This is a genomic window from Kitasatospora sp. NPDC058190, from assembly GCF_042883685.1.
In the GTDB taxonomy this organism is placed as follows: domain Bacteria; phylum Actinomycetota; class Actinomycetes; order Streptomycetales; family Streptomycetaceae; genus Kitasatospora.
Window position 1 is genome coordinate 1 of the sequence record NZ_JBHVVI010000059.1, and the last position, 54,075, is coordinate 54,075.

The 54,075-nt window shown below is 73.0% G+C and carries 56 protein-coding genes and 2 pseudogenes (1 of these 58 only partly in view); 36 read left to right on the forward strand and 22 right to left on the reverse strand.

Annotated features, from left to right (window positions below):
- Positions 1-556 (reverse strand): RNA-guided endonuclease InsQ/TnpB family protein (locus ACFVWU_RS25210; protein ID WP_387625037.1); only part of this gene is annotated, 556 nt, incomplete at its 3' end.
- Between the two features lie 218 nt (positions 557-774).
- Here ACFVWU_RS25210 and ACFVWU_RS25215 point away from each other — a divergent pair.
- The 5 genes from ACFVWU_RS25215 (at position 775) to ACFVWU_RS25235 (ending at position 5,127) form a co-directional block, all read left to right on the forward strand.
- On the forward strand, positions 775-1,569 hold the full coding sequence (locus tag ACFVWU_RS25215) for a spermidine synthase (RefSeq protein WP_387625140.1): 795 nt from the start codon (positions 775-777) through the stop codon (positions 1,567-1,569).
- Positions 1,570-1,682: 113 nt separating this feature from the next.
- Entirely contained in the window at positions 1,683-2,495 is an 813-nt protein-coding gene (locus ACFVWU_RS25220; protein WP_387625039.1) for a class I SAM-dependent methyltransferase, read from the forward strand.
- Positions 2,496-2,705: 210 nt separating this feature from the next.
- Complete coding sequence (locus ACFVWU_RS25225; RefSeq protein WP_387625041.1) at positions 2,706-3,371, forward strand: DedA family protein; 666 nt, start codon at positions 2,706-2,708, stop codon at positions 3,369-3,371.
- A gap of 90 nt (positions 3,372-3,461) precedes the next feature.
- Positions 3,462-4,160, forward strand: coding sequence for an O-methyltransferase (locus tag ACFVWU_RS25230; RefSeq protein WP_387625043.1), 699 nt, complete (start codon positions 3,462-3,464; stop codon positions 4,158-4,160).
- Positions 4,161-4,227: 67 nt separating this feature from the next.
- A complete protein-coding gene (locus ACFVWU_RS25235) occupies positions 4,228-5,127 on the forward strand; it encodes a Gfo/Idh/MocA family protein (RefSeq protein ID WP_387625045.1) in 900 nt (299 codons plus the stop codon).
- A gap of 58 nt (positions 5,128-5,185) precedes the next feature.
- Here ACFVWU_RS25235 and ACFVWU_RS25240 read toward each other — a convergent pair whose 3' ends face one another.
- On the reverse strand, positions 5,186-6,295 hold the full coding sequence (locus tag ACFVWU_RS25240; RefSeq protein ID WP_387625047.1) for a hypothetical protein: 1,110 nt from the start codon (positions 6,293-6,295) through the stop codon (positions 5,186-5,188).
- A gap of 211 nt (positions 6,296-6,506) precedes the next feature.
- Here ACFVWU_RS25240 and ACFVWU_RS25245 point away from each other — a divergent pair, with 211 nt between their 5' ends.
- Together ACFVWU_RS25245 and ACFVWU_RS25250 are read left to right on the forward strand one after the other, a co-directional pair.
- A complete protein-coding gene (locus ACFVWU_RS25245) occupies positions 6,507-8,525 on the forward strand; it encodes a transglycosylase domain-containing protein (protein ID WP_387625049.1) in 2,019 nt (672 codons plus the stop codon).
- 202 nt (positions 8,526-8,727) lie between these two features.
- Positions 8,728-9,393 carry a hypothetical protein gene (locus ACFVWU_RS25250; protein WP_387625050.1) on the forward strand — a complete coding sequence of 222 codons (666 nt, stop codon included), beginning with the start codon at positions 8,728-8,730 and terminating at the stop codon, positions 9,391-9,393.
- A gap of 103 nt (positions 9,394-9,496) precedes the next feature.
- Here the strand turns inward: ACFVWU_RS25250 and ACFVWU_RS25255 are convergent, their stop codons facing one another.
- The 3 genes from ACFVWU_RS25255 to ACFVWU_RS25265 all read right to left on the reverse strand — a co-directional run bounded on the left by ACFVWU_RS25255 (position 9,497) and on the right by ACFVWU_RS25265 (position 11,546).
- Positions 9,497-10,759: a hypothetical protein gene (locus ACFVWU_RS25255; RefSeq protein WP_387625051.1), complete on the reverse strand. Its 1,263-nt coding sequence runs from the start codon at positions 10,757-10,759 to the stop codon at positions 9,497-9,499.
- A 68-nt stretch (positions 10,760-10,827) separates the two neighbouring features.
- Positions 10,828-11,202 (reverse strand): hypothetical protein, encoded by a 375-nt coding sequence (locus ACFVWU_RS25260; protein WP_387625052.1) that lies wholly within the window; start codon positions 11,200-11,202, stop codon positions 10,828-10,830.
- Entirely contained in the window at positions 11,199-11,546 is a 348-nt protein-coding gene (locus tag ACFVWU_RS25265) for a hypothetical protein (protein WP_387625054.1), read from the reverse strand. Before ACFVWU_RS25265 ends, ACFVWU_RS25260 begins: the two co-directional genes overlap by 4 nt.
- Positions 11,547-11,652: 106 nt before the next feature.
- Here ACFVWU_RS25265 and ACFVWU_RS25270 point away from each other — a divergent pair.
- The 5 genes and pseudogenes from ACFVWU_RS25270 (at position 11,653) to ACFVWU_RS25290 (ending at position 16,489) form a co-directional block, all read left to right on the forward strand.
- Positions 11,653-12,477: pseudogene (locus ACFVWU_RS25270) on the forward strand (Scr1 family TA system antitoxin-like transcriptional regulator).
- Positions 12,478-12,480: 3 nt separating this feature from the next.
- Complete coding sequence (locus tag ACFVWU_RS25275) at positions 12,481-12,690, forward strand: DUF397 domain-containing protein (RefSeq protein ID WP_387625056.1); 210 nt, start codon at positions 12,481-12,483, stop codon at positions 12,688-12,690.
- 133 nt (positions 12,691-12,823) lie between these two features.
- Entirely contained in the window at positions 12,824-13,852 is a 1,029-nt protein-coding gene (locus tag ACFVWU_RS25280) for a phosphotransferase family protein (RefSeq protein WP_387625058.1), read from the forward strand.
- Positions 13,852-15,063, forward strand: a complete 1,212-nt coding sequence (locus tag ACFVWU_RS25285; RefSeq protein ID WP_387625060.1) for an acyl-CoA dehydrogenase family protein — start codon at positions 13,852-13,854, stop codon at positions 15,061-15,063. Before ACFVWU_RS25280 ends, ACFVWU_RS25285 begins: the two co-directional genes overlap by 1 nt.
- Positions 15,064-15,211: 148 nt before the next feature.
- Positions 15,212-16,489, forward strand: coding sequence for an alpha/beta hydrolase family protein (locus ACFVWU_RS25290; protein WP_387625062.1), 1,278 nt, complete (start codon positions 15,212-15,214; stop codon positions 16,487-16,489).
- A 21-nt stretch (positions 16,490-16,510) separates the two neighbouring features.
- On the opposite strand, the gene ACFVWU_RS25295 is transcribed toward ACFVWU_RS25290, so the two are convergent.
- The 3 genes from ACFVWU_RS25295 to ACFVWU_RS25305 all read right to left on the reverse strand — a co-directional run bounded on the left by ACFVWU_RS25295 (position 16,511) and on the right by ACFVWU_RS25305 (position 18,223).
- Positions 16,511-16,930: a molybdopterin-binding protein gene (locus ACFVWU_RS25295; protein ID WP_387625064.1), complete on the reverse strand. Its 420-nt coding sequence runs from the start codon at positions 16,928-16,930 to the stop codon at positions 16,511-16,513.
- Between the two features lie 216 nt (positions 16,931-17,146).
- Positions 17,147-17,626 (reverse strand): ricin-type beta-trefoil lectin domain protein, encoded by a 480-nt coding sequence (locus ACFVWU_RS25300; RefSeq protein ID WP_387625066.1) that lies wholly within the window; start codon positions 17,624-17,626, stop codon positions 17,147-17,149.
- A 183-nt stretch (positions 17,627-17,809) separates the two neighbouring features.
- Positions 17,810-18,223 carry a winged helix-turn-helix transcriptional regulator gene (locus tag ACFVWU_RS25305; RefSeq protein WP_387625067.1) on the reverse strand — a complete coding sequence of 138 codons (414 nt, stop codon included), beginning with the start codon at positions 18,221-18,223 and terminating at the stop codon, positions 17,810-17,812.
- A gap of 80 nt (positions 18,224-18,303) precedes the next feature.
- On the opposite strand from ACFVWU_RS25305, the gene ACFVWU_RS25310 reads away from it, so the two are divergent.
- Positions 18,304-19,122 carry an NAD(P)H-binding protein gene (locus ACFVWU_RS25310; protein WP_387625068.1) on the forward strand — a complete coding sequence of 273 codons (819 nt, stop codon included), beginning with the start codon at positions 18,304-18,306 and terminating at the stop codon, positions 19,120-19,122.
- Here the strand turns inward: ACFVWU_RS25310 and ACFVWU_RS25315 are convergent.
- Positions 19,106-20,047, reverse strand: coding sequence for an ADP-ribosylglycohydrolase family protein (locus ACFVWU_RS25315; protein WP_387625069.1), 942 nt, complete (start codon positions 20,045-20,047; stop codon positions 19,106-19,108). The genes ACFVWU_RS25310 and ACFVWU_RS25315 overlap by 17 nt on opposite strands.
- Positions 20,048-20,152: 105 nt before the next feature.
- Between ACFVWU_RS25315 and ACFVWU_RS25320 the strand changes: the two genes are divergently transcribed.
- On the forward strand, positions 20,153-20,374 hold the full coding sequence (locus tag ACFVWU_RS25320; protein ID WP_387625071.1) for a hypothetical protein: 222 nt from the start codon (positions 20,153-20,155) through the stop codon (positions 20,372-20,374).
- A 95-nt stretch (positions 20,375-20,469) separates the two neighbouring features.
- Here ACFVWU_RS25320 and ACFVWU_RS25325 read toward each other — a convergent pair whose 3' ends face one another.
- Genes ACFVWU_RS25325 through ACFVWU_RS25335 form a run of 3 tightly spaced genes read right to left on the reverse strand, consistent with a single transcriptional unit; the run spans position 20,470 to position 22,978 of the window.
- Positions 20,470-21,441, reverse strand: a complete 972-nt coding sequence (locus ACFVWU_RS25325; protein ID WP_387625073.1) for an NADPH:quinone oxidoreductase family protein — start codon at positions 21,439-21,441, stop codon at positions 20,470-20,472.
- On the reverse strand, positions 21,438-22,223 hold the full coding sequence (locus ACFVWU_RS25330; protein ID WP_387625075.1) for an SDR family NAD(P)-dependent oxidoreductase: 786 nt from the start codon (positions 22,221-22,223) through the stop codon (positions 21,438-21,440). Before ACFVWU_RS25330 ends, ACFVWU_RS25325 begins: the two co-directional genes overlap by 4 nt.
- On the reverse strand, positions 22,220-22,978 hold the full coding sequence (locus ACFVWU_RS25335) for an SDR family oxidoreductase (RefSeq protein ID WP_387625077.1): 759 nt from the start codon (positions 22,976-22,978) through the stop codon (positions 22,220-22,222). Before ACFVWU_RS25335 ends, ACFVWU_RS25330 begins: the two co-directional genes overlap by 4 nt.
- Before the next feature lie 200 nt (positions 22,979-23,178).
- On the opposite strand from ACFVWU_RS25335, the gene ACFVWU_RS25340 reads away from it, so the two are divergent.
- On the forward strand, positions 23,179-23,805 hold the full coding sequence (locus ACFVWU_RS25340; protein ID WP_387625079.1) for a TetR/AcrR family transcriptional regulator: 627 nt from the start codon (positions 23,179-23,181) through the stop codon (positions 23,803-23,805).
- Positions 23,806-23,859: 54 nt separating this feature from the next.
- Here ACFVWU_RS25340 and ACFVWU_RS25345 read toward each other — a convergent pair whose 3' ends face one another.
- Positions 23,860-24,492 (reverse strand): LysE family transporter, encoded by a 633-nt coding sequence (locus tag ACFVWU_RS25345; RefSeq protein ID WP_387625081.1) that lies wholly within the window; start codon positions 24,490-24,492, stop codon positions 23,860-23,862.
- Between the two features lie 205 nt (positions 24,493-24,697).
- On the opposite strand from ACFVWU_RS25345, the gene ACFVWU_RS25350 reads away from it, so the two are divergent.
- Both ACFVWU_RS25350 and ACFVWU_RS25355 read left to right on the forward strand, forming a co-directional pair.
- Positions 24,698-25,327 (forward strand): maleylpyruvate isomerase N-terminal domain-containing protein, encoded by a 630-nt coding sequence (locus ACFVWU_RS25350; RefSeq protein WP_387625083.1) that lies wholly within the window; start codon positions 24,698-24,700, stop codon positions 25,325-25,327.
- Positions 25,328-25,406: 79 nt separating this feature from the next.
- On the forward strand, positions 25,407-25,778 hold the full coding sequence (locus ACFVWU_RS25355) for a hypothetical protein (protein ID WP_387625085.1): 372 nt from the start codon (positions 25,407-25,409) through the stop codon (positions 25,776-25,778).
- A gap of 90 nt (positions 25,779-25,868) precedes the next feature.
- Here the strand turns inward: ACFVWU_RS25355 and ACFVWU_RS25360 are convergent, their stop codons facing one another.
- Positions 25,869-26,759: a lysozyme gene (locus ACFVWU_RS25360; protein ID WP_387625087.1), complete on the reverse strand. Its 891-nt coding sequence runs from the start codon at positions 26,757-26,759 to the stop codon at positions 25,869-25,871.
- A 252-nt stretch (positions 26,760-27,011) separates the two neighbouring features.
- Here ACFVWU_RS25360 and ACFVWU_RS25365 point away from each other — a divergent pair, with 252 nt between their 5' ends.
- From ACFVWU_RS25365 to ACFVWU_RS25385, 5 genes and pseudogenes are all read left to right on the forward strand, one after another.
- A complete protein-coding gene (locus tag ACFVWU_RS25365; RefSeq protein ID WP_387625089.1) occupies positions 27,012-27,569 on the forward strand; it encodes a GNAT family N-acetyltransferase in 558 nt (185 codons plus the stop codon).
- Between the two features lie 176 nt (positions 27,570-27,745).
- Positions 27,746-29,494, forward strand: a complete 1,749-nt coding sequence (locus ACFVWU_RS25370) for a glycosyltransferase family 2 protein (protein ID WP_387625091.1) — start codon at positions 27,746-27,748, stop codon at positions 29,492-29,494.
- A gap of 156 nt (positions 29,495-29,650) precedes the next feature.
- Positions 29,651-30,778 (forward strand): annotated as a pseudogene (locus tag ACFVWU_RS25375) (acyltransferase family protein); the annotation flags it as partial.
- Between the two features lie 222 nt (positions 30,779-31,000).
- Positions 31,001-31,762, forward strand: a complete 762-nt coding sequence (locus ACFVWU_RS25380) for an SGNH hydrolase domain-containing protein (protein ID WP_387625142.1) — start codon at positions 31,001-31,003, stop codon at positions 31,760-31,762.
- 75 nt (positions 31,763-31,837) lie between these two features.
- Positions 31,838-32,563, forward strand: coding sequence for a DUF2625 family protein (locus ACFVWU_RS25385; protein WP_387625093.1), 726 nt, complete (start codon positions 31,838-31,840; stop codon positions 32,561-32,563).
- Between the two features lie 113 nt (positions 32,564-32,676).
- Here the strand turns inward: ACFVWU_RS25385 and ACFVWU_RS25390 are convergent, their stop codons facing one another.
- Positions 32,677-33,303 carry a hypothetical protein gene (locus ACFVWU_RS25390; protein WP_387625095.1) on the reverse strand — a complete coding sequence of 209 codons (627 nt, stop codon included), beginning with the start codon at positions 33,301-33,303 and terminating at the stop codon, positions 32,677-32,679.
- Positions 33,304-33,431: 128 nt separating this feature from the next.
- Here ACFVWU_RS25390 and ACFVWU_RS25395 point away from each other — a divergent pair, with 128 nt between their 5' ends.
- The 3 genes from ACFVWU_RS25395 (at position 33,432) to ACFVWU_RS25405 (ending at position 34,863) form a co-directional block, all read left to right on the forward strand.
- Complete coding sequence (locus tag ACFVWU_RS25395; RefSeq protein ID WP_387625097.1) at positions 33,432-33,662, forward strand: hypothetical protein; 231 nt, start codon at positions 33,432-33,434, stop codon at positions 33,660-33,662.
- A gap of 95 nt (positions 33,663-33,757) precedes the next feature.
- Positions 33,758-34,252, forward strand: coding sequence for a hypothetical protein (locus ACFVWU_RS25400; RefSeq protein WP_387625099.1), 495 nt, complete (start codon positions 33,758-33,760; stop codon positions 34,250-34,252).
- Positions 34,249-34,863 carry a class I SAM-dependent methyltransferase gene (locus ACFVWU_RS25405; RefSeq protein ID WP_387625101.1) on the forward strand — a complete coding sequence of 205 codons (615 nt, stop codon included), beginning with the start codon at positions 34,249-34,251 and terminating at the stop codon, positions 34,861-34,863. Before ACFVWU_RS25400 ends, ACFVWU_RS25405 begins: the two co-directional genes overlap by 4 nt.
- Before the next feature lie 227 nt (positions 34,864-35,090).
- Here the strand turns inward: ACFVWU_RS25405 and ACFVWU_RS25410 are convergent, their stop codons facing one another.
- Entirely contained in the window at positions 35,091-35,498 is a 408-nt protein-coding gene (locus ACFVWU_RS25410; RefSeq protein WP_387625144.1) for a winged helix-turn-helix transcriptional regulator, read from the reverse strand.
- Between the two features lie 93 nt (positions 35,499-35,591).
- Between ACFVWU_RS25410 and ACFVWU_RS25415 the strand changes: the two genes are divergently transcribed.
- The gene (locus ACFVWU_RS25415) at positions 35,592-36,341 is read left to right on the forward strand and encodes an SDR family NAD(P)-dependent oxidoreductase (protein WP_387625103.1); all 750 of its coding nucleotides are present in this window, start codon (positions 35,592-35,594) and stop codon (positions 36,339-36,341) included.
- A gap of 281 nt (positions 36,342-36,622) precedes the next feature.
- On the opposite strand, the gene ACFVWU_RS25420 is transcribed toward ACFVWU_RS25415, so the two are convergent.
- The 4 genes from ACFVWU_RS25420 to ACFVWU_RS25435 form a co-directional block, all read right to left on the reverse strand.
- A complete protein-coding gene (locus tag ACFVWU_RS25420; RefSeq protein ID WP_387625105.1) occupies positions 36,623-37,681 on the reverse strand; it encodes an SDR family oxidoreductase in 1,059 nt (352 codons plus the stop codon).
- A gap of 85 nt (positions 37,682-37,766) precedes the next feature.
- A complete protein-coding gene (locus tag ACFVWU_RS25425) occupies positions 37,767-38,357 on the reverse strand; it encodes a TetR/AcrR family transcriptional regulator (protein ID WP_387625107.1) in 591 nt (196 codons plus the stop codon).
- Positions 38,358-38,461: 104 nt separating this feature from the next.
- Positions 38,462-39,088 (reverse strand): histidine phosphatase family protein, encoded by a 627-nt coding sequence (locus ACFVWU_RS25430; protein ID WP_387625109.1) that lies wholly within the window; start codon positions 39,086-39,088, stop codon positions 38,462-38,464.
- Positions 39,089-39,153: 65 nt separating this feature from the next.
- Positions 39,154-40,062: an oxidoreductase gene (locus ACFVWU_RS25435; RefSeq protein ID WP_387625111.1), complete on the reverse strand. Its 909-nt coding sequence runs from the start codon at positions 40,060-40,062 to the stop codon at positions 39,154-39,156.
- 73 nt (positions 40,063-40,135) lie between these two features.
- Between ACFVWU_RS25435 and ACFVWU_RS25440 the strand changes: the two genes are divergently transcribed.
- The 5 genes from ACFVWU_RS25440 to ACFVWU_RS25460 all read left to right on the forward strand — a co-directional run bounded on the left by ACFVWU_RS25440 (position 40,136) and on the right by ACFVWU_RS25460 (position 44,731).
- Positions 40,136-41,182 carry an ArsR family transcriptional regulator gene (locus ACFVWU_RS25440; protein ID WP_387625112.1) on the forward strand — a complete coding sequence of 349 codons (1,047 nt, stop codon included), beginning with the start codon at positions 40,136-40,138 and terminating at the stop codon, positions 41,180-41,182.
- 108 nt (positions 41,183-41,290) lie between these two features.
- On the forward strand, positions 41,291-42,190 hold the full coding sequence (locus ACFVWU_RS25445) for a glycerophosphodiester phosphodiesterase (protein WP_387625114.1): 900 nt from the start codon (positions 41,291-41,293) through the stop codon (positions 42,188-42,190).
- Positions 42,191-42,343: 153 nt separating this feature from the next.
- A complete protein-coding gene (locus ACFVWU_RS25450; protein ID WP_387625116.1) occupies positions 42,344-42,613 on the forward strand; it encodes a hypothetical protein in 270 nt (89 codons plus the stop codon).
- A 90-nt stretch (positions 42,614-42,703) separates the two neighbouring features.
- Entirely contained in the window at positions 42,704-43,672 is a 969-nt protein-coding gene (locus ACFVWU_RS25455) for a D-2-hydroxyacid dehydrogenase family protein (protein ID WP_387625118.1), read from the forward strand.
- 42 nt (positions 43,673-43,714) lie between these two features.
- Positions 43,715-44,731 carry a hypothetical protein gene (locus ACFVWU_RS25460; RefSeq protein ID WP_387625120.1) on the forward strand — a complete coding sequence of 339 codons (1,017 nt, stop codon included), beginning with the start codon at positions 43,715-43,717 and terminating at the stop codon, positions 44,729-44,731.
- Between the two features lie 10 nt (positions 44,732-44,741).
- On the opposite strand, the gene ACFVWU_RS25465 is transcribed toward ACFVWU_RS25460, so the two are convergent.
- Positions 44,742-46,334: a M4 family metallopeptidase gene (locus ACFVWU_RS25465; RefSeq protein WP_387625122.1), complete on the reverse strand. Its 1,593-nt coding sequence runs from the start codon at positions 46,332-46,334 to the stop codon at positions 44,742-44,744.
- Between the two features lie 243 nt (positions 46,335-46,577).
- On the opposite strand from ACFVWU_RS25465, the gene ACFVWU_RS25470 reads away from it, so the two are divergent.
- The gene (locus ACFVWU_RS25470; RefSeq protein WP_387625124.1) at positions 46,578-47,906 is read left to right on the forward strand and encodes a hypothetical protein; all 1,329 of its coding nucleotides are present in this window, start codon (positions 46,578-46,580) and stop codon (positions 47,904-47,906) included.
- Positions 47,907-47,909: 3 nt separating this feature from the next.
- Here the strand turns inward: ACFVWU_RS25470 and ACFVWU_RS25475 are convergent, their stop codons facing one another.
- Entirely contained in the window at positions 47,910-50,018 is a 2,109-nt protein-coding gene (locus ACFVWU_RS25475) for an amino acid adenylation domain-containing protein (RefSeq protein WP_387625126.1), read from the reverse strand.
- A gap of 206 nt (positions 50,019-50,224) precedes the next feature.
- Here ACFVWU_RS25475 and ACFVWU_RS25480 point away from each other — a divergent pair, with 206 nt between their 5' ends.
- The 4 genes from ACFVWU_RS25480 to efeU all read left to right on the forward strand — a co-directional run.
- Entirely contained in the window at positions 50,225-51,040 is an 816-nt protein-coding gene (locus ACFVWU_RS25480; protein WP_387625128.1) for an ABC transporter ATP-binding protein, read from the forward strand.
- A 144-nt stretch (positions 51,041-51,184) separates the two neighbouring features.
- On the forward strand, positions 51,185-52,333 hold the full coding sequence (efeO, locus tag ACFVWU_RS25485) for an iron uptake system protein EfeO (RefSeq protein WP_387625130.1): 1,149 nt from the start codon (positions 51,185-51,187) through the stop codon (positions 52,331-52,333).
- Between the two features lie 95 nt (positions 52,334-52,428).
- Entirely contained in the window at positions 52,429-53,733 is a 1,305-nt protein-coding gene (gene efeB, locus ACFVWU_RS25490; protein ID WP_387625132.1) for an iron uptake transporter deferrochelatase/peroxidase subunit, read from the forward strand.
- 34 nt (positions 53,734-53,767) lie between these two features.
- Positions 53,768-54,075 carry the beginning of an iron uptake transporter permease EfeU gene (gene efeU, locus ACFVWU_RS25495; RefSeq protein WP_387625134.1) on the forward strand. The gene runs 538 nt beyond the window's last position, so 308 of the gene's 846 nt are visible here — the first part of the coding sequence; its start codon is at positions 53,768-53,770; its stop codon lies beyond the right edge, outside the window.

The following is a 54,075-nucleotide window of genomic DNA, read 5'->3' on the forward strand; positions in this document are numbered from 1 at the left end:
CATCGACCTCGGGCAGCACGTCCGGGGCCACGTCCACGACGAAGCTGGCGTGGTAGCGGCCGGACGGGTCCAGGACGATCGTCACGGACGACGGGGCGGCGGGCAGTGCCCGCGACCACTTCACCCGCACATCACCGATCTTCGCCAGGTTCAGCTTGCCGTTCGAGCGGATCCGGAACCCGTTGCGGGTAAAGCGGAGCGACTGCCGGGCATCACGCTTCGACTTGAACCGAGGCAGCCCGACCGGCCGGCCCTGCCGCTTGCCGGACACCGAGTCGAAGAAGTTCCGGTAGGCGGTATCCAGGTCCCGGAGGGACTGGATCAGCGGGTCCACCCCGACCGAGGCGAGCCACGCGCGTTCGGGGGTCTTCTCCGCCGCCGTGATCACCAGCTTCTGAAGATCCGCGCTCTTGGGGTACGGCCGCCCGGCCTTGCGGGCTTCCATCCGCGTCGCGAGAGCGTCGTTGTACACCACTCGGGCACACCCGAACGTCCGGGCCAGCGCGGAACGCTGACCCGCCGTCGGGTAGATGCGATAGGAGTACCTCAGGTGCACACGATCAACCTACCGACAGGCACTGACAACGGCTCACGCCAGAACCTCCGAAGACCACTCCGCCGCTTCGCGGCTCCGAGCCAAGGACCTTCCCCCATCCTCCGGGCGGGGGGACCCCCATCTCCCCGGCCTGAAGGCCGGGGCATCCTAGGAGATCAAAGGTGACGGAGGAGCCCGTGCCGGTCGGGCGGCGGACCGACCTCGGCTTCGCCAAGCTGATGCCGGACATCGACCGGGACGGCGGCTGGCTGCTCACCCTGGACGGCACTCCGCAGTCGTACGTCGACCTCGCCGATCCGACGCACCTGGAGTTCGAGTACACCCGCAGGCTCGGCCACCTCGCCGACGCCCTCGCGCCCGCCGGGCGGCCGCTGGACGTGCTGCACCTCGGCGGGGGCGCGCTGACGCTGCCGCGCTACCTGGCCGCGACCCGGCCCGGTTCGCGGCAGCGGGTGGTGGAGGTGGACGGGCCGCTGCTGGAGCTGGTCGCCGAGCACCTGCCCTGGCAGGGGCCCGGGGCGGACATCACCGCGACGGTCGGCGACGCCCGGGAGGCGCTGGCCGCGACGTCGGCGGGCAGCCAGGACCTGGTGATCGCGGACGTCTTCCACGGTTCCCGTACCCCGGCGCACCTGACCTCGGTGGAGTTCCTGCGGCTGGCTGCGAGCGCGCTGCGCGAGGGCGGCTGCTACGCCGCCAACCTGGCGGACGGTCCGCCGCTGGCCTTCGCCAGGGCGCAGGCGGCGACGGTGCGGGCGGTGTTCCCGTACGTCTGCCTGGTCGCGGAGGCCCCGGTGCTGCGCGGGCGTCGGTACGGCAACATCCTGCTGGCCGGTTCGGCGGCGCCGCTGCCGGTGACGGAGTTGAGCCGACTGCTGGCGGGCGACATCTTCCCGGCCCGCCTCACCGAGGGCGAGGACCTCTCCGCCCTGGTCGGTCGTACCGCCCCGGTCACGGACGCGGACGCCACCGACTCCCCACCCCCGCCGGACGGCGCCTTCAGTATCGGCTGAGGCACGGGCGAGGCACGGGCCGAGCCACGCGTCGGCCCGTGTCCAGCCGCGCCCGGGGTGTCAGAATCGGCGGGTTCATGCCGGAGTGTGGTGCACGTCCGAGGGAGTGAGCGATGAGCGGCGGGGAGCGGCCCGAGTTGGGGCAGGTGCCGGAGACGGCGCTGTGGACGCTGTGGCACCGGGCGGTCGAGGCCCGGCGGCCGGACACCGTGCTGCCGGACCCGGTGGCGGTCGAGCTGGTGGACCGGATCGACTTCCCCTTCGCGGAGCGGTTCGGGCAGCGCGCGCTGATCAGCCAGCTGCAGGGGCTGCGGGCGGCCTGCTTCGACCGGGAGGTCGCGGACTTCCTGGCCCGGAACCCGCGAGGCACCGTGGTCGGGCTGGGGGACGGGCTGGAGACCCAGTCCTGGCGGGTGGACAACGGGCGGGCCAACTGGCTGTCGGTGGACCTGCCGGAGACGGCGGGGCTTCGGGAGCGGCTGCTCCCGCCGGACGGACGGCGCCGGATCCTCGCCTGCTCGGCCACCGACCCGCGCTGGATGGACGAGGTGGATCCGGGCCTCGGTGTACTGATCAACACCGAGGGGCTGCTGATGTACCTGAAGCCGAGCGAGGTGCGGGAGCTGATCGCGGCCTGTGCCGAGCGGTTCCCGGGCGCCTCGATGGTGCTGGACGCGGTGCCGCGCTGGTTCAGCGAGCGGGCCGTCCGGGGCAAGCTGCGGGACCGGTACTACCAGGCGCCGCCGATGCCCTTCGGCATGGACGCGGACGAGCTCGGCAAGCTGGCCGGGGCGCACCCGGCGGTCACCGGGGTGCGCGAGGTGTACCCGGAGGGCGGGCGCGGACTGGTGCGCGCCCTGCTGCCGGTCGCGCGCTGGATCAAGCAGCGGCCGTCGGTGGTCGCGCTGCGTTTTGCCGAATCTTGAAGAAACGCTGGTCAGACTGGAACCATGGCCTCGGGACGTACGTCCTAACGACTGGTGATCGGTCGGGGGGACGGGCCGCCCGGCACGTTAGGCTGCGCCCGAGGAGGACTCGGGGGAGCGGCCTGGTGCCGCCATCGGACAACCGCCGGGACGGCAAGCGGCTCCTGTGAGGGCCGGGACCGGTCCCGACCTGCCACGGAGGTACTGGCCTTGCACATCGACGCCTGGATCGAGAGCGTTCCACCGACCGCGGTGTACGCCCTGATCGGCCTGATCATCGGGATCGAATCGCTGGGCATCCCGCTGCCCGGCGAGATCGCGCTCGTCACGGCGTCCCTGATGGCGGTCAAGGGCGTGGTGAGCCCGTGGGGGATCGCGGCCTGTGCGATCGCGGGCGCGATCATCGGCGACTCGATCGGCTACTCGATCGGCCGCAAGGGGGGCAAGCCGCTCTTCGAGAAGCTGGGACGCAAGTTCCCCAAGCACTTCGGGCCTTCGCACCTGGCCACCGCCGAGCGCTCCTTCCACAAGTGGGGCATGTGGGCGGTCTTCTTCGGCCGCTTCATCGCCCTGCTGCGCATCTTCGCCGGTCCGCTGGCGGGCGCGCTGAAGATGCCGTACTGGAAGTTCCTGATCGCCAACGTGCTGGGCGGCGTGATCTGGGCCGGCGGTACGACGCTGCTGGTCTTCAAGGTGGGCAAGGCCATCGAGCCGTGGCTCTCCCGGTTCTCCTGGGCGGGCCTGGCGGCGGCGGTCCTGGTCGGCGCCACCTCGGCCTGGGTGATGAAGCGCCGGGCCGCCAAGACCCACGCCAGGATCGAGGCGGAGGAGGCGGCCAAGGCCGCGCAGGCCGTCAAGGCTCCCGTCGCGGAGTAACGGAACGTAGTCGGACGTCGTCCCGGCGATGTCGGGCCCCCGGGTTAGCATCGGCGGGAACCTGCCGATCTTGCACCACTGGAGGGCCCGATGACGCAGCCGACGCAGCCGACGCAGCCGACGCAGCAGTCCACGTGGGACGCCGTGGACGCCTACTTCTCCGAGCAACTGGTCGGGCACGACCCGGTGCTGGAGGCCGCGACCGCCGCCGCCGACGCGGCCGGGCTCCCGCGCATCGCGGTGGCCCCCAACCAGGGCAAGCTGCTGCACCTGCTGGCGCTGGCCCAGGGCGCGCGCCGGATCCTGGAAGTCGGCACGCTCGGCGGCTACAGCACGATCTGGCTGGCCCGGGCGCTGCCCGCGGACGGCACGCTGATCTCCCTGGAGCTCGACCCCGAGCACGCCGAGGTGGCGCGCGGCAACCTGGCCCGCGCCGGGCTGGAGAAGGTCGCCGAGGTGCGGCTCGGCAGGGCCGCCGACTCGCTGGCCGTGCTGGTCGAGCAGGGCGAGGAGCCCTTCGACCTGGTCTTCATCGACGCGGACAAGCCGAGCAACCCCGAGTACTTCCGCCGGGCCCTCCAGCTGACCCGGCCGGGCTCGCTGATCATCGTCGACAACGTGGTGCGCGGCGGTGCGATCGCCGACGCCGCCAGCACCGACCCGGCGGTCGTCGCCACCCGCGCCCTGCACGAGCTGATCGCGGCCGAGCCGAGAGTCACCGCGACCTCGGTGCAGACGGTCGGCAGCAAGGGCTACGACGGCTTCACGCTGGCCCGCGTGCAGGGCTGACCGCCCGCGTGCGGGGCCGAACACCCGCGTGCAGGGCTGAACGAGAATCAGAACGAACGGAGACATCGTGCGGATCGGACTGCTGGGCACCGGCACCTGGGCTGAGCGGGTGCACGCGCCCGTACTGGCCGAGCACCCCGGGCTGGAGTTCACCGGCGTCTGGGGCCGCCGGGCGGAGGCCGCCGAGGCGCTGGGCGCGGCGCACGGCGTGCCCGGGTACGCCGACCTCGACCGGCTGCTCGCCGAGGTGGACGCGGTCTCCATCGCGCTGCCCCCGTCCGTCCAGGCCGGCCTGGCGGTGCGGGCCGCCGAGGCCGGCTGCCACCTGCTGCTGGACAAGCCGGTCGCGTTCACCGTGCCGGACGCCCGGGCGGTGGCCGAGGCGGTGCGCGAGCACGAGGTGGCCTCGGTGGTCTTCTTCACGGTGCGCTTCGGCGGCGAGCAGATCCCGTGGATCGAGCGCCAGACCGAGCTGGGCGGCTGGTTCACCGGCCGCTCGGACTGGCTCGGCTCGGTGTTCGCCCCGGGCAGCACCAGCCCGTACGCGGCCTCGCCGTGGCGCCGGGAGAAGGGCTCGCTGTGGGACGTCGGCCCGCACGCGCTGTCCGTCCTGCTGCCGGTGCTGGGCGACGCGACGGAGGTCACGGCGGTCGCCGGGCCGCTGGACACCGTCCACCTGGTGCTGCGGCACGCCGGCGGCGCCTCCAGCACCCTCGCGCTCAGCCTGACCGCCCCGATGGCGGGCGGCGGCGTCGCGATGGAGCTGCGCGGCGAGCACGGCGTCGCGCACCTGCCCGAGCGCGGCGAGGGCCCGACGGTCGCCCTGCACCGCGCCCTGGACGCCCTGCAGTCCGCCGCCGCCTCCGGCGAGCCGCACCCCTGCGGGGCGGACTTCGGACTGCGGGTGGTCGAGATCCTGGCCGGCGCGGAACGCTCACTGGCCGACGGCGGCCCGGTGACGGTCTGAGGCCGCTCCCGGGCCGGACGGTGGAACCCCGGCCCGTCGGCGGCGACGACCCGGCCCGTCAGGCCGGCGGCAGGGTGGGCCTGGCGGCGTCCGGGCGGCGATCGGTGGGGCGGGCCGGGGGGATGACCGGGGCGTGGAAGTCGCGGGGGCCGGTCCACAGGGCGGGGACGGCGTCGCTGCGGCGGGCCAGTTCGTAGGCCAGGGCCTCGTAGTTGACCCGCCAGCCGTTGAAGTGCCGCCAGGCGTCCTCGACCGGGCGTTCGCGGGGGAAGCCGGCGGCGGTGACCATCGCGACCGCGCCCAGGTACTCGGCGTAGGTGAGGCGGATCGCGGTCTCCGGGTCCGGGTCCGGGTCGAAGTCGATGCGCAGCGCGCGGGCGATGTCGCGCATCGCGGTGAAGCCGGCCCGGATCACCAGCCGGGCCTCGGCGGGGGCGGAGCGCGGGCAGAGCGCGAGGTGGAGGGCGGCGGCGTCCATCACCGCGATCAGGCCGACCACCCAGCTGCGGTTGGGCTGGGGGGAGCGGAAGGAGAGCAGCACCGGGTAGTTGGAGTGGCTCTCGCCGATGTCGGCGGCCAGCCGCTCCCAGTCCCGGTAGAGCTGGGGGAGCGCCGTCTCGGTGTCCACCAGGGACTGGCGGGCCAGCAGTTCCGGGCCCCAGGCGGGCTCGCCGGCCCGGGACTGCAACAGCGTCACCTCGGTCTCGCGGCGCTGGTAGGCGGCGTAGAGGGTCGGCAGGTAGGCGATCTGCAGGGCGATCACCAGCGGCCCGCTGGCCGCGGCCATGAAGTCGAGCGCGGACAGCTGCAGCCGCTCGCCGCTGGCATAGCCGAGGGTGAAGAGGCTGGATCCGGCCTCCCGGATCGAGATCGACCAGGTGAGTTCGGACGTGCCGTGCAGCAGCAGCGTGTAGGCGAGCAGCATCCCGCTGAGCCACACCGTGAGCATCCCGAGCAGCACCAGCGGCGCCAGCCAGGTCAGTGCGCGGTCCTGGGCCCGGTAGGTGCCGAACGGCGCGGCCCAGAGCCGAAGCGCGGTGCGCAGTACCGCCCAGAGCCGGTAGACCAGGGCCGAGTAGAGCCCGCGCGGGACGACCAGGGTGCGCAGGATGCTGCCGACGACGATCAGCAGGACGAGCACGCCGAGCAGCGTGTGGATCAACCTCATGCCGCCATTCTGGCGGTCGCGGGGAGCGGTCGTGAGGTCGGGCGCCGTCGGCGGCGGCGCGGCGTACGGCTCTCCTAGGGGCGGTCCGTAGGCGGTCCGTGGGACGGCCCTACGCGATATGACCATGATCACACCGGTTTCGTGCTGTCGTGGGACGGCCTGAAACGCGTCTATCCGAGTGGGGGGTCTGTCCCACGAGATCGGAGACCGGATGCGTGCACACCAGGGTGGGGAAGCCGAGGAGGAGAAGCCCGGGCGCCGGCGATGGCGTCCGCTGCGGCGGATCGACTATCCGCGCAGAGGACGGCGCGGGGTCCGCCGCTGGCTTCCGTCCTGGCGGCAGCTGCTCCTGGTGTCCGGCACCGGGGCGGTGGCACTGACGGGCCTGGCGGCCTGGTTCTACGCGACCACGCAGGTGCCGGAGGACCTGAACGCCTTCGCCACCCAGCAGAACAACGTCTACTACTGGGCGGACGGCACCGAGATGGCCCGGGTCGGTGAGACCAACCGTCAGGAGGTGCCGCTCGACCAGGTCCCGGAGTCGGTGCAGTGGGCGGTGCTGTCCGCCGAGAACGAGACGTTCTACTCGGATGCGGGGATCTCCCTCAAGGGCATCGGCCGGGCGATCTACTCGATGGCCACGGGCGGCGACACCCAGGGCGGCTCGACCATCACCCAGCAGTACGTCAAGAACGCTTACCTGAACCAGCGTCAGGACGTGTCCCGCAAGCTCAGCGAGGTCGTCATCGCGATCAAGCTGGACCAGCGGATGAGCAAGCGGGACATCCTGGCCGGCTACCTGAACACCAGTTGGTTCGGGCGCGGCAGTTACGGCATCGAGCGGGCCGCGGCGGCGTACTACGGCAAGGACGTCTCGCAGCTGAACCCGAGCGAAGGGGCCTTCCTGGCGGCCCTGTTGAAGGGCGCCGGGCAGTACGATCCGGCGCTCGGCGCGGACAACCACCAGCGGGCCGAGGAACGGTGGTCCTGGATCCTGGACCGGATGGTGGAGGTCGGCAAGCTCTCCGCCGCCGAACGTGCCGGCTACACGGTGTTCCCCGAGCCACTGCCGCAGCCGAAGGCGGCGGGGCTGAGCGGCCAGGTCGGGTACCTGGTGGACATGGCCAGGACGTACGTGGAGGGCCACAGCGACATCACCCAGGCCCAGTTCGACCTCGGCGGCTACCAGATCCACACCACCTTCGAGAAGCCGAAGGTCGACGCCCTGGCCGCGGCGGTGCGGGAGGCCACCAAGGGCATCGACCCGGGCGGCCGGGAGGCCGACAAGCTGCTGAAGGTCGGCGCCGCCTCGGTGGCCCTGGACGGGCGGGTCGTCGCGCTCTACGGCGGCCCCGACTACCGGAAGCAGGGCTTCAACAACGCCAACACCTCGACGGTGCCGATCGGTTCGGCCTTCACCCCGCTGGTGTACGCCGCCGGACTCAGCCAGGGCGTGCAGCGCGAGCGGGGCGGCAGCCGCACCCCGGTGGCGCCCACCACCAGCTACGACGGCGACAACGGGGTGAACGTGATGACCCCGGAGGGCCCGTACTGGGGGCGGGACGGGAAGATCGTGAAGACCGCCAACGACGGCAAGCGCAGCTGGGGTCCGACGAGCCTGCGGAGCTCCGTCGAGCAGTCCGTCAACGGGCCGATGATGCAGCTCGCCATGGACGTCGGCCTGGACAAGGTGCAGCAGACCGCCGCGGACCTGGGCCTGCTGCCGAGCAGCATGGGCGAGTTGGTGCCCGCCTTCGGCATCGGGAACTCCACACCCAGCGCGATCAGGGCCGCCGACGCCTACGCCGCCTTCGCGGCCGGAGGCAGCCGCACCGACCCCTACTCGGTCCTGCGGATCACCCGCAACGGCGAGCCGGTCACGCTGCGGCTGCCTTCCGCCGTCCAGGCGTTGAGCGCGGCGGCCGCGGGGGAGGTGGACGCGGCGCTCAAGGGGGCGGTCCGCGGCGGGAGCGCGCGGGCGGCGGCGGAGGCCGGGCCGGATGTGGCGGCGAAGCCCGGCACCACGGTGGACCGTACGGCGGGGTGGTCGGTCGGCTACAACGGGCAGCTGGCCACGGCGGTCACGGTGTTCCGGGCGGACCTGAAGGACATGAAGCTGCTCTCCCTGGAGGGCGTCGGCGGGGCATCCCCGGACACCCCGGACTCCGAACTGCCGACGCGGATCTGGACCTCGTACATGAAGGCGGCCGGCCAGCCAGCCCGCCCTTGAAGCGCACCGTCAGCGCCGGGCACCACTGTCGTCAGGCGCCGCCGGCAGATATTTCAGCTTTAATCCGAAAGTGCGGGCGCGGACCCGTCCGCTCAAAGCTAGGCGGGCCGTCCAGCCCTGTTGGTGTCGATGAATTCGGGCTACCGTTGGTAGTGAGCAAGAGAGAGAAAAGATAGAAGGATCAACGGATACGGTATCTGAAATGAACGGCAAGCCTATACGGCACCCAGGAATGCGGCGGGCAGGCGGTCTGACCGCCGCCGCCCTGATGGGGGTTGTGACGCTTCTGGGAAGCAGTGGAACGGCCCTTGCGGACGCTGCTCCGGCCACGCTAAGTGCCCCTCAGTACGTCGAGCAATCGCCTCAACCGAATAGCTATGACGCTGGCTATGAGGTTGGCTTGAAACTCGGCCAGCAGACGGCCCATGCCGACTTCCAGCACGGCCAAATGAGTCGCGCATTTTCGAAGTACCCCGCGGTGCGAGGCGATGACCCGAGCTACAACTATCAAAGAGGGGTATTGCAGGGGACAAAAGACGGATACACTCATGAAATAAACAATCTCCTGAGCGGTAAGGTCGGACCCGCCCTCCCCCAGCCTGAACAGATCATTCCCGAGAACCCGTACTATCAGGGGCCGGCGGAGAAGCCATCTCCGGGCTGCGGTTCGTGCGCTCATAGCCCGAATACGACCGGTCCGAACATGGGCGGCTCGTCTCCGAGCAGCCCGAACACGACCGGTCCGAACATGGGCGGCTCGTCTCCGAGCAGCCCGAACACGACCGGTCCGAACATGGGCGGCTCGTCCCCGAGCAGCCCGAACACGACCGGCCAGTCCCCAACGGGACCTGTACAGCCAGTGGTGTGACCCGTGCGGTGCGAGTTACCGGCGACCGTTGAGGGGTCGGCCGTCGAGTGCCGCAACCGTAGTCTCCCGGGCGGCTGCGGAGCCCGCAGCCGCCCGGGACCGGTCACTTGACCAGGCGTGACCAGTCACCCGGCTGCCCCGGGTCCAGTTGGCGCAGCTTGTCGAGCACCTTCGGGTCCTGGGCGTCCAGCCAGTCGGCGACCTGGCGGAAGGAGACGCAGCGGACGCCGTCCCGCTTGCAGACGCTCTTCATCACGTCCTCGATGGCCTGCATGTAGATGCCGCCGTTCCAGTCCTCGAAGTGGTTGCCGATGAAGAGCGGGGCCCGGCTGCCGTTGTAGACCCGCTCGAAGCCGGCGAGGTAGCTCTCCCGGGCCTCCTTCTCCCAGGCGGCGTACTTCCTCGGGTCGCCGTTGAGGTTGTCCCCGGACTGGCCGGCGAGGAAGTTGTAGTCCATCGACAGGCCCTGGGTCGACCTGGCAGGGAAGGGCAGCATCTGCAGCGGGAAGTTCCAGATGCCCTCCTTCTTGACCGGCCAGACCTGGAACTCGCCCGGCGAGCTGGCGTCGTAGCGGAAGCCCGCCGCCTTCTCGGCCGGGAGCAAGGTCTTCTGGCCCTCCAGGCAGGGGGCGCGGCCGCCGACCAACTCCTTGGTGTAGTCGAAGGGGAGGGGAGGGAGGTCCTTGAAGCCGGTGTTGGTCTTCCAGTTGGTGACGAAGGAGACGGACTGGTCGAGTTCACTCTTCCATTCGTCGGTGCTCCACTCGCCGCCGCCCTTGGCCTTGCAGAAGTGGCCGTTGAAGTGGGTGCCGATCTCGTTGCCGTCCAGCCAGGCCAGGCGCAGCTGCTCCAGGGTGTCCTTGATGTGGCCGTCGGTGGCGAAGTCGATGGAGGCGGCGCCCGCGTCGTGCTGGGGCGGGTGGTAGAGGGTGCGCTTGGACTTGGGCAGGGTGTAGAGGCCGCTGAGGAAGAAGGTCATCTGGGCGTTGTTCTCCACGCCGAGCTTGCGGAAGCGGGAGAACAGGTGCTCGTCGCCCTCCAGCGCGCCGTCCCAGGAGAAGACGACGAACTGCGGCGGCTTCTCGCCCGGTTTGAGCTTTTCGGGCGTGGGCTGCTTGGGCTGGGGGCCGGTGTAGGAGGTGGAGCCGTCACCGAGGACCTTGACCTGGCCGTCCCAGGTCGGGGTGGGGGCGGGGGTGGGCGAGTCGTTGGTGGTCGGGCTGGGCTCGGGGCTCGCGGGAGTGGTACCGGCGGCGGTGGGTCTGTCCTGGGAGTCGGGGCCTCCCGTGCCCAGGGCGAGGGCCGCGAGGACCCCCACTGCCAGCAGACCGGCCGTGCCGCGAGCATTCCGCACCCGTACCTCCATAGTTCGATCAGCAGAACACTTAATCGATGACTATCTGGGCGGGTGCGGTTGCCTGACTCACAAGTTCTCTACGTTTGAGGGCGGCTGAGGTGCTGTCGGAAGGCCTCGGCGCCGGCCAGGGTGTAGAAACGCCGGATCCGGTGCGAGGAGCCGGGCATGCGCAGGTACTCGTGGTTGTCGAGGTCCCAGAGGCCCCAGCACTCCAGCTGGAGGAAGTGCGGGCTCTTGGCGTCGATCAGGCGGATCTCGTACGCGGTGCGGGGCGGTTCGTTCTTGCGGATCCAGGACTGGGCGTGGGCGTAGGAGTAGAAGCGGAGCGGCTCGTCGGCCGGGGGGAGGGCCTTGACGAGGAGGTCGGTGCTGCGGTCGCGGATGACCCAGGCTTGGTAGGAGGCGCCGTGCGGGGCGTCGGCGGGGACGGCGGTGTAGCGGTCGGTTGTCATCGGCGGGTCGCCACCTGGATGAAGCCGGAGGCCTTTTCGACGCGCTCGGCGAACTCGTTGAACTCGCCGTCGATGGGGGAGATGGTGGCCTTGCTGGGGATGAGGATCGCGCCGGCCTGGTTGTTCAGGAGGCGCTGCAAGGCGGCCTGGAGCATGGGCCGGTGCTCGGGCCCCTTCACGGCGGCTTCGTCGTCCACGACGATCAGCGAGATGTCCCAGCGGAAGGCGTGGGCGTAGGCCTCGCACAGCCTCAACTCGCGCTCGGGGAAGCGGGAGTTGGTCTTGGCGAGGTAGATGACCACCTGGGGGCGGTGCAAGGTCTGCGGGGGCATGGGGCAGCTCACCGCTCGCTCCTCTCTGTAGCGATACGACTACCGGTGGTGCCCACTGTCGGCTAAGCTTGGCAATCGTTCAACTTGCCTGTGTTTCAAGTGGAATTGGGCGTGTGCTGTGAACCGCAAGGAGCTTGATCCAACGTCGTCTCCGCGTGAGTCCTTCGGTGCGCTACTTCGCAGCTCGCGGGAGGTGTTGGGGTGGACTCAGCAGGACCTGGCTGCCGCCATGGGCTACTCGGACAGCTATATCTCGGCGGTGGAAACGGGCCGCAAATCCACTAGTCGAGACTTCGTCAGGGCGGCCGACAAGGCGCTCGGGACGGGGCAGACGCTTGAGCTGATGTGGGTCGGGATGAGGCGGAAAGGGTTTCTGGAGGGTTTCCCCGAGCACGCTGGGCAGGAGGCCCGCGCGTCGGAGATCAGGATCTTCGAGCCGAATCTCATTCCTGGGCTGTTCCAGACCAGGGCCTACGCTTCCGCGCGAGAGTCAGCGGCTGTGCAGTGAGGAAGCAGCACGCAGGATCAAGCTGAGGAGCGAATGAAGTTCCTCGTCGCGCGGCAGCGGCTGCTGAAGCGTGCGGAACCGCCGGTCATCCACGCGGTGATAGACGAGAGCGGCATCCGTCGTCCGGTGGGTGGCGCCGCAACGATGCGGGCACAGCTTGATCACCTGGCAGAGATGGCGACGAAGCCTCATGTGATCTTCCAGGTAGCTCCGTTCAGCTTGGCCGAGCATGCCCCATTCCGTGCCTTCGTCACGTTGTTGACGTTCGCCGATCGCTCTGTGGTCGGCTACACGGAGTCTGCGGATCACGGCTTTGTCGTGCGGGAGGACAGGACTGTCAGGGCGTGGGAAAGGGCCTACGATCGGTTGCAGGTGGAAGCGCTGACCAGAGCGGCGACCCTCGACCTGATTCACAAGGCCCGAAAGGAACTCTGACCCATGACCCGCCCAGACCTGTCTCGCGCTTCCTGGTTCAAGTCGTCGCACTCCGATAACGGCGGTTCCTGCGTAGAGGTCTCGCCTGACTTCCCCGGCGTCGTTCCCGTCCGTGACTCGAAGGACCCGGAAGGGCCGGCGCTCGTCTTCCCGGCCGAGGCGTGGCGATCCTTCGTTGCCGCGACTGCCGCTGGCGAGTTCGGCGACATCTGACCTTCGACCTGGCCGATGAGCCCCCGGACCGCTTGGTCAGGGGGCTCATCGCATTGACAGGGGGCCTCCTTCGGCTTGATGCTAAGCAAGCGCTTAGTCAACGAGACGGAACCGACCTCCTAGGAGCCGCCCGATGCCCGAGACCCCCGCCGACCCGCCGGGCCTGCACCTGGCTCGCCTCCGCACCCACCTGGACCGCGAGCTGCCCGGCACCGTCCAGGGCCCGCTGCGGGCCGACCTCATCGAGGGGGGTCGCTCCAACCTGACGTACGTGCTCAGCGACGGCGTGTCCCGCTGGGTCCTTCGCCGTCCCCCGCTCGGGCACGTCCTCGCGACCGCCCACGACATGGGGCGCGAGTACCGCGTCATGTCCGCCCTGCGCGGCACCGGGGTGCCCGTTCCCCGCATGCTGCTGATCGACCACGACACCGACGTGCTCGGCGCGCCCTGGTACCTCATGGAGTACGTCACCGGCACCGCCCACCGGGACCGTGAAACGCTCGCCGCTCTCGGTGAGCAGCGCGTCAACGCGCTCGGCCGCCGTCTGGTCGAGACCCTGGCCGCCCTGCACCGGATCGACCCGGCCGCCGTCGGCCTCGCCGACTTCGGACACCCCGACGGTTACCTGGAGCGCCAGTTGCGCCGCTGGTCCAAGCAGCTCGCCGCCTCCCGCAGCCGCGACCTCCCCGACCTCGACCGGCTGCACGCCCTGCTCGCCGAGCGCCTGCCGTCCTCGCCCGCGCCCGCCCTGGTGCACGGCGACTACCGGCTGGACAACGTCCTGGTCGACGACGACGACACGATCACCGCCGTCCTCGACTGGGAGATGTCCACCCTCGGGGACCCGCTCACCGACATCGGCCTGCTCGTGATGTACACCGAGCTCGCCGGCGTCGGCGGCGGCATCATCCCCTCGGCCATGACCGCCCCCGGCTTCCCCAGGCCCGACGAAATCGTCTCCTCCTACGCCGAGTTGACCGGACGCCAGGCCGCCGACCTCGACTGGTACGTGGCCTTCGCCTCGTTCAAGCTCGCCGCCGTCGCCGAGGGCATCTACTTCCGCTTCCAGCAGGGCCGCACCCTGGGCGCCGGGTTCGAGCGCGCGGGCGAGATGGCCCCGATCCTCGCCCGGCACGGCCTGAGCACCCTCAAGGAGAACTGATGGACTTCGCCTACGACGCCCGTACGAACGAACTCCGCGAGCAGCTGCTCGCCTTCATGGACGAGCACGTCTACCCGGCCGAGCCCGTCCTCGCCGAGCAGCTCGCGGACCCGGCCCGCGGGGCCTGGGTCGTTCCGCCGGTGATCGCCGATCTGAAGGCAGCGGCCCGTAAGCAGGGCCTGTGGAACCTGTTCATCCCCGGCGAGCACGGCGCCGGGCTGACCAATCTCCAGTACGCGCCGCTCGCCGAAATCACCGGCCGCAGCCCCCAGTTGGCCCCAGCCGCACTCAACTGCGCGGCCCCCGACACCGGCAACATGGAGCTGCTCGCGGAGTTCGGCAGCGCCGAGCAGAAGGAGCGCTGGCTGCGCCCGCTGCTGGACGCCGAGATCCGTTCCGCCTTCGCGATGACCGAGCCCGAGGTGGCCTCCTCGGACGCCACCAACGTCGCCACCCGGATCGTCCGCGACGGTGACGAGTACGTGATCAACGGCCGCAAGTGGTACATCACCGGGGCGATGAACCCGGACTGCAAGATCCTGATCGTGATGGGCAAGACGGACCCGGACGCCGAACCACACCGTCAGCAGAGCATGATCCTCGTCCCGCGCGACACCCCGGGTGTCACCTTCAAGCGCGGCATGACGGTCTTCGGCTACGACGACTCCGACCACGGCGGCCACGCCGAGGTGCTCTTCGAGGACGTCCGGGTGCCGGCGGAGAACCTGATCGGCGAGGAGGGCACGGGCTTCGCCATCGCCCAGGCCCGGCTCGGCCCCGGCCGCATCCACCACTGCATGCGCGCCATCGGCATGGCCGAGCGGGCGTTGGAGCTGATGTGCCGCCGGACCAGCGCGCGCGTCGCCTTCGGCCGTCCGCTCTCCGAGCAGGGCGTGATCCAGGACTGGATCGCCGAATCCCGGGTCCGCATCGAGCAGTTGCGGCTGCTGGTGCTCAAGACCGCCTGGCTGATGGACACCGTCGGCAACCGCGGCGCGCACACCGAGATCCAGGCCATCAAGATCGCCACCCCGATCACCGTCGAGTGGATCCTCGACAAGGCCGTCCAGGCCCACGGCGCCGGCGGCACCGGTCAGGACACCCCGCTCGCCCAGCTCTGGGCCGGCGTCCGCAGCCTGCGCCTGGCCGACGGGCCGGACGAGGTGCACAAGCGCTCGCTGGCCCGCCGGGAGCTCAAGAAGTACCGGTGACCCGGAACCGGTAACCCGAAGGCGTCATACCTGGGCACCAGGGGTGAGTTGGCTCCACGGTATGACGGCCGCGGCCCGTCCGCGCCCGTACTGTCTCCCGCATGCCAGGTCGATTCGGAGAGGTCGACCGGAGATGAGGGGAGACGTGATGGTCAGGCGGGGACGGGCCGTGGCGGCGGTACTGCTGGCAGCGTCGGCAGCGCTCGGATTGGCGGGCGCGCCCGGGGCGCTGGCGGCACCCGAGGACACCGGCGGTCAGCGGTCGGCCACGGCGTGGCTGCCGCGGCCGACCGGGCCGTACCCGATCGGCACCACCGCCCTGCAACTGACTGATGAGGAACGGGAGTTCCCGCTGAAGCCCGGGCGGCCCCGCGAGCTGATGATCAGTTTCTGGTACCCGACCGCCCGCCCCGCCGGCGGCGGCGACCGCGCCCGCTACATGGAACCGGCCGCGGCCGCGCACTTCGGCAGCGCCGGGAGCGTCGGCCGGGCGAACTACGGCTTCGACGCCGGCCGCACCGACTGGGCCGACGTCCGCACCCACGCGCGCGCCGACGCGCCCGCCCTCCCCGGCGGCAGGCGCCCCGTGGTGCTGTACTCGCCCGGCCTCGGCGACCCACGCACCTGGGGCACCGCCCTGGTCGAGGACCTCGCCTCGCGCGGCTACGTCGTGGTCACCGTCGACCACACCTGGGAGGCCTCCGAGGTCCAGTTCCCGGGCGGCGACCTGGCCACCTCCGTCTTCCCCGAACTGATGGGCCGGCCCGACCTGGACATCGGGGCCGTGCTGCGCACCTCGCTCCAGACCCGCGTCGACGACACCCGCTTCGTGCTCGACCGGCTCGCCGGGCTGGGCCGCGACCGCAGCCTGCCGGCCGGCCTCGCCGACTCGCTCGACCTCGACCGGATCGGCATGGTCGGCCACTCCGCGGGCGGCTTCACCGCCCTGCAGACCATGCACGACGACCCGCGGATCGCGGCCGGGATCAACCTGGACGGGCAGATGCACTTCCCCGGCCCGGACGGCAGGACCGGCATCCACCTGCCCAGCGTCGCCCAGGACGGCCTGGACCGCCCCTTCCTGCTGATGGGCACGCGGAACGCGGACTCCGGCAGCTACCACCAGCAGCCCGGCTGGGACGCCCTGTGGCAGCACAGCACCGGCTGGCACGCCGACCTCACCATGGACGGCTCCCGGCACGGCTCCTACACCGACGCGCAGTCCCTGCTCCCGCAGCTCGCCCGCCAGGGCGCGATCAGCCCCGAGAAGCTGGCCGAGGACATCGGCGACATCCGCCCCGACCGCGCCGAGCTGGCCACCCGCAGCTACGTCGCCTCCTTCTTCGACCGCTGGCTGCGCGGCCACGACGACCACCTGCTGGACGGGCCCTCGGCGCGGTTCCCGGAGATGACGTACGAGCGGTAGGGGAGTCTCGTCCGCGGTGGGTCACGCCGTGGCGAGTGAGACCTCGGTGGACTTGATGAGCACGACGACCGACGAGCCGGCCGCCAGGCCGAGTTCGATCGCAGCGTCCTTGGTGATGGCCGCGGTCAGCTCACCGCCTTCGACGGACACCTTCACCGTCGCCATGGCGGCCCCCGCCGCCACGTCGACCACCGTGCCCGGGATCTGGTTGCGGATGCTCAGACCGGCCACCGGTCCGGTCGCGAGCGAGACCTCCGTGGACTTCACCATGGCGCGCACGGCGGCGCCCTCGGCGAGTCCGAGGTCCTTCACGGCGTCCGCGGTGACGGCCGCCGTGATCTCCTGACCGCCGTCCAGACGGGCCTTCACCGTCGCCATCGCCTCACCGGTGGTGACGGAGGTGACCGTACCGGGGAACTGGTTGCGGATGCTCAGGCTCATGGAAACCGACCTCGCAGGAGAGGGGGCAGGAACTCCACCTGCCATGCGCTGACCACCGTAATCACGTGGCGAGGAGCCTGCAGAAGGCTCCTCGCGCGTGCGAGTGGCCGGCGCCGGATCCACCCGCAGATCGGAGCCCACGAACTTTCGGTGCACGGCACTGCGCGGGAAGTCGGCCGGGCCGACTTCCCGCGCAGTGGGCACGGTTGTGAGGGATCAGGCGAGCGCCAGGCTGATCTCGTCGTTGAAGATCACCCAGTGCTGGCCGGGATCGTCGGCGTTGCACGGCTTGGTGCCGACGTTCGGGGTCTGCCAGGTGTTGGCGAGGCAGTAGCCCGGGGCGAAGGTGAGGGAGATCTGTTCGCCCGAGACGGTCCAGTACTGCCCCTGGTCATTGGGGTTGCACGGCTTCGTCGAGACGGTCGGGGTGCCCCAGGTGTTGGCGAGGCAGTAGCCCTGCGAGTTGCTGAGGGAGATCCGTTCGCCCGAGACGGTCCAGTGCTGGCCGGGGTCGCCGGTGTTGCACGGCTTGGTGCCGACGTGCGGGTTCTGCCAGGTGTTGGCGAGGCAGTAGACGCCGGGGGTGCGCGGGGCGGTGTGGGTGGCCTCGGCGGCCCCCGCCTGACCGGTGGGCAGGAAGGAGGCGGTGAGCGCCAGGGTGGCGACGGCGAGAGTCTTGCGGAGGGCGAATGCCATGGGGCGGTTCCGTTCTCGCTACGGGACGTGCGGTTCGCGCACGATCATGGGGTGGTGTCACAGCTCAGGCCCGAGTGCGATGCCAATTTGAGCATCGCTCGTCATCGAACTAAGAGAGCCGGGCGGTGCATTCACCTGAACGGGTAGCGCGGAGGATCGGCGTTGACCTCGCCGGTCATGGCACTAGCGGATCTCCGAGCCGGGGTTGGCCTCGTCCCAGGCCGCGCGCGAGTCGACGATCGCGCCGTGGTGGTCGTACGACCAGTCCACCATCGCCCGCACCAGGTGGGTCAGGCTGTGCCCGAGCGGCGTCAGCTCGTACTCCACCTGCGGGGGAACCGTCGGGTGGACGGTCCGCGACACCAGGCCGTCGCGCTCCAGCCGGCGCACCGTCAGGGTCAACATCCGTTGGGAGATGCCGGTCAGCGCCCGCTGCAGCTCACGGAACCGCCGTACGCCCTGGGAGAGTTCGACCACGGCCAGCACCGACCACTTGTCGCCCAGCCGGCTCAGCAGGTCGCGGATCCCGCAGTCCACGCCGTCCTCGCACCACAGGACGGGACGAGGGGTGGTTACCGCGGTGTGCCCTACTGACATGGAAGTGCCTCCTTACGCCGGACGCCCAGGCTATCGAGGATGGTCGCGTCGCCAACGGCCGATCATCCCTGGAGGGAACCATGCTGCTCGTCACCGGTGTCAACGGAGGTCTCGGCGCCCTCGTGCTGGAGAAGCTCGGCGCACGCGAGGGCGTCGTCGCGGGGAGCCGGACGCCCGAGCGGGCGCCGGCCGAAGTGCCCGCCCGGCTGGTGGACTTCGACCGGCCGGAGACCCTGGCGGAGGCCTTCGCCGGGGTGACGACCCTGCTGCTGATCTCGGCCGGCGCCGCCGAGGACGACGTGGTGATCGCCCGGCACGGCGCGGCGATCGAGGCGGCGGAGCAGGCGGGCGTCGAGCACGTCGTCTACACCAGCCTCTCCGGCGACGGCGACCACCTGCCCTACGCCCTCGCGCACCGCTGGACCGAGCGGCGGCTGCGCGAATCCACCACGCTGCGCTGGACGGTGCTGCGCAACGGGCTCTACGCGGAACTGCTGGCCGCGATCGCCGCGCCCGGCCCGGACGGGGTGATCACCGCGCCGCTCGGCGCCGGACGGCTGGCGGCGGTGGCCCGGGCGGACCTCGCCGAGGCGGCGGCCAACGTCGCGCTGCAGCCGGCCGCGCACGCGGGCAAGGTGTACGAGCTGGTGGGGGAGCGGGCGGTGGGCGGTGCGGAGGTGGCCGAGGTGCTCGGCGCGGAGTACCGCCCGGGCGCGCTGGGGGCGGCCCGAACGGCGGTGGCGGCCTTGGGCGCGCCGGACCTCCAGGTGCCGATGGTGGTGGGCACCTACTCCGCGATCGCCCACGGCTTCCTGGCCGGGCCGGGCGCACCGGGCGACCTGGCGGCCCTGCTCGGCCGCCCGCCCCGCCCGGCCCTGGAGGTCATCGCGGGGCGCTGACCTCGTCGGCTGCCTGCGCGACCCAGTCCGGCAGCGGCTCGCGGCAGGCCAGCCAGACCTGCGGCACCCGCGCCAGTCCGGTGCGGGCCGCGACCACGCCGCCGGTGATGGCGCAGGTGGTGTCCACGTCGCCCAGGCCCTCGGCGGTGGTCCACAGCGCGTCGGTCAGGCTGCCCAGATGGTGCGCGGCGGACCACAGGGCGAAGGGGACGGTGTCGCTCGCCGTGATCCGCTGTCCGTTGCCGAGGAGGTCGGCCGCCCGCCAGGGCTCGGTGTCCGCGGGCAGCCCGGCGGCGCCGCGCAGCCCGTCGCGGACGGCGCCGGCGGGGGTGCGGTCGGCCACCGCTGTCAGCAGCTCGGCGCCGGCGGGCGCGGGCCCGGTGCGGCCGCGGGCGGCGAGCGCCGCCGCCAGGGCGACCGCGACCGCCCCGGCCACGCCCTCGGGGTGGGCGTGGGTCACCTCGGCGGACAGCGCCGCCTGGTCCGCCGCCTCGTCGAGGTCCGCGGAGAACCAGGCACCCAGCGGTGCCACCCGCATGGCCGCGCCGTTGCCGAGACTGCCCTGACCGTCGAACAGCTCGCGCGCCCGGGTGCGCCAACTCCCGGGCTGCTCGGCCAGCTCGGGCAACAGCAGGTGCATGCCGTACCCGTAGCCGCGGCCCGGGTCGGCCAGGTAGGTGGCCCCGAAGGCCTTGGCGAGGCGCTCCTGGTGCACCGCGTCGAAGGCGGTGAGGACCCCGTACACCGACAGCGCCATCGCGGTGTCGTCGGTCCAGTGCCAGGGTCCTTCCTGCGGCGTGCGCCGGGCCCGGATCTGGTCGAACGCCTCCCGGGGCGTCCGGAAGAGGGGGAACCAGCGCTCCCCGAATCCGTCCCCGAGGGCCAGGCCCTCCAATGAGTCGCGAGCGGCGGAAAACGATGTCATCCCGGCATCCTGGCAGGCGCCGGTTCCTTCCCGCACCCGGATTCCCGGCGGCGTGGGGCGCCGGACCGACCGTCAGGGCGGCTGCGCGGAGCGCCGGGTGGCCGGGTGTCGATGCGGGCGTGGGCGGCAGGCCAGTGGAGCGGGAGCCGTGGAGGTCTCCCACGGCTCCCTGCGGGGGACGCCGACCCGGCCGAGTGGACCGCCATCCTCGACCGCGACCGGCTCGACCCCGACGCCGACCCGCTGGAGCGGGCCGAGCGCGCCCTGTTGCGGACCGTCCTGCCGGAACCGGCCCGGGAGGACGGGTCCGCCCGCCGCAACGCCTGAAGCCGCTACTCCCTGGCCCGCTACTCCCCGGCCTGCTACTCCCTGGCCCGCTACGTTCCGGTCCGCTACGTTCCGGTCCGCTACTGCCCGGCCCGCTACTCCCCGAGGACGGCGATCCGGCCGGTGCTCAGTCCGGAGGCCACCCGCTGGACGGCGTCCGCGGCGCCGGCCAGCGGCACCCGGGCACTGATCAGCGGCCGGACCACGCCCTGCTCGGCGAGCTTGGTCAGCTCGTCGTGGGCGGCGCGGACCGCGCGCGGGTCTTGGGTGTTGTAGAGGCCCCAGTGCAGGCCCAGGATCGAGTAGTTCTTCACCAGGGCGTGGTTGAGCGCCGGCGCCGGGATCTGTCCGGCGGCGAAGCCGACCACCACGATCCGGCCCTCGAAGGCGACGCACTTGGCGGAGCCGGTGTAGGCGTCGCCGCCGACCGGGTCGAAGACCACGTCCGCACCGCGCCCGCCGGTGGCCTGTTTGACGGCGGCGACGAAGTCCTCGGCCGTCCGGTCCACCGCCAGGTCGGCGCCCAGCGAACGCGCCGTCTCCGCCTTGGCCGCGCCGCCGACCACGGCGATCACCCGCGCCCCGGCGGCCCGGCCCAGCTGCACCGCCGCGCTGCCGACCCCGCCGGCCGCCGCGTGCACCAGCAGGGTCTCGCCGACCCGCAGCCGGGCCCGGCGGTGCAGGGCGAACCAGGCGGTCTGGTAGCCGATGTGCAGCGCCGCCGCCTCCGCGTCGTCCAGCGCCTCGGGGGCCGGGAACGCGGCCGCGGCGTCCAGCAGCGCGTACTCGGCGAAGGCTCCGTGCGGCAGCACCGGGTTGCCGATCACCCGCTCGCCCCGCCGGGCGCCGTCCGCGACCTCGCCGCACAGCTCCACGCCGGGCGTGAACGGCAGCGGAGGGCGGACCTGGTAGTGCCCGCGCACCATCAGGGCGTCCGGGAAGTTCACCGCAGCCGCCCTGACCCGGACCAGCAACTGGCCCGGGCCGGCCACCGGCCGCGGCACGTCCTCGGCGAGCCGCATCACCGCGGCCGGCTCGCCGAGCTCACCCACCTGCCAGGCCCTCACAGCGCGTCACCCTCCTCCAGGCCCCGCTGGAGCCGGTTCATCCCGGCGATCCAGCGCTCCGGTTCGCTCGCCCGGACGCGGTAGTACTCGGCGACCTCCGGGTGCGGCAGGATCAGGAAGCGGTCGTGGCGCAGCGCGTCCAGCACCTCCGCGGCGACGTCCTCCGGGTCCAGCGCCGTCGGGGCGAGCAGTGCCTCGCCGACCGGGCCGGTCGAGGCCAGCATGTCGGTGCGCACGCCCTGCGGGCAGAGCGCGTGCACCCGGATGCCCCGGTGGCGGTAGGTGGCGGAGAGCCATTCGGCGAAGGCGAGCGCGCCGTGCTTGCTGACCGCGTACGGGGCCGAGCCGAGCATGGTGAGCAGCCCGGCGGCGGAGACGGTGGCCAGGAAGCGGCCGTTTCCGCGCTCCAGCCAGCGGGGGAGCAGCAGTTCGGCGGCCCGCACGTGCGCCATCACGTTGACCTCCCAGGCGCTGGCCCAGGCCGCGGCGGGGGCGTCGGCGCCGCCGACCGGGGCGACGCCGGCGTTGGCGCACCACAGGTCGATCTCGCCGAGCTCGGTGCGGGCCCGGTCGACCAGGGTGGCCAGGCCGGTGGCGGAGGCGGCGTCGCCGGGCAGGGCGGTGCCGCCGCACTCCTCGGCGACCTTGCGGGCGGCCCCGGCGTCCAGGTCGTTGACCACGACCCGGGCGCCGGCCCCGGCGAAGGCCTTGGCCAGGGCGGCGCCGATGCCCCGGCCGGCGCCGGTCACCACCACGCCCTGGCCCGTCAGGTCCTCTGTCACATGCCACCGCCGAGGGTGACGCCGCCGTCCACCACGAGGGTCTCGCCGGTGATCCAGCCGGCGTCGGAGGAGAGCAGGAAGGCGACCGCGCCCGCGACGTCCGCGGGGACGCCGAGCCGGCCCAGCGGGTAGGCCCTGGAGACCTCCTCCTCGCGGCCCTCGTACAGCGCCTCGGCGAACTTGGTCTTGACCACGGCGGGGGCGACGGCGTTGACCCGGACGCCCTGCGGGCCCAGCTCGGCGCCGAGTTCGACGGTGAGCCGGATCAGGGCGGCCTTGCTGACGCCGTACACGCCGATCCCGGGCGAGGACCGGATGCCGGCGATCGAGGCGACGTTGACGACCGCGCCGCCGTGTTCGCCCATCCACGCGGCGTGCGCCCGGCGGATCCAGGCCAGCGGGCCGAGCACGTTGACGGCCATGATCTTGGCGGCGGCCGCGTCGTCGGTCTCCAGCATCGGCCCGTAGACCGGGTTGATGCCGGTGTTGTTGACCAGGTGGTCGAGCCGGCCGAAGGCCTCCAGGGTGCGGGCGATGGCCTCCTCCTGGTGGGCCGGGTCGTCGGCCTTGCCCGCGACGGCGATCGCGTTGTCCGGGCCGCCCAGGTCGCGGACGGCCTCGGCGAGCGGCTCCGGGTTGCGGGCGGTGAGGCAGACCTTGGCGCCGCGGTCGACCAGCTCGCGCGCGATGCCGAGGCCTATGCCGCGGCTCGATCCGGTGACGACGGCCACCTGGCCCTTGAAGGAGTGCACCACGGAGGGTCCTGCCTTTCGCGCGAGGATCCTGCATGCCGGATCCTGAGGGACGGTCGCTGACTAAGCGCTTGCTCAGCATGGTGTCGGTGCGGGAACCTGTCAACAGTCGGCGGGCGCCACAGCCCGCCGGTCGTCCGGCCCGACGGTCCGCAGAGCGGTCGGCGGGAATGCCTGTACGAGTCTTCTGGGAGGATGGCGCCATGACCAGAACGCCCATCGCCGACCTCTGGCCGACCCTGCCCGGCGCCGACACCCGCCCCGAGGCGGCGTACCGGCTGCTCCAGGCGGCCGTCGAGTCGTTCGCGGAGCGCGGCTTCCACGCCACCACCACCCGGGACATCGCCACCGCGGCCGGGATGAGCCCGGCCGCGCTGTACATCCACTACCAGTCCAAGGCCGCGCTGCTCGCCGAGATCAGCCAGGCCGGGCACGCCGCCACGCTGGCCCTGGTCCGGGCGGCGGCGGCCGGGGACGGCGGCCCGGCCGAGCGGATGCGGCGCCTGGTCGAGGAGTTCACCGTCTGGCACGCCAGGGCCCGGACGGTCGGCCGGGTGGTCAACTACGAGCTGCACGCGCTGCCCGAGGACGCCTACGCGGTGGTCGCGGCGCTGCGGCTGGACATCGAGCGCGAGGTCAGCACGCTGATCGAGGCGGGCGTGACGGCGGGCGAGTTCGAGGTCTCGGAGGTGCGCACGGCGGCCCGTGCGGTCACCTCGCTGGGCATCGACGTCTCCCGCTGGTACACCGAGCGCTCCAGCGAGACGCCGGAGGAACTCGGGCGCCGCTACGGCGAGTTGGTGCTGCGGATGCTCGGCGCCCGGCTCTGACCGGCCCGCCGGGAGGGCTTGCGGGGAGGACCCTCAGGGCTGAGCGCCGCGGGCTCACGCCGCGCCGATCAGCAGGCGGACGGCGAGCCAGCCGACCAGGGCGGCCGAGCCGAGGGCGGTGAGCAGGCGGCCGCGGGGGCCGGTGAGCGCCCGGCCGAGCAGCGCGCCGCCGGAGGCGAGCAGCAGCTGCCAGCTGGCGGAGGCCGCGAAGGCGGCGGCGGTGAACACCGCCCGGGCGAGCGGGCCCGAGACGGCGCCGTCCCGGCCCCCGCTACCCAGGACGAGGGCGGCGAAGTAGAGCACGGTCAGCGGATTGAGCAGGGTGATCCCGAGCAGGCTGAGGTAGGCGCGGAGCGGGCCGGGTGGCGCCTCGGCCGCGAGCGTGGCGGTCGTCCGGCGGCTGCGCAGGGTGGTGGCGGCGGTGCGGGCGGCGAGCGCGAGCAGCACCAGGGCCGAGGCGAGTCGCAGTGGCCGGGCGACCGGTTCGAGCAGCGGCGCCAGGCCGGTGCCGCCGACGGCCGCGAGCAACGCGTACAGCCCGTCCGCGGTGGCCACGCCGAGCGCGGCGCAGGCGCCGGTGCGCAGCGAGCTGCGCGCGGTGAGCGAGACCAGGTAGGCCCCGACGGCCCCCACCGGTACGGCCACGCCGTACCCGGCGAGCAGCCCCGCGACCAGCGCGGCGCTCACGCGTGGGCGCGGTCGGGCCTCCGGGGACGGCCGGGCTGCTGCTGGACCGGGGCCGAGCGTACGGCGGCGGTCACGGGCAGCGGGCGGGCGGGGGTGTCGGTCATGTGCCGATCGTGGCGGCCGGAACACCGGGGCGACAAGTGGTTTTCCGCGGCCGCAGGGTAGCGTGGGGAACTCCGGTGACCACGTGTGCGAAGGAGATCCGATGGCAAGTCAGAATGACTCCGTGCGCGCCATGTTGGCGCAGGCCTGGGCCTCCTGGGCCGAGCGCGGCGAGACCCTCGCGGCGGAGGAGTGGGACCGGCCCACCCGGCTGCCCCACTGGACCGTCCGGGAGCTGTACGCGCACGTGGCGCCGGTGCCGGAGATGTTCACCGGGCTGCGGGTGGCGGTGCTGGACGGGCCGGCCGAGGTGACGAGCGGGGCTGGCATCCTGCGGGCGTTCAACCGACCGGGCGGGATCGCCCACACCGCCGCCGGGCAGGTCGCCGACATGGCCAAGCAGGCGGCCGAGGCGGCCGAACCGGCCGTGCTGATCGCCCGGTTCGGCGTCGAGGGCCCGGCCGCCCTGGCCGGACTCGCCGACCTTCCGCCCAGCACGGTGGTGGCGCACCCGCTGCTCGGCAGTGCCACGGTGGGGGCGCTGGGCGAGGTGGCGCTGATGGAGGCGACCGTCCACCTGCTCGACCTGATCGCGGCGGTCGGCGGTCCGGCGCCCGCCGAAGGGGCCCTGAACTTCACCCGCGACCTGTTGGCCGAGGTCGCCGATCCGGTGGCCTTCATCGAGGCGGCGGCGGGCCGCAGTGCGGGGCCGGTGCTGCCGGTGATCCGCTGATCCGGCCATCCCTTCTGTGTCGTTCTCGCTGGTCAGTCGTATGATCTGCACCAGGAAACGGCAGCAGTGGGGGGCGTGAGTGGACTCGTTGTGGAACCTGTGGTGGCTGGTGCCCGCCGTGCTCTACGGCGGCGGGTCGGTCGCCGGCCGGGTGCGCAAGGGGCTGAAGGTCCGTCACAACCGCAAGCTCGAACTGCTCGACGCCCAGCACCGCCAGCGCCTCGCGCTGGAGGAGGCCAGCCGCCCGCCCGAGCCGGTCTGCGGCTGCACCCACCACCTGGCCAAGCACGACAAGCAGGGCCGCTGCCACGAGGTGGTCGAGACGCCCACCGCCTGGGACGCCGACCGCCGGCCGGTGCGCTACGAGCCGGGGCAGTGCAACTGCCAGCAGTACGTGGGACCGGAGCCGCTGGGCACGGTGTTCGCCCCGGAGCTGGTCGACCCGCGCTGATCGACCCACGCCGACCGGCTCGTGCTGACCGGCTCATGCTGAACGGGAAGCGGCCGCCGCGCCCACGGGTGCGGCGGCCGCTCGTTCGCGTCAGCCGAGCGCGAGCGCGCTCAGCCGATCGGAGGCGCCGTTGAACAGGTCCTGGTCGCCGGGGAAGGTGCCGGAGTCGGCGAACTGCCAGAAGGTCTGGTAGCTCCAGCCGTTCGGCAGGGTGCCGACGGTCGAGGAGTAACGGGCGATCCACAGCGGGTTGGTGGCGCCGAAGCCGCCGTAGTTGCCGGTGCAGCTCGACCACCAGTTGGTCGTGGTGTAGATGGTCGGGTAGCGGCCGGTGCGGTAGTGGACGGTGTTGCTGAAGTCCTGGATCCAGCTGACCATGCCGCTCTGGCTGAGGCCGTAGCAGGTGGCGCCGTAGGGGTTGTACTCGATGTCCAGCGCGGGCGGCAGGGTCTGGCCGTCGGCGGACCAGCCGCCGCCGTGGTCGACGAACCAGTTGGCCTGGGCGGAGCCGGAGGAGTTGCCCGGCAGCGCGAAGTGGTAGGCGCCGCGGATCAGGCCGGAATTGTAGGAGCCGTTGTACTGCTGGGCGAAGGACGGGTTGGTGTAGCTGGTGCCCTCGGTGGCCTTGACGTAGGCGAACTGGGCGCCGTTGGCGGCCGCCGACGACCAGTCGACGTTGCCCTGGTAGCTGGCGACGTCCAGCCCCGGGGTCTGGGTGACGGCGAGCGAGGCGAGGGGGGCGGTGCCGGAGCGGCCCTCGTGGGCGGCGACGGTGGAGCCGGCGAAGTCGCGGTCGGGGTGGAAGGCCGTACGGCCCTCGGGGGCAGGGGCAAGAGGGGCGGGATCGGCCGCGTACGCGGGCGCGGCGGCGCCGGCGACCAGGGCGGTCGCGGCGGCGAGCGCGGCCACTAGGGGCAGCCGGCGGCGAGCAGCGGATCTGGTGGTACCGGTGGGGCGGACGGAGCGGGAAGAGCGGGGCATGGACACTCCTCTGGTTCCGGTGCGACGGCCCGCGGCGCTGTGGCCCAACGGGCCCGGTACGGCCGGTGGTTGGCCCGGCCGGGGAGCAGGGTAGCCATGTACCCGCCAGTGGCGCCAGGTGTCCGGCGCCACTCCCTGAACCCGCGTCACGCGGCGCCGGACGCCATCGCCCGGCGAGGGTGCCCGGTCCTCGCGGTGCGGGTGCTGTGGCACCATGCCCGGACGTCGACTTTTCCGAGGAGAGGAACCGCCATGTCCGAGATCGCCGCCGGGCCCGCCGGGGAGCCCGTCTTCCGCGTCGCGACCGTCGCCGACGTCCCGGCGCTGGTCGAGCTGGTCGAGTCCGCCTACCGCGGCGAGGCCAGCAAGGCCGGCTGGACCACCGAGGCGGACCTGCTGGACGGGCGGCGCACCGACCCCGCCAGTGTCACCGAGGCCGTCGAGGACCCTGAGGGCGTGGTGCTGCTGGTCGAGCGCGACGGCGAGCTGGTCGCCTGCTGCCAGCTCGAGCGGCGTGCGGACCGCGCCTACTTCGGCATGTTCTCGGTGCGCCCCACCCTGCAGGGCGGCGGGATCGGCCGGGTGGTGCTGGCCGAGGCGGAGCGGGTGGCCCGGGAGGAGTGGAGCGTGGCGCTGCTGGAGATGAAGGTGGTCGAGCAGCGCGCGGAGCTGATCGCCTGGTACGAGCGGCGCGGATTCCGTCGCACCGGCGTCTACAGTCCGTTCCCGTACGGGGACGAGCGCTTCGGCATCCCGCGCCGACCGGATCTGCGGTTCGAGCAGCTGACCAAGGAGCTGAAGGCGGTGTGAGGAGGGGCTGATTCGTTGATCGTTTGATGGGCGGAAATCCGACTGACGCATCGTCAACTCGCTGAGCTGGGGCGATGTGGAGATGTCATACCTCGTTCACGATTGGTCCAGACCAATGTGAGAGGCTGGGGGCGAACGGCAAGGTTCCGTCCGATGCCCAGGGGGGCCGCTTCCGCATGCCCGCACTCCATGGCACCGCCATGCCCGCACCCGACACCGGTCCGCGCCGGACGCTCGCGGACCCCGACCTCCGCCTGCCCGGCCCACCCGACGACGAGGAGCTCCACTGGTACTTCGGCCCGCAGCGCCGCTGGGTGCCGCTCTGCGCCACCCTCTCCTACGCGGGAGCCACCGCCACGCTCGGCCTGTTCGCGCTCAGCAAGCCACCGCTCTGGCCGTTCCTGGTACTCACCGTGCTCAACGCCGTCACCTGGCTGCTCTCACTCACCGACGGCCAGCGCGCCCGCCGCTACACCCGCGACTCGCACGACCTGCTGCTGCGCGCCTGGAACCCCGCCCGCCACCCCGGCGTCGACCTGCTGCTGCCCACCGCCGGCGAGCCGCTGGCCGTCCTGGACAACGCCTACCGCCACGCCGCCGCCGTCCACTGGCCCGGCGAGCTGACCGTCCTGGTCCTCGACGACGCCGACCGCCCCGAGGTGCGCGAACTCGCCGAATCCCACGGTTTCCAGTACCGCGCCCGCCCCGACCGGGGTCGGTTCAAGAAGGCCGGCAACCTCAACCACGGCCTGGCCGAGGGCACCGGCGAGATCGTCGCCGTCCTCGACGCCGACTTCTGCCCCCGCCCCGACTTCCTGCACCACCTGGTGCCCTACCTCGACAACCCCGAGGTCGGCATCGTGCAGAGCCCGCAGTGCTTCGACACCGACGCCGACATGTCCTGGCTCGAACGCGCGGCAGGGGCCACCCAGGAGATCTTCTACCGCTGGATCCAGCCCTCCCGGGACGCCCGGGACGGTACCGTCTGCTGCGGCACCAACGCCCTCTACCGCCGCGCCGCCCTGGAACGGGTCGGCGGCTTCGCCGAGATCGACCACAGCGAGGACCTCTACACCGGCCTCTCGCTCGCCGGCGCCGGGTGGACCACCCGGTACGTGCCCGCCCTCGTCGCCAAGGGCATGTCGCCCACCGGCCTGCCCGCCTTCATCAGCCAGCAGTACCGCTGGTGCCTCGGCTCCCTCGCCCTCGTCGGTGACCCCGACTTCCGGCGCGGACGGGCGCTGTCCCGCTCGGCCCGGCTCTGCTTCTGGAACGGCATCCTCGGCTACGTCACGAGCGCCGTGAACGTGTTCGCCGTGCCGCTGCCCGCGCTGATCATGCTGTTCTTCGCCCCGGCGGAGATCCGGCCCTGGCAGGTGCTGCCCTTCCTGCCGCCGATCTGGGTCGCGCTCGTGCTGCTGCCCGCGATGTCCCGCACCCGCTGGCGGTTCGAGGTCACCCGGGTCCAACTCCTCGGGGGGCTCTGCCACGTGGTCGCCGTCGGGCACGCGCTGCGCCGCCGCTCCGCCGAGTGGGTGCCCACCGGCGCCGTCACCGGCGGGACCTCGCTGGCCCGTACCGTCGCCCGGCTCGGGGTCGGCTGGCTCGGCTTCGTCGTCCTCGCGGGCGTCGCCGGGCTGGTGCGGGCCGTGCTGGAACACGGCTGGCGGCCGTACTGGGGGCTCGGCGGGCTGCTGGCGCTCACCGCGTACACCGTGATTCCGCTGGTCCGGTCGTTGTGGCCACTGCTCGGCGGGGGCAAGGGGGCCACGGTCGGGGAGGTCGCGCCGCCGGTGCGGCGGCGCTCCGACCTCGGGTTCGGGTCCGACCTCGGGTTCGGGTGGGCCGAGGCCGTCGCCGTCACCGCCGTGCTGCTGCTGTGCGGGGTGCTGGCCTCCGGCTGGGCCGATCCGCTGATCTTCTGACCCGCTGATCTTCTGACCCGCAGTTCCGAGCTGCTCCGAGCTCTTTCCTGAGCCGTTTCCTTGCGCGTCGCCCCACCGGCGCGGACTCCGCCGCTCGGCCGCCCCATCGGCCCGGCGGGCCCGACCACCGCTGCCAGCCCTGCAAGGAGCACCGTCGTGCCAACGGCCGTACCACCTCCGTCGTCCACCTCCGCCGCTTCTTCCACTTCATCCGCCGAACCGCTGCCCGGAGTCGCCCGGGTCGACCGGCCGCTCGCCGTCCCCGGTCGCTCCGCCGTCGAGGCCACCCGCCGACGCACCGCCTTCCGCCCCGACATCGAGGGGCTGCGCGGCATCGCCGTGCTCTCCGTCCTCGCCTACCACGCCGCCGTCCCCGGACTGACCGGCGGCTACGTCGGCGTCGACGTCTTCTTCGTCATCTCCGGCTTCCTCATCACCGGCCTGCTGCTCGGCCGCCCGCTCGGCCCGTGGGACTTCGCCGCCCGCCGCGCCCGGCGCATCCTGCCCGCCGCCGCCACCGTGCTGGTCGCCACCGCCGTCGCCGGCGGCGCACTGCTCGACCCGCTGCGCGGCACCGACCTCGCCCGCGACCTGATCGCCGCCGCCGGGCAGTTCGCCAACTGGCGCTTCGTCGGCCAGCAGACCGACTAGCTCGCCGCCGAACGCGACCCCAGCCCGCTCCAGCACTTCTGGTCGCTGGGTGTGGAGAACCAGTTCTACCTGCTCTGGGGGGTGCTGCTGCTCGGCCTCGCCCGGTACCTGCACGGGCGCCGGCGCCTGGCCGCCGTCACGGTCGTGACCGTGGCCGTCGGCGGGGTCTCACTGGCGCTGTGCCTGCGCTGGACGGCGACCTCGGCGCCACTCGCCTACTTCTCCACCGGCAGCCGACTCTGGGAGTTCGCGGCGGGGGCGTGCGCGGCCCTGCCGGGCGGCGCACTGGCCACGCGTACGCCGGGTCGATCCCTGGTGTGGGCGCTGCGGCTGCTCCGGTGGGCGGGCCTGGCGGCGGTCCTCGCGCCGATCGTCCTGTACGACCGCACCACGCCCTTCCCCGGCGCCGCCGCGCTGCTGCCCGTGCTCGGGACCGCCGCCGTCCTGCTCGCGGGCCCGACCGACCGCGCGGCCGGGGGACTGCTCGGCAGCCGTCCGCTGCGCGCCGCCGGACGCCTCTCGTACGCCTGGTACCTCTGGCACTGGCCGGTGCTGACCATCGCCCAGGCCCGGTACGGCGCGCTGCCCTGGACCACCCTGGTCGCGCTCACCGCCGCCAGTGCCCTGCCCGCCTGGCTCACCCTGCGGCTGGTCGAACAGCCGCTGCGATACGGCAGCAGCCCGGCACCCCGGCGCGGCCTCGCGGTCGGCGCCAGTGCCCTGGTCATCCCGCTGATCGCCGCCCTCACCCTCGGCGGCGGCACGGTACGCGCCCTCGGCGGCACCAACGCCGCCCCGGCCGCCGCACCCGCCGGGGCCGCCGACGGGCTCACCCTGCTCGCCCCCGGCACCCGGGTGCTCAGCCTCACCCCCTCGCCGGCCCGCGCCCGCGAGGACTTCCCGCCCGGCAAGGGCTGCGAGATCCCGCTCAACGCCGACCGCAGCCCGCGCTGCCTGTTCGGCGCCGAGGACAGCCCCGACCGGATCGTGCTGCTCGGCGACTCGCACGCCGGACAGTGGATCTCCGCCGCCCTGAGGATGGCCGAGCAGCGGCACTGGGCCCTGGAGGTCCTGGTCAAGCCCGGCTGCCCGCTCGCCACCCTCACCGTGCGCAACGACGTGCTCGGCCGCACCTTCGCCGAGTGCGACCGCTGGCGCGAGAACACCCTCACCCGCCTCACCTCCGGCCCCAGGCCCCGGCTGGTGCTGATGGCCGGTCTCAACCGCTACGGCAGTCGGGAGGAACGCACCGCCGGCTGGACCCGCACCCTCGACCGGCTCACCGCGCTCGGCGCCCCCCTCGCCTACCTCGGCGACACCCCGATGCCCGGCAAGGACGTCCCCACCTGCCTCGCGGCCTCCGACGGCCGCTCCGACGCCTGCTTCTTCCCGCGCGACACCGCCTTCGAGCCCGACCCGCTGCTCGACGGCGGCCTCGCGGCCCGCTACGGCGTCCGGACGCTGGACCTCGGTCCGCTGCTCTGCCCGGGCAGCGGTCCCAGCTGCCCGGCCGTCCTGGAGGGCGTGGTGCTCTACCGGGACAGCGGGCACATCACGGACACCCTCGCGCGGGTGCTGGCGCCACGGCTGGACAAGGCGCTGCTGGGCGCGCCGTGATGCCCCGGGCTGCCGGGGTGTGGGCCCCGGCAGCCCGGTCGTCGCAGTCCGGTGGAGCGGTGCGATCATCCTCGGATGCGAGAGATCGACGAGTTGGCCGATGTGGACGATCCGGCCTGGCCCCAGCTCCAGGAGATGCTCACGGCGGGCCCCGTGCCCGCGCAGGTGATGCGAGCCGACCGCGACGAGGGCCGTCGGTGTCTCCTGCAGTTGCAGGTCACCGCGCGATCGGTGCTCGGTGCTCTCGTGCTGAACACCGGCGGGTTGCTGCTGGACGACGGGTGGGTGCGAGTCCTCGGCGGGGGTTCGGCCGTTGGCGGGGGTCTGCCGAGCCTGGGGCAGGTCAACGGGTTTCCCCCGGCCTTCGATCCCGCCTGGCATCCCGCCGCCGGCCTCGTCGTCGGCCACGACGCCCTGGGCGGGGTGTTCGCGCTGAACGGCCATGATCCCGCGGCTGCGGGCCGCCCGGGATTGCCAGGGCAGATGACCTACTTCGCCCCCGACACGCTCGCGTGGGAGGCGATGGACATGGGCCACTCCATGTGGGTCTCCTGGCTGCTCTCGGGCCGGCTGGAGACGTTCTACGACGGGCTGCGCTGGCCAGACTGGCGGGAGGAGACCGCCGCTCTGGCCCCCACGCAGGGGATCACCGTCTTTCCGTTCCCATGGTCCGAGGAGGCCCACGCGGATCTCGCCGCGACGAGTCGACGGGCGGCGCCGATGCGCGAGGTCCTCGGGATCGCCGCTGACTTCGCCAGGCAGCTGGGGCCGTCCGACCCCGGGTTCCTCGGCGAGGTGTGAGGCCACCTCGGGTTCAGCGACAGGAGCCGACTCGTTCCGGAGAGCCCGGCCGGCCCGGCGGCCGGGTCCGGCCGCCGGGGTCGCGGGTGTTCAGCCGTAGATGTCGCGGGCGCTCAGCCGTAGATGCTGTGGCAGAGGCGCGCCTGTTGGGAGCCGGCGGGCCAGCGGCCGACGCGTTCGGCCTGGTCGCAGATGCCGCCCGGGCCCAAGGCGGGGATCGAACCGCCCGGGGGCGGTGGGGCGGCGTGGGCGGACGGGCTGGGGCGCGGGGTGCGGCCGGGCTTGGGGCGGGGGCCGGCCGTGGCGTGCTGGGCGTCGGCCGGCTCCGGCTCGGGCGGGGCGGCCGTCACGACCGGGGCGGCCGCCTGGGACGTCGGCTCGCCCGTGCCGCCCAGCTGGGCGATCGTGGGGGCGGGCGACGGCAGCGGGGAGGGCGAGGGCGTCGCGGCCGACGGCGAGACCGGCGGCAGGCCCGTCGGGGCGGCCGTGGAGGGGGAGGCGTCCGGCACGGCCACCACGCGGACGTCGTCGCCCGAGCCCGGGCCGCACATCACCAGAACGGCCGCCAGCAGCGTGAGCGTCCCGCCCGCCGCGACCGCCCACACCTTCCGGGAGCGCCGCGGCGGCGCCTCCGGAGCGGGGGCGACGGGCGCTCCCGGCGGGGGAGGGGAGGGGACGGGAGGCGGCTGCCAGGCGTTCGGCGGCCACTGCCACTGCTCTCGGGTGGGCTGCCCAGTCATGTCTTCGTCCTTCCAGCGCTCCCCCCGCCGTACCTTTCCGTGCTCAACGAGCGCGCCGACGCCGGGACATGACCCGGAAGAGGGGTCTGAAGGGGCGCTGATTGCCGCCGCGCCACATGCTGGGGGTCATGGAGACCAACAGCACGACCGCGCCCCTGGTCGAGGTGGCCGACTTCCGGACCGACAGCCGCTACCGCCTCGTCCACTTCGAGGGCCACGGCTGGGAGCCGCTCGGCCCCGAGGAATTCGAACCCCGCATCCACCAGCTCTTCCCCGGGCTCGACCCGCACGACCCGGTCAAGGTGCACTGGGCCGACCGCCCCTGGGAATGGCCGACCTGGCATCCCGGCGAGGCGTAGGACGCGTGCTGCGGGTCTTCGGCGGGTCCGCCAGGACCCACCGGACGCGGCCTGAGCCACTGATCACCGAGCCGCCCGTTCGCTACGCTGTCCGGGTGAGCGTGGATCACTTCTGGCGCCGCCTGCCGGGGCAAGCTGTGGACACCTGTTCGCCGGAGGAACTCGGCGAGCTGGTGCCTCGGTACCGCGACGTCCGGTACGACCGGCTGGCCGCCGCCGGACTCGCCCTCGGCGTCCGGCAGACGGCCGTCCTCATGGAGCTCGCCCTCACCGAGAACGGCCTGCACCCCGACCCCGCCGCCCGGCTGCCGGTCTACGGCGGGGGGCGTCGGGAGGCCGGTGGCGAGATGCCGGTACTGAGCCCCGAGCAGGTCGCGACCGCCTTCCTGTTCCTGCGGGACTCGGCGCTCGGTGAACTCGTGCGCCAGCAGGACACGGTGCTCGCCCGCACGGTCGCGCGGCTCGACTACCCGACGCCCTGGTCCGAGTCCTGGGCGGCCAAGGTGGTCAACGACCTGCGCGAACTACGGGACTTCTTCGCGAGCGCGGCGGCAGCCGGCGACGCGGTGGCCGTCCGGGAGGCGGAATGAGCGCAGCGGACCGGCCGGCGGGCACGGCCGGGTACGGCGAGGCAGCGGAGCAACTCGCCGTCCAGTACGAGAGCGTGAGCTTCACCGAGGTGCACCGTTCGTTGCTGCACCTCTATCCGGCGGCGCCCGCCGCCGTCCTCGACATCGGCGCGGGCACCGGCCGCGATGCGGCCGCCCTCGCCACCCTCGGCCACCGGGTGGTCGCGGCCGAGCCGACGCCCGAACTGCGGGCCGTGGGGGAGCGGTTGCACGCGGCGTCGGGAGTGCGGTGGGTGGCGGACTCGCTGCCTTCGCTCCCGCTGCTCACCGCCGAGGGCTCGCGCTTCGACCTCGTGCTGCTCACGGCCGTGTGGATGCACCTCACCCCGGCCGAATGCCCGCCCGCGATGGAAGCCCTGGCCCGGCTGCTGGCCCCCGGCGGCCGCCTCGCCCTCACCCTCCGCCACGGCCCGGTCCCGCCCGGCCGCCGCATGTTCGATCTCCCGCCCGAGCACACCGTCGCCCTCGCCGACGCGCGCGGTCTGCACCTGCTGCACCGGGGCGAGCGCCCGGACCTGCACGGGCGCGGTGGCGTGCACTGGACGGAGCTGGTCTTCGAGCGGGGGCGGTAGCCCCTCAACCGTCCGGTACGGAGCTCCAGTGGCTTCGGCGACGTAGGCCAACAGGTCGCTGTCGCAGAGGAGTTCCTCGGGCCGACTCCGAGGGCCGACTCCGAACGAGGGCGTCCACGACGAGGTGCGTGCCCGGCGTCGCCCGGCAGGCGGGGGTTTGAAGACAGGCCCATGGGCAGCTGGCGCCGCCGCGGGACTCCGTCGAACCGCCCCATGGGATGGGCCTGTTACCCGTGCGGTGACGCCTTCTGGCTGTCGTAGTGCTCCTGGGCGGCGAGGAGCTCGTCTCCGTGTCTGCCGAACCACTGGATGAGTTCGGTCAGCGGCCCGGCCAGGCCGGCACCGAGTTCCGTCAGGCTGTAGGTGACCTGGGGCGGGTTGGTGGGCGCGACCTCGCGGCCGACGAGCCCGGCCCGGGCCAGTGCCTTGAGGTTCTGCGACAGCATCTTCTGGCTGATGCCACCGACTCGTTGGTGCAGCTGCGCGAAGCGGTGCGGGCCGGCGATGAGGGCCGAGATGATCAGCGTCGCCCAGCGGCTCGTCGTCTGGTCCATGATCGGCCTGAGCGCGCACTTGTTGTCGAAGGTGTCGTGGGCCAGGAGCCGGTTGGCCGTCGCGACCTGCTGAGGTTCCATCACGTCAGGAGCTTACAAAAAAGTAGGTACTTCCCACTAGTAATGGGCTTTCCTACGGTGACTTCCGCAAGTACCAACGTTCGAGGAGTCACTGTGAGCAGCAGCAACGCACGTACGGCGATCGTCACGGGTGCGTCGAAGGGCCTGGGCGCGGGGATCGCCAAGGCACTGGCCGGGACCGGCGCAGCCGTCGTGGTGAACTACCGGGAGGATGCGAAGGGCGCCGAGCGGGTCGTCGCGGGCATCACCGCCAAGGGCGGCCGGGCGGTAGCGGTCCAGGCGGACGTGGCCCGCGGCGACGACGTGCGCCGGCTGTTCGATCGGGCGCGCGAGGAGTACGGACCGGTCGACGTGCTCGTGAACAACGCGGCCGTCGTCGCCTTCGCGCCGCTGTCGGGCATCACCGAAGAGGAGTTCCAGCGCGAGATGACCACGAACCTGCTGGGCACGATCCTCACGACGCAGGCCCTGGCCGCGCAGGACGACATCGGCGCCGCGTCGATCATCAACGTCTCGACGGCCGGCACGCTCACCCACCCGCCGTACGCCTCGCTCTACGTCGCCTCCAAGAGCGCGGTCAACGCGTTCACCATCGTCGCGGCCAAGGAACTGGGCCCGCGCGGCATCCGGGTCAACGCGATCATGCCCGGACCGTCGGACACCGAGGGCACCAGGGCCATGGGATTCCCCGGCTCGGCCCAGGAAGTGCAGGCGATCGCCGACACCCCACTGGGGCGAACGGGCACCCCGGACGACTACGGCCCGCTGGTGGCCTTCCTGGCCTCCGACGACGCGCGCTGGATCACCGGGGACGTCATCCTCGCGTCCGGAGGCATGCGCTGACGCTCCGTCCGTCCGGCGGCGGGCTCCGCCGCCTGACTGCGGTCGGCGGGCCCGTGCCGCCTGATCGGTGATCGTCCGCAGGACGTACGTGCGGCCGCCGCGGCGTGGCTCGCGCATCTCGAGACGCGCCCCAGGGCCCGCGGGTGCGGCAGCGGCCCTGTGCCGGGCGCAGCCGACCGGCTCCGGCGGCTGTGCCCGGTGCCGGGCTGCCGGTGGTGATGCGGTGGGTTCAGCGGAGGCGGCGGCACGGGAAGTCGGGATCGCCGACTTCCCGTGCGGCTTCAGCCGTCGCCGAAGGCCTCGGCGACGAGCCGGGTGGACCAGCGCTGGAGGGCGGGGACGACGAGTGGATGGGCGAGGCCGGCCGCGGTGGCCAGACGGTCGGCGGAGGAGGTGTCGTAGCGGTCCTCAGAGAGAAAGGTGAGGGTCTCCGGGTCGGCGCCCGTGAGGAAGCGTGGGAGGCGGCGGACGAGGGGGACGGGGATCAGGCCGCGGGGTGGGCGGACGCCGAGGTGGGTGGCGAGGAGGGTGATCAGGTCCGGGAGATACGGGGTGGTGGGGTCCAGGACGGTGTGGGCCGCGACGGGGTCGCGGTCGTAGCCGGGGACGGCGGCGAGGAACCGGGCGAGGTGGTCGACGGTGACGACGGGCAGGAAGGTGCGCCGGGTGCCGGGCAGCAGGGGGAGGCGGCCGCGGTGGAGTTGGCGCACCAGCTGGGCGAGGCCGAGGTACTGGCCCGCTTCGCCGGTCGCTGAGTGGCCGATGACGCTGCTCGGGTTGACGGTGGTGAGGGGGACGCCGAGCTCGGGCGCGGTGACGCGGACAGCGGCGTCGCCGAGTTGTTTGGATGCCTCGTACGCGCCGAGGTGGGTGTAGAGGGCGGCGGTGGCGCCGGGGTCGAGCGGGTACCTGGGGTGGGGGTCGCGGCCGACCCGGTAGCCGGAGAGGTGGACCAGGCGCCGCAGCCGGGGCCGGGTCGCGGACCAGCGCAGTGTGTGCAGTGCGCCGCGGACGTTCGTGGGTTCGGCCTCGGCGCGGGTGAGGCCGAACTGGTAGTGGGCGGCGAGGTTGTGGACGTCGCGGACCTCGGTGAGACGGGCGTCGTCCTCCGGGGACAGGCCGAGGCCGGGATAGGTGAGGTCGGCGGTGACGGTGGTCAGTGCGGTGGTGTCGGCGCCGTGCTCGCGCAGCCACGCGCGCAGGGCGGTGTCGCGTCCGGTGTCGCGGATGGCGGCGGCCACGGCCCCGCCTTGGCCGAGGAGTTCGAGGAGCAGCCAGCGACCGAGGAAGCCGGTGGCACCCAGGACGAGGGTGCGCGGAGGTGGAGGGGTGGGCGGCATCGACGCTCTCTATCTGTAGACCGGTCTGCATATTTTTTGGATATGGGCATGGGCAAGCCGCTGCCGAACGGCGGCATGCCCGAACCTACGGACGGCGGGACTTCTCCGCGCCGATGAGGTGGAGGACGGCGTGCCGGGCGTCGTCCAGCGGCTCGCGACTGCGCCTGACCGACGCCAGCAGGACCGCGCCCTCCATCAGGGCCAGTGCCTGGCCGGCGGCGGTCGAGGCCTCGGCCGGTCGGAAACCCCCGGCCGCCAACTGCTCGGCCAGGATGTGCTGCCAGCTCTCGTACACCTGGGCGCAGACGGCGCGCAGTGGCTCATTGGTGCCGGCGACTTCGAGGGCGACGGTCGCGATCGGGCAGCCCTTGGTGTAGTCGGAGCGCGCCAGGCGCTCGGCGAACACTTCGGTCAGGCGCTGGGTGAGCGCGGCGGCGTCGGCTCCCTCGGCGGCCAGTGTCGTCAGCAGGTCCGCGACCTCCTGGCCGGCCTGGACGAGCGCGGCGGCGACCAACTGGTCCTTGCCGCCGGGGAAGTGGAAGTAGAGCGAGCCGCGTGGTGCGCCGGTGGCGGCCAGGACCTGGTTGAGGCCCGTGCCGAAGTATCCCTGCTCCTCGATCAGCTCCCGGGTGCCGGCGATCAGCCGGGCCCGGGTCTCCTCGCCCTTGGCTCCCATGGCGGAGACTGTAGACCGGTCTGCATATTTTTGTCGACCCTCCCTTCCGGGCTCGGGGCCCGGACCTCGGGCCCTCAGATCTCAGGCGCACAGATCTCGGGGCCTCAGATCCGCAGCTCCGGCGGGAAGCCCGTCCAGCGAAGCTCCTCCGGCAGGTGGGCCTGGTCGTTGAGCAGGAGCACCGAGGAGGGTCGGCCGGGGGCGAAGCGGAGGACGGTGAGGGCGGCGTTGGCCGCGTTGAGGCCGAGCCAGCGCCAGGCGGGGGCGTCGAGGGTGTGGCGGACGAGCCAGCCGATCAGGAAGGCGTGGGTGACGACCAGTTCGTGCCGGTCCTGTGCCCCCTCGACCGGGCCGGTGAACCGGGCGGCGGCCCGGAGAGCCAGGGCCCGGCCGTGCGCGGCCTCCTCGGCCGTGGTGTCGGCGAGGAAGCGCAGCAGGAACTCGGCACTGTCCTCGGGTAGTTCACTGCGCGGGGGCAGGTGCGGGACGTAGTCATCGGCCTCCGCGCAGGCCGACACCGCCACCCCGCCGCCCAGTTGCTCGCCGATCAGCCGTGCGGTCTGCGCGGCCCGGGGCAGTGGGCCGTGGTGCACCGCCGTGAGCGGCCGGTCGGCGAGCCGGCGGCCGAGGAGGACGGCCTGGCGGCGGCCGGCGGCGGTGAGGCCGCTGCCGTCCGGGGCTGCTTCGCCGTGGCGGGCGAGGTAGAGGTAGCGGGTGGCGGTGTCGGGCATGCTGCGGGCTCCTCGAAGACGGGTGATGTGACGGAGCGACGCAGCCGGTCCGGCGATGGTTCCGGTCAGCCGGCGTGGGCCTGATCCAGCAGGGCCAGTTCCTCCGCCGTCAGCTGGACGGCGCCAGCGGCGATGTTGTCCTCCAGATGGGCCACGTCGCCGGTGCCGGGGATGGCGAGGACGTGCGGGCCGCGGTGCAGCGTCCAGGCGAGGCGGACCTGCGCGGTGCTGATGCCGCGGGCCAGGGCCACCTCCTGGACCTGGGCGGGTTCGGTCTCGCCGGCGCCGCCCTCCCGTCCGGTGCCGGCGATGGCGTAGAAGGGGACGAAGGCGATGCCCTGGTCGCCGCAGAGTCGCAGCAGCGCGTCCTGTTCGGCCGAGGCGCCGATGCCGTACGGGTTCTGGACGCAGACCACGGGGGCGATCGCCTGGGCCTCGGCGAGCTGGTGCGGGTGGACGTTGGACAGGCCGAGGTGGCGGATCAGCCCGGCCTGGCGCAACTCGGCGAGCGTGCCGAAGCGTTCGGCGACCGAGTCGGTGCCGAGGATGCGCAGGTTGACCAGGTCGAGGTGGTCCCGGCCGAGTTGGCGCAGGTTCTGCTCGACCTGGGCGCGCAGCCGCTCGGGGGTGCGGGCGTGCTCGGTCCACTCGCCGTCGATGCCGCGGGCGGGGCCGACCTTGGTGGCGATCACGAGGTCGTCGGAGTAGGGCGCGAGCGCCCGGTTGATCAGCTCGTTGGCGGAGCGCAACGGGGAGAAGTAGAAGGCGGCGGTGTCGATGTGGTTGACGCCCAGCTCGACCGCGCGGCGCAGCACCCGCAGGGCCTGCTCGCGGTCGCGCGGCGCCGCGTCGGGCATGAGCGCGGGGCCGGTCTGCGGCAGGCGCATCGAGCCGAAGCCGATCCGGTGGACGACGCGGTCGCCGAGGGTCCAGGTGCCGGAGGCGGTGGCGGTCACGGTGGTGTCGGAAGTCATGTCAGTCATGATCGGGACTGCACTAGCCTGATCGCCACTGATTCGAGCATGTGTGAATCCACGGGGGTGGGCGTTGGCGGCGGAGCTGCTGTTCACGGCGGGGGACCTGGCGCGGATGCGCTTCGCGGTCTCGCCGATGTGGGAGGTCGGCCCGAGCCTGCGACTGCTGGGCTCCGGCCTCCCGCACGCCGTCCACCGGCCCTGGGCGGAGCAGGTGCGGCCCCGGCTGGCGGCGCTCGGCCCGGCGTCCGGGCTGCTCGCCGAGCTCGTCCCGCCGACCGGCTACGTACCCGACTTCATCAACCCGGCCCCGGCCGGGCCCGCGCCCACCCTGGCCGAGGAGCTCGTCGCGATCCGGGCCACCCCCGCCGGGCAGGTCCGGCGCGACCTGGACCGGCTGGCGGCGGAACAGGGCCGGATCGGGCACCGGCTGCGGGCGCTGCACGCCGATCCGGCGGCCGGGCTGGCCCGAGTGACCGAGGCGGTCGAGGCGTACTGGGAGCTGGCGCTCGCGCCGTACTGGGCGAGGATCCGCGCGGTGCTGGACGCGGACGTGCTGCACCGGGCCCGGCAGGCCGCCGAGTACGGGGCCGAGCGGGTGCTGAACGACCTGCACGCGGAGCTGCGCTGGACGGAGGACACCCTGCGGCTGCGCCACCGGACCCGTCCGCTGCCCCGGCGCGCGGCTGGGGCGGGCCTGCTGCTGATCCCGTCCGCCTTCACCGGCCCGGGCCTGTACACCCGCCTCGGCCGACAGGACCCGTCAGGCTCGCAGGACCCGTCAGATTTGCAGGACTCGTCAGGTCGGCAGGACCCGCCGCAGCTCGCCTACCCGGCGCGCGGGATCGGCGGTCTCTGGGCGGCCGCCGCGCCGGCGCCCGGCACCGAGGCGCTGGCGGCGGTGCTCGGCCGCTCCCGCGCCCTGCTGCTGTCCGAGCTCGCCGCCCCGGCCTCGACCACCGAGCTGGCCCGGCGGACGGGGCTTTCGCCCTCGGCCGTGTCGCAGTACCTGACGGCGCTGCGGGACGCGCGCCTGGTGAGCGCCCACCGCGCGGGGCGCTGGGTGCTGTACGCCCGGACGGCCTCGGCGGAGGCGCTGTTGGCGCCGCTGGGTCCGTAGGCTCCGCCGGCACCGCCGGGGCCGAATGGCTGCTTCACCCACGAAACGTCACCGCCGGTTGCCGGTTCCGTCGGGGAAGGTCCGCCCGCGGCCCGTAGTGTGCCGGACATGACATCCAGTCAGCGCCACCGCCGTCGCCGCCCGACCGGCCTGGCCGCCGCGCTGCTCGCGGCCGGCCTCGGCAGCCTCTCCGTGACCGGAGCGCCCGCCGTGACGCCCACCGTGACGCCCGGCGCCCGCTGGATCCGCCCGACGGGCACGCCGATGACCGTCTTCGGCCACCGCGGCGCCGCCTCCGCCGCCCCCGAGAACACCCTGGTCTCGGACGAGGTGGCCCGCCGGGGCGGGGCCGAGTGGATCGAGGACGACGTCCAGCCGAGCAGGGACGGCGTCCCGTACGTGCTGCACGACGACACCGTGGACCGCACCACCAACGGCACCGGCCGGATCCGCGACCTGACCGCCGCCCAGCTCGACGCGCTGGACGCCGGCTCCTGGTTCGCCCCCTCCTACGCGGGCACCCGCCTGCCCACGCTCGCCGCCCAGTTGGACGACCTGCGCAACCGGGGCGGCAGGCTGCTGCTGGAGATCAAGGGCCCGCACACCAGGGACGAGGTCGCCCGGATCGTCCAGGTCGTGCGCGAGCACGGCATGACCGACCGGGTCTTCGTCCAGAGCTTCCAGGAGGAGGCGCTGCGCCACACCCGCGAGCTGGCCCCCGAACTGCCGCTCGGCCTGCTGCGCTCCACCCTCGACCCGGACCCGGTCGCCACCGCCCGCGACCTCGGCCTGAGCGCCTACAACCCGGCGGACGAGGCGCTGGCCACTCGCCCCGGGGTGGTCAAGGACCTGCACGCCGCCGGAGTGGCGGTCAACGTCTGGACGGTCGACCAGCCGGCCCGCTGGAAGGCGCTGGAGGCCGCCGGGGTGGACGGTGTCATCACCAACCGGCCCGCGGAGCTGGTGGGTTGGAACGAGGCCCGGGCGCAGTTCGGCGGCGCCCGCTAGGCTGCGCCCGTAGGAGCGGGATGGCCCCGACGAACGGGAGGGGACGGGACGGGCAACGGGATCGACTGGGCGGACCTCGTCCTGGAACCGCAGGGCTCGCTGACCGCCTTCGACGGTCGGCTCGTCCTCGACCTGGACACCCGGCTGGCCACCGTGGACGGCCGCGAGGCCCGACTCACCCGCGCCGACGCCAAGCTGCTGCGCGGCCTGATCGAGCTGGGCGAGGGGGCGCACGACCCGTACGTGATCCTCGCGAAGGTCTACTCCGTGATCCTCGACCCGCGTGAACTGAACCACCCGATGACCGTGTTGAACGCCAGGCTCGGCGAGCCGTGGTGGATCGAGCGGACCGGGGCCGGCTGGTCGCTGCGGCCGCCCGGGTCCGCTGGGCCCCCCGAGTTCGCCGGGCCCACCGCGTCGTGAAGTCGCCGAAGACAGCCCGGCCGGTCGGACGGCAGGCCACCGCCGGACCCGGCGCCCCGGAGCAGCGGAGCCGTCTGCGAGGCTGAGGTCATGACGCTTCCGACACTCCGCTGCGCCGTCCTCGACGACTTCCAGAACGTCGCCTCCAGCATCGTCGACTGGTCCCCGGTGGCCGACCGGGTCACGGTGACGGCGTTCCACGAGCACCACGGCTCGGAGGACGAACTCGCCGCAGCGCTCGCCGACTTCGACATCATCGTCACCCTGCGCGAGCGCGTGCCCTTCCCCGCTTCACTGTTCGCCCGGCTGCCGAAGCTCAAGCTGCTGATCGCCTCCGGCATGCGCAACTCGGTGATCGACTACGCGGGCGCCGAGGCACACGGCGTGACGGTCTGCGGCACCGCCAGCTCCGCAACCCCGCCGGTCGAACTGACCTGGGCGCTGCTGCTCGGCCTGGCCCGGGGCATCGTCCAGGAGAACACCGCGCTGCGCGAAGCCGGACCCTGGCAGAGCACCGTCGGCGCCGACCTGCACGGACGGGTGCTCGGGGTGCTCGGCCTCGGGCGGATCGGCGCGCTGGTGGCCAAGGTCGGGCTGGCCTTCGGGATGGACGTCGTCGCCTGGAGCCGGAACCTGACGGACCAGCGGGCGGCCGAGGCCGGCGTGCGCCGGGCGGCCGACAAGGAACAGCTGCTGCGCGAGAGCGACTTCGTCTCCCTCCACCTCGCCTCGAACGAGGGCACCCGGGCGCTGATCGGCGCCGCCGAACTCGCCCTGATGAAGCCCGAGGCCTACCTGGTCAACACCTCCCGGGCGGCGATCGTCGACCAGGACGCGCTGCTCGCCGCGCTCACCGAGGGCCGGATCGCTGGCGCCGGGGTGGATGTCTTCGACATCGAGCCGCTGCCCGCCGACCACCCGCTGCGCACCGCGCCCCGGCTGCTCGCCACTCCGCACCTGGGGTACGTCTCGCGGGACAACTACCGGCGGTACTACGGCGAGGCGGTGGAGGACATCGCGGCGTTCCTCGCGGGTGAGCCGATCCGCCGTCTGGGCTGATGTCGGCGCCCCCGGCCGGACCTCCGGTCGCATACTGACCGCATGACGTGCGGAGACGGTGGCCGGGGCACTGGGCGGCGCGAGGTGCTGCGGGCGGGTGCGGCGGCGGTGCTGCTGGGTGCGGCGGGGTGTGCGAGCGGGGCCAAACCACAGGCTCCGGCGACGAGTTCGGGTACGGCGCCGACCAAGGCGCCGACGCCGAGCGTGGCCGGGATGCCGACGCCGACCCCGCTGCCCAACCCGCCGCTCTGGCAGCCCGGCCCCGGCGAGATCCAGCCCGACGTCAAGCGCCGCGCCGTCGAGCTGGTGGCCGCGCTCGGGGCCTGGCCGCCCGGAGGGCAGGGCGCGGAGGCGGCCCGGGCCCGGGTGGCGGCGCTGGGGCTGCCGCCCGGGCTGGCGGACCAGGCCGGGCCGCTCGCCCCGGCGGCGGCCGAGGCGAGCCTGGAGGTGATCGACGCCCAGTACGGCGGGATCCTGGCCGACTCGGCGAGCGTGCTGGTGGTCTGCCGCCAGTGGACCAGGGGCGCCGACGGTTCGGTGGTCGGGGGCGGCACCACCGTGGACGTGCGGCTGAGCCGGGCCGAGCCGCGCTGGGCCGTCACCGCGCTGCACCCGGGGGAGCCGGGCCCGGCCGCCGCCTCGCCCGCCCCGGTGGTGGCCAGGGTGTTCGCCGAGCCGAGGATCGAGCTGCCGCCCGCGGCGGCGGCCGACCTGCGCAGCGGCGCCGTCCACGACAGCGTGCTCGCGGCGATGCTGCGGCTGGCCGGCCCGTACTCGCTCTCGGTGAGCGTGGTGCGCAGCGGCCATCCGCTGGACGTCTTCGGGACGACCCGGCCCAGCGACCATCCGCTGGGCCGGGCCTTCGACGTGTGGCGGATCGACGGTCGGGCGGTGGTGGACCCGGCCACGCCCCGGCAGCTGGTCGAGTCCTTCATGCGGGACGCGGCCGCCGCCGGTTCGTACAACGTGGGCGGGCCGGTGGTGATCGAGGGGGTCGGCAACCAGTTCTTCACCGACGACACCCACCACGACCACGTCCACGTGGGGTTCGACAGCTGAGCGCGGGGCCTCAGTTGACGTTGACCGCACTCCAGGCCGCGGCGACCGCGCCGTACTCGGCGCTGCCGGCGCCGTACAGGTCGCGGGCGGCGTTGAGCGAGGCGGCCCGGGCGCCCTTGTAGGTCGTCGTCGAGGTCATGTAGACGGTCAGCGCGCGGTACCAGATCTTGGCGACCTTCTGGTTTCCGATGCCGGCCACCGTGGAGTTGTTGCAGGTGGGGCTGTTGTAGGTGACGCCGTTGATGGTCTTGCTGCCGCTGCCCTCGCTGGCGAGGTAGAACCAGTGGTTGCCGACGCCCGAGGAGTTGTGGACGTCGAGTTTGCCGACCGAGCTGCTCCAGCAGTCCGCCGAGCGGCCGTCCAGCGAGGGCTTGTCGAAGCGGCGCAGCCACGGCGGGGTGGACTGGTCGCTGAAGAGGTAGTCGCCGGTGTCGATCTTGTTGTTGGCGTACCACTCCACCATGGTGCCGAAGATGTCGCTGGTGGACTCGTTGAGGCCGCCGGACTCGCCGCTGTAGCGCAGGTTGGCGGTGGCGCTGGTGACGCCGTGGGTCATCTCGTGGCCCATGGTGTCGAGGTCGACCTGCTCGGGGTCGGTGGTGCCGTTGCCGTCGCCGGTCATCATGCAGAAGCAGCTGTCGGACCACTGGGCGTTGTCCCAGTTGGTGCCGACGTGGACGAAGACGGTGGCGCCCTTGCCGTCGTTCTTGATGCCGTTCCGGCCGTGGACGTTCTTGTAGTAGTCGTACGTCCAGGCGGTGTTGGCGTGGGCGTCGACGGCGGCGGTGGCGCGGTCGGTGGAGAACTTCTTCCCGTCGCCCCAGACGTTGGTGGTACTGGTGAAGGCGGTGCCGGAGCTCGCCTTGACCGAGCCGGCGGAGAGGTTGCCGGCGTCCTTGGTGACGTGGCCGCGGACCGGGTCGGTGAGGGTGTAGCCGCCGCTGACCGGGGTGGTGCCGAGGGTGACCTGGCCGGTGTACTCCGAGTTCCCGGTGCCGGAGGCCTGGTGTTCGGCGTCGTAGGACTCGATCTGCCCGCCCGTGGTGGCGTCGGTGACGACCACCTTGCCGGCGGGCTCCCCGTGCGGGCCGGTGCCCTCGACGACGGTGCGCCAGGCGAGGCGCGGGGTGCCGTCGGCGGCCCAGACCACCAGTTCGGGGGTGCTGACGGCGTCCTGGACGCCGGGGGCGGCGGCCAGCCCCTCGGCGGCGCCGGCCTGGGCGGGCACCTTGGGGACGGTGGACTTCACGGCGGCGTCGTGGGCGGCCGCGCGGGAGGTGTCCTTGAGCTTGCCGCGGGCGTCCTGGTGGACCACCAGGTCACCGCCGACCACCGGCAGGCCCTGGTAGGTGCGGTCGAAGCGGACGTGGGAGGCGCCGTCGGCGTCGAGCACGACGTCCTTGAGCACGAGGTCCTGGCCGGCGCCGAAGCCGAACACCCCCGCGTTGCGGGTGACGTTGGCGCGGGCCTGGGCTATCGCGGCCTCGCGCGTGCCGGGGGCGGCGGAGGCCGTGGTGGCGGGGATCGCGACGGCGGCGAGGGCGGCGACGACCGCGACGGCTCCCGCCGTGCGGGCACGGCGGGAAGAGGAGGTGGGGCTCACTCTGACTCCAGTGGGGGTAGCTGCAGGGAAAAGAGCTGCGACAGAGATTGACGGCGATCAGTCAGATTGAGCTAGAGGAAAGGTCATAACTTTGCCAAGTTGTGTCCTTGTCCAATCAAAAATGATCGGAAGTTAACAAGCGGTCTACGCTGCCGTCGTGACGATCGACTACCAGCGGCGCGTGTGGTCCACGGCCCACCGAGGCAGGGCTGTTGGCGCTCTGAAGCTCTAGGCTCTCACTCCATGGACGGATGGGTGGGGGCCTGGACCGGCGGGCGGGCGGCGGTCCACATCGGCAACGTCGCGGACTTCAACGCGCAGTTCTTCGTGCCCGGCATGGACGCGGCCCAGCGCGCCCGGCGGCTGCGGCAGGCGCACCACTACGCCTGCCTGGCCGCCTGCTACAGCCCGGAACCGGCGCTGCTGGTGCTGCCCGCCGAGGTGGACCGGGAGTGGATCGACCGGCTGGCCCGGGAGTTGGCCTGGGGCCCGGTCGAACTGCACAGCGGGGTGGCGGTCGGCCGGACGGTGGCCGAGGCGCTCGCCGACCGGCCCGCCCTGGCCGCGCGGATCGCCGACTCCGGCCACCCGGTGGTCCGTTGGGGCCGAACGCCAGAGGACGAGGACGGGCCCGAGCTGGCCGCCGTCCGCCGGTACGAGTCCAAGGCCGCCGCCCACGAGCTGTTCGCCGCCCTCGCGCCCGGGCACCCCGGGATCACCGTCCCGGCGCAGGAACGCCCGGGCGGCCGCCGCCGGGCGGCGAGGAGGCTGACCGCCCGCGCCGCCCGGGGCCTGACCACCGTGCTGAAGAGCCCGCACGGCGTCGGCGGCTACGGCACGATCGTGGTCGAACCCGCCGAGCTCTTCGCCGCCGGAGGTGGAGGCGCCCTGCTGCGCCGCCTGGTCCGCTCCGAAATCCTGCCGTCCCAAGGCGAGTTGCTGTTGGAGGAGTACGTCGACGCGGGCCCGGCCGCCCGGTTGCGCGACCTCACCTACGACGCCGTGATCGGCCCGGACGGCACCGTCCACCCGGTCGGCGCGGGCGCCATGGAGGTGGCCGGCACCCGCTACCAGGGCGCCACCGTCGGTCCTGGCGCGGTGCCCCGGGCCGCCGCCGAGACGGCCCGCGGCTTCGCCCTCGCGGTGGGGGAGCGGCTGGCCGCCGACGGCTACCGCGGCTGGTACGACGTCGACTTCGTCACCGACCGGCAGCGCCGGCTCGCCCCCACCGAGATCAACCTGCGGCTCACCGGCCCCGCGATCGCCTTCATGCTGCGCGAACGCCTCGACCGGGTGCGCGGCCACGGCCACCTGGTCCGCACCCTGGACGCGATGCCGCTCGGCGCCCGGCTGGCCCCCGAGGCGCTGTACGACCACCTCGACCGGCTGCGCCCGCGCTGCGCCCGGCTCGGCGTCACCCTGCTGCCGCTGATCCCGACGGCGGGTCACGACCCGGAGCCCGCCGTCGGCCTCGCCCTGGCCGGGCCGGACGCCGAGGCGCTGGACGCCGCGCAGGCGCTGCTCACGGCGGCCAACCACGCGCTGACCGGGATGTTCGAAGCGCTGCGCTGAGACCTACTTCTTCGGGGTCTTCGGCTTCCGCAGCAGGAAGGTCACGACCACCACCGCGGCCAGCATCAGCGGGATGTTGAACACGTAGACCAGCACGGCCTCGCGGGTCCAGTCGGTGGCGGCGGTAAGCCGGTAGAGGTTGTCCTGCGGCCACCAGGAGGCGAGCAGCCAGAAGACCGAGAAGTAGGTCAGCAGGGACAGCCGGTACGACCGGCCCTGCCGGAGGATCGCCGGCAAGCCGAGGAAGAGGAAGGCCATCCCGGCGCCGAAGGCCAGGTTCTCGCAGAGGTAGAGCAGCGAGAACCAGAAGTGGTAGCCGTCGGGCACCGCCCAGAGGTCCGTCGCGCCCTTGAAGAACACACGGGTGAAGAGCCAGGCGAAGAGCGCACCGAACACCACGATGAAGCCCGCCAGACAGCCCAGCGCGTCCGACCCCGAACCGCCGCCCCCGGCCTTGCCGCCGCCTTTCCTGCTGCCGCCCGCCTTGGCCGAACGCGGCCCGGTGTGCTCCGGCGGCGCCGGCAGCGGCAACTTGGAGCGGTCCAGCTTCCCGGCCCGGGTGCGCGGCAGCTCCGGGACGCAGATCACGGCGGCCGGCACTGAGAAGCCCTTGAGCTCGGTCAGCAGGTACTGGGTGAGCGACCAGCCGTCCACCCCCTCCGGCGCCCCCTGGGCGGGCACCGCGTAGCCGACCAGCTGCCGCTGCCCGGGTCGGGGCTCCACCTCGACGACGGCCGCCTCCTGCACCGCCGGGTGCGCGCGCAGCGCGCCCTCCGCGCGGGCCGCCGCCCTGACCCGGGTGGCCACCGAGGTCGCCCGGTCCGCGCCCAGCGGCCCGACCACGGTCGACGCCCGGCCGACGAACTCCAGGACGCCGTCCGCCCGGAGCAGCCCGAGGTCGCCGGTCAGCAGCACCCGCCCGTCCGGGTCGAAGTCCGCCCGGACGAAGCGGCGGGCGGTGTCCACCGGCCGGTTGAGGTAGCCGCGGCTCAGGCCGCCGCCCGCGATCGCGATCTCGCCGACCCGCCCGGGCGCCACCGGGGTGGCGTGCGGCCCCAGCACGTACACCCGGGTGCCGGGGAAGGGGCGGCCGACCAGCGAGACCCGCTCGGCGCCCTCGGCGGCGGCCGCGCCGCGCACGTCGAAGTAGGTGCTGTCCACGGTGGCCTCGGCCAGTCCGTAGACGTTCAGCACCCGGGTGCCGTCGCCGAGCAGCCGCTGCAGGCCCAACTGCTCGTCCAGGTACCACTTCTCGGCGCCCACGGTGAGCAGCCGCACCCCGGGCAGCGAGCCGCCGGTCGCGCTCAGCAGGGCGGTGAGGCGGCGCGCGGTGCGGACGTTCAGCTCCATGACGGTGATCCGCTCCTCCGCCACCAGGGCGGGCAGGGCGGCGAGGTCGGCGGTGCGGTCCAGGGTGAGGTTGAACGGGGTGACCACCAGGGTCGCGCCGGTGCCCAGCGCGCGGACCCAGTCGGCCGTGAAGACGTCGAACTCCAGGCTCGCCGTCTGCAGGATCCGGTCCTCGGGCGTGAGCCCGTACACCTCGCGCCAACCCGCGTACGCGGCCAGCAGGTTGCGGTGCTCGATCAGCGCGCCGGTGGGCAGGCCGGTGGAGCCGGAGGTGTAGAAGACGCAGGCGAGGTCGCCCGGGGCGACCTCGGGGCACTCGAACTCCCCGTCCGGTAACGCGAGGGTGTCGACGCAGACCGGCTGCGCCCCGCCCGCGTCCGACAATCGGACCCGGTGCCGCTCCTCGGTCAGCACCAGCTCGGGCGCGGCGTCGGCCAGCACGTGCCGCAGCAGCGCGTCGGGCGCGGTCGGCTCCAGCGGCACGAACGCGGCGCCCGCCTTCAGCACCGCCAGCATCGCGACGAACACCTCGGTGCCCCGCCCCAGCGCGACTGCCGCCCGGCCGCCCGGGGCCAGCCCGCTCCGTGCCAGGTGGGCGGCCAGCCGCCCGGCCCGCGCGTCCAGCTCCCGGTACGTCAGCTCGGTGTCGCCGCAGCGCACCGCCACCGCCTGCGGGGCCCGGCGCGTCTGGTGCTCGACCAGCCCGTGCAGCGTGGTGGCCGCCCGGTCGGTGTCCGTGGTCATCGAGTCGTCCGTGGTCATCGAGCCTCCCCTTTCTCCCCCAAGGAAGAGCACAATCCTCCTCCCAACTCCCCGCGCGCAAGAGGGTTCTGGCGCGTCCACGGCTTGGACGGCCGGGGTCCGGTCCGGCCGACGGCTGTACGGTGCGCACGGACGGTCGGCGCCGGCCCGTCCGGTGCGGCGCCCCCGCCCGTACCTGCCCGGCACCGCGATCGGAGATCTGGAACATGAGCGCGTCCTTCGACGGCCCGCTGCTGCGCACCCACGACGTGGACGTCGTGCGCGACGGCCGCCACCTGCTGCGCGGGATCACCCTGGAGATCCAGCCCGGCGAGCACTGGGCGTTGCTCGGCCCCAACGGCGCGGGCAAGTCCACCCTGCTCGCCCTGCTCGGCGCGGTCTCCCACCCCACTCGGGGCACGGTGGACGTGCTCGGCCGCCGGCTCGGCCGGGTGGACATCCGCGAACTGCGCGCCCACCTCGGGCACGTCAACCCGCGCCACCCGCTGCACTCGCCGCTGACCGTGCGCGAGGTGGTGCTCACCGGGCACACCAACACCATCGAGCCGGAGTGGCACCGCAAGCCCGCCCCCGAGGCGGTGCAGCGGGCCGAGCGGCTGATCGAGACGCTCGGCATGACCGCGATGGCCGAGGCCCCGTGGGCCACCCTCTCCCAGGGCGAGCGGGGCCGGGCCCTGATCGCCCGTGCCCTGATGCCCAGCCCCCGGCTGCTGCTGCTCGACGAACCCGCCACCGGGCTGGACCTGACCGCCCGCGAACTGCTCCTGGACAGCCTGGACCTGCTGCGCCACCAGCACCCCGAGCTGGCCAGCGTGCTGGTCACCCACCACCTGGAGGAACTGCCGGAGAGCACCACCCACGCCCTGCTGCTGCGCGCCGGGGAGTGCGTGGCGGCCGGGCCGGTGGACGAGGTGATGACCACCGGGCTGATCAGCGAGACCTTCGGCCACCCGATCCGGATCTCCCGTCACGAGGGCCGCTGGACGGCCCGTGCCGCCGCCCGCCGCACCCCGGGGAGGTAACGCTTCGAGCGGGGTTCGAGGGGGGCGGGTATCAACGGTAAAGACTTCTTACGTAAGGTATGCCTTAGCTAAAAAGGAGGCGCCGGCCTGGCCGGTGCTTTACCCGGCCTTGGCACCCCCATGCCCTTTTCCGTTGGAGCCCCCATGCCCGCCCGCCGCCGTTCCACCGCAGCCGTGCTGCTCACCCTCGCCGTGGCGACCGCCACCCTGGCCGGCTGCGCGTCGAAGAAGGACGACAAGGCGGGCGGTGCGGACGCGGTCAAGGTGAACGCCACCGACACCGCCTGCGAGGTCTCCAGGACCAGCTTCCCGGCCGGCCACGTGGTCCTGGACATCAGCAACAAGGGCTCCAAGACCACCGAGGTCTACGTCTACGCCGCCGGCGACAAGATCGTCACCGAGCGCGAGAACATCGGCCCCGGCACCAAGGCCACCATCAACGCCGAGATCAAGGCCGGCTCCTACGAGGTCGCCTGCAAGCCCGGCATGGTCGGTGACGGCATCCGGCAGAAGATCACCGTGACCGGCGAGGGCGGCAGCTCCGCCCCCGCCGACCCGCGCCTGGCTGCCGCCGTCGACGCCTACCGCACGTACGCCCAGGAGCAGGCCGACGCCACCGTCCCGGCCGTCCAGGCCTTCGCCGACGCGATCAAGGCCGGCGACCTGGCGAAGGCCAAGTCGCTGTACGCTCCCTCGCGCACCGGCTGGGAGCGCACCGAGCCGGTCGCCGAGAGCTTCGGGGACGTCGACCCCAAGACCGACACCCGCGAGGACAAGCTGGAGCAGGGCCAGCAGTGGACCGGCTGGCACCGGCTGGAGAAGGCCCTGTGGGCCGACGCCAGGATCGGCGACGACGAGAAGAAGCTCGCCGACCAGTTGGTCAACGACCTCAAGGACTGGCAGCAGAAGATCCCCTCCGCCGAGATCACCGCGACCAGCATGGCCAACGGCGCCAAGGAACTCCTGGACGAGGTCGCCACCAACAAGATCACCGGCGAGGAGGACCGCTACAGCCACACCGACCTGGCCGACTTCCAGGCCAACGTCGAGGGTGCCCAGAAGGCCTACGAGCTGCTGAAGCCGGTCGCCGCCGAGAAGGACCCGGAGCTGGCCAAGACCCTCGACTCCGAGTTCGCCGCGATCAACGTCCTGCTCGCCAAGTACAAGCAGGCCGACGGCACCTTCACCCCCTACGACAAGGTCGCCGACGCCGAGCGCAAGACCTTCTCCGACGCGGTCAACTCGCTGGGCGAGCCGCTGTCGAAGCTGGCCGCCGCCGTGGTCGTCAAGTGACCGGCCGCCGGTAGCAGTTCCCCCGCGCCGGGGCCGTGGCCCCGGCGATCCAGCGACAACGCAGTTCAGCAAGAGTGAGAAGGGCCAGCCCGCCGATGGACGCCGAGAACGAGAAGCGGAACGGCACGCCGGCCGCTGCCGCCACAGACAACCGGGGCGCGGTCAGCCGACGCGCCGTCATCGGCTGGGCCGGCGCGGGCGTCGCGCTCGGCGCCGCCGCCGTCGGCTCGGTCGCCGCCGCCAGCCGGCAGGACGACGAGCCGGCCCCCGCGCCGGGCACGGCCACCGGCGCCGAGGTGCCCTTCTACGGCGAGCACCAGTCGGGCATCGCCACCCCGGTCCAGGACCGGCTGCACTTCGCGGCCTTCGACGTCTCCGAGACGGCCACCCGGGAATCCCTGGTCAAGCTGCTCAAGGAGTGGACCAAGGCGGCCGCCGCGATGACCGGCGGCCGCGAGGTCGGGACCGGCGCGGCGAGCGGCCTGCCCGAGGCACCGCCGGACGACACCGGCGAGGCCATGGGCCTGCCCGCCTCCCGGCTCACCCTCACCGTCGGCTTCGGGCCCGGCCTGTTCGAGAAGGACGGCACCGACCGCTTCGGCCTCAAGGCCCGGCGCCCCGAGGCCCTGATCGACCTGCCGAACTTCAAGGGCGACAAGCTCGACCCGCTGCGCAGCGGCGGCGACATCTGCGTCCAGGCCTGCGCCGACGATCCGCAGGTCGCCGTGCACGCGATCCGCAACCTCGCCCGGATCGGCATGGGCACCGTCAGCATCCGCTGGTCCCAGCTGGGCTTCGGCAAGACCTCCTCCACCACGCCGGACGCGCAGACCCCGCGCAACCTGATGGGGTTCAAGGACGGCACCCACAACATCGCGGGCACCGACACCGCGAAGCTCTCCGAGCACGTCTGGGCCGTCCCCGGCGACGGCCCGGAGTGGATGACCGGCGGCTCCTACCTGGTGGCCAGGCGGATCCGGATGCACATCGAGACCTGGGACCGCACCTCGCTCAAGGAGCAGGAGGACACCTTCGGCCGCACCAAGGGCGAGGGAGCCCCCTACGGCAGGGCCAAGGAGCACGACGCCCCCGACCTCAAGGCGATGCCCGCGACCTCGCACGTCGCCCTGGCCCACCCGGACGCCAACAACGGCCTGATGATCCTGCGCCGCGGCTTCTCCTTCACCGACGGCACCGACGGCCTCGGCCGTCTGGACGCCGGGCTGTTCTTCCTCGCCTACCAGCGGGACACCCGCAAGGCCTTCGTGCCGCTACAGCAGCGGCTCGCGGGCTCGGACAAGCTCAACGAGTACATCCAGCACGTCGGCTCCGCCCACTTCGCCTGCCCGGCGGGCGTGCGCAAGCCGGGGGAGTGGTGGGGCCAGGCCCTGTTCGGCTGATGTCACCCGCCCCTACCACCCTGAGGAGTCAGCCGTGTTCGGCAACTACCTGATCGGCCTGCGCGAAGGCCTCGAAGCCAGCCTGGTCGTCTGCATCCTGATCGCCTACCTGGTCAAGACCGACCGCCGGGACAAGCTGCCGCCGGTGTGGCTCGGCGTCGGCTCGGCCGTGGTGCTCTCGATGGTCTTCGGCGCGGTGCTGCAGTTCGGCTCCTCGCAGCTGACCTTCGAGGCCCAGGAGGCGCTCGGCGGTTCGCTGTCGATCATCTCGGTCGGGCTGGTGACCTGGATGGTGTTCTGGATGCGGCGCACCGCCCGGCACCTGAAGACCGAGCTGCACGG

Excerpts from the sequence above, each read along its gene's own strand:
- ACFVWU_RS25395 (WP_387625097.1), top strand. The coding sequence starts at position 33,432 with ATGGAGACCAACAGCACGACCGCGCCCCTGGTCGAGGTGGCCGACTTC.
- ACFVWU_RS25340 (WP_387625079.1), top strand. The coding sequence starts at position 23,179 with ATGACCAGAACGCCCATCGCCGACCTCTGGCCGACCCTGCCCGGCGCC.
- ACFVWU_RS25300 (WP_387625066.1), bottom strand. The coding sequence starts at position 17,626 with ATGGCATTCGCCCTCCGCAAGACTCTCGCCGTCGCCACCCTGGCGCTC.
- ACFVWU_RS25405 (WP_387625101.1), top strand. The coding sequence starts at position 34,249 with ATGAGCGCAGCGGACCGGCCGGCGGGCACGGCCGGGTACGGCGAGGCA.
- ACFVWU_RS25410 (WP_387625144.1), bottom strand. The coding sequence starts at position 35,498 with ATGGAACCTCAGCAGGTCGCGACGGCCAACCGGCTCCTGGCCCACGAC.
- ACFVWU_RS25435 (WP_387625111.1), bottom strand. The coding sequence starts at position 40,062 with ATGACTTCCGACACCACCGTGACCGCCACCGCCTCCGGCACCTGGACC.
- ACFVWU_RS25260 (WP_387625052.1), bottom strand. The coding sequence starts at position 11,202 with ATGACAACCGACCGCTACACCGCCGTCCCCGCCGACGCCCCGCACGGC.
- ACFVWU_RS25295 (WP_387625064.1), bottom strand. The coding sequence starts at position 16,930 with ATGAGCCTGAGCATCCGCAACCAGTTCCCCGGTACGGTCACCTCCGTC.
- ACFVWU_RS25460 (WP_387625120.1), top strand. The coding sequence starts at position 43,715 with ATGACGTGCGGAGACGGTGGCCGGGGCACTGGGCGGCGCGAGGTGCTG.
- ACFVWU_RS25360 (WP_387625087.1), bottom strand. The coding sequence starts at position 26,759 with ATGCCCCGCTCTTCCCGCTCCGTCCGCCCCACCGGTACCACCAGATCC.
- ACFVWU_RS25245 (WP_387625049.1), top strand. The coding sequence starts at position 6,507 with ATGCGTGCACACCAGGGTGGGGAAGCCGAGGAGGAGAAGCCCGGGCGC.
- ACFVWU_RS25215 (WP_387625140.1), top strand. The coding sequence starts at position 775 with ATGCCGGACATCGACCGGGACGGCGGCTGGCTGCTCACCCTGGACGGC.
- efeB (WP_387625132.1), top strand. The coding sequence starts at position 52,429 with ATGGACGCCGAGAACGAGAAGCGGAACGGCACGCCGGCCGCTGCCGCC.
- ACFVWU_RS25220 (WP_387625039.1), top strand. The coding sequence starts at position 1,683 with ATGAGCGGCGGGGAGCGGCCCGAGTTGGGGCAGGTGCCGGAGACGGCG.
- ACFVWU_RS25455 (WP_387625118.1), top strand. The coding sequence starts at position 42,704 with ATGACGCTTCCGACACTCCGCTGCGCCGTCCTCGACGACTTCCAGAAC.
- ACFVWU_RS25290 (WP_387625062.1), top strand. The coding sequence starts at position 15,212 with ATGGTCAGGCGGGGACGGGCCGTGGCGGCGGTACTGCTGGCAGCGTCG.
- ACFVWU_RS25385 (WP_387625093.1), top strand. The coding sequence starts at position 31,838 with ATGCGAGAGATCGACGAGTTGGCCGATGTGGACGATCCGGCCTGGCCC.
- ACFVWU_RS25445 (WP_387625114.1), top strand. The coding sequence starts at position 41,291 with ATGACATCCAGTCAGCGCCACCGCCGTCGCCGCCCGACCGGCCTGGCC.
- ACFVWU_RS25420 (WP_387625105.1), bottom strand. The coding sequence starts at position 37,681 with ATGCCGCCCACCCCTCCACCTCCGCGCACCCTCGTCCTGGGTGCCACC.
- ACFVWU_RS25350 (WP_387625083.1), top strand. The coding sequence starts at position 24,698 with ATGGCAAGTCAGAATGACTCCGTGCGCGCCATGTTGGCGCAGGCCTGG.
- ACFVWU_RS25280 (WP_387625058.1), top strand. The coding sequence starts at position 12,824 with ATGCCCGAGACCCCCGCCGACCCGCCGGGCCTGCACCTGGCTCGCCTC.
- ACFVWU_RS25250 (WP_387625050.1), top strand. The coding sequence starts at position 8,728 with ATGAACGGCAAGCCTATACGGCACCCAGGAATGCGGCGGGCAGGCGGT.
- ACFVWU_RS25470 (WP_387625124.1), top strand. The coding sequence starts at position 46,578 with ATGGACGGATGGGTGGGGGCCTGGACCGGCGGGCGGGCGGCGGTCCAC.
- ACFVWU_RS25305 (WP_387625067.1), bottom strand. The coding sequence starts at position 18,223 with ATGTCAGTAGGGCACACCGCGGTAACCACCCCTCGTCCCGTCCTGTGG.
- ACFVWU_RS25365 (WP_387625089.1), top strand. The coding sequence starts at position 27,012 with ATGTCCGAGATCGCCGCCGGGCCCGCCGGGGAGCCCGTCTTCCGCGTC.
- ACFVWU_RS25310 (WP_387625068.1), top strand. The coding sequence starts at position 18,304 with ATGCTGCTCGTCACCGGTGTCAACGGAGGTCTCGGCGCCCTCGTGCTG.
- ACFVWU_RS25390 (WP_387625095.1), bottom strand. The coding sequence starts at position 33,303 with ATGACTGGGCAGCCCACCCGAGAGCAGTGGCAGTGGCCGCCGAACGCC.
- ACFVWU_RS25370 (WP_387625091.1), top strand. The coding sequence starts at position 27,746 with ATGCCCGCACTCCATGGCACCGCCATGCCCGCACCCGACACCGGTCCG.
- ACFVWU_RS25285 (WP_387625060.1), top strand. The coding sequence starts at position 13,852 with ATGGACTTCGCCTACGACGCCCGTACGAACGAACTCCGCGAGCAGCTG.
- ACFVWU_RS25430 (WP_387625109.1), bottom strand. The coding sequence starts at position 39,088 with ATGCCCGACACCGCCACCCGCTACCTCTACCTCGCCCGCCACGGCGAA.
- ACFVWU_RS25480 (WP_387625128.1), top strand. The coding sequence starts at position 50,225 with ATGAGCGCGTCCTTCGACGGCCCGCTGCTGCGCACCCACGACGTGGAC.
- ACFVWU_RS25240 (WP_387625047.1), bottom strand. The coding sequence starts at position 6,295 with ATGAGGTTGATCCACACGCTGCTCGGCGTGCTCGTCCTGCTGATCGTC.
- ACFVWU_RS25475 (WP_387625126.1), bottom strand. The coding sequence starts at position 50,018 with ATGACCACGGACGACTCGATGACCACGGACACCGACCGGGCGGCCACC.
- efeO (WP_387625130.1), top strand. The coding sequence starts at position 51,185 with ATGCCCGCCCGCCGCCGTTCCACCGCAGCCGTGCTGCTCACCCTCGCC.
- ACFVWU_RS25255 (WP_387625051.1), bottom strand. The coding sequence starts at position 10,759 with ATGGAGGTACGGGTGCGGAATGCTCGCGGCACGGCCGGTCTGCTGGCA.
- ACFVWU_RS25275 (WP_387625056.1), top strand. The coding sequence starts at position 12,481 with ATGACCCGCCCAGACCTGTCTCGCGCTTCCTGGTTCAAGTCGTCGCAC.
- ACFVWU_RS25425 (WP_387625107.1), bottom strand. The coding sequence starts at position 38,357 with ATGGGAGCCAAGGGCGAGGAGACCCGGGCCCGGCTGATCGCCGGCACC.
- ACFVWU_RS25230 (WP_387625043.1), top strand. The coding sequence starts at position 3,462 with ATGACGCAGCCGACGCAGCCGACGCAGCCGACGCAGCAGTCCACGTGG.
- ACFVWU_RS25315 (WP_387625069.1), bottom strand. The coding sequence starts at position 20,047 with ATGACATCGTTTTCCGCCGCTCGCGACTCATTGGAGGGCCTGGCCCTC.